This window comes from Psychromonas marina (assembly GCF_030161115.1).
GTDB lineage: Bacteria > Pseudomonadota > Gammaproteobacteria > Enterobacterales > Psychromonadaceae > Psychromonas > Psychromonas marina.
The window spans coordinates 1-57,671 of record NZ_BSPQ01000001.1; the positions used below are offsets into that span (position 1 = coordinate 1).

Consider the following 57,671-nt stretch of genomic DNA (forward strand, 5'->3'; position numbering starts at 1 on the left):
TCGGCGACTTAACGCCGATTAACTATGAAAATTTACAAAGTCAGGTGTCCGGTTGGACTTGACCAGAATAGAGTATAAAAAATCCAATATTTACAACCTATTACACGAACTAAATCTTAGTTGGATCACTACACGCTCAAAGCATCCTAAACAATCAATTGACGCACAGGAAAATTTTAAAAAAATTCCAAATAAAAACGATCCTTAAGATCCCTGGTCATGTTGCATTAGAACGGGTGGATATCTGGTTTCAAGATGAGGCGCGGGTAACAGAATACAACAACTAAAATATGGCCTGAAAAAGGCACGAGACCACGTGTAGTTCAGCAATAACAATACACTTATGCCTACCTGTTTGGTGCTGTTTGCCCGACTAATGGTAAAGCAGAAGCCATTATTGCGCCTTTTAGTAATATGGAAATAATGAAAGAACATCTAGCACTCATTGCAAGCGCAACTGAGGTTGGCCGTCACGCAGTAGTGATAATGGATGGTGCGAGCTGGCATCAAGAATATTTAGACGAAGCATTCCCTAATTTAAGTATTATCCAGATCCCGCCATACTTTCCAGAATTAAATCCAATTGAACAAGTCTGGTCATGGATGCGACAAAATGAAATTGCTAATCGAGTTTTCAAGGATTATGACGACATTGTAGAAAAGTGTGCTAATGCTTGGAATCATTTCAGAAGTGACATCAATAGAGTTATTTCATTATGTTCAAGATCGTGGATTAATCTGAGCAATTAATGAATGGAATTGGTATTACAAGTGATGAAGCGTTAATTAGCGGGCAAGTTTATAGTGCGCAGGACGCTGTATCTGCTTTAAACGTCACGACTAGCCTTCTTTACCGTTGGAAACAAAAAGCAGAAGAACATACCAATTCAACTGTTAATTCTGATGAGCTATTGGCCTTGTGCAAAGAAGTAAAACGCATGACGGTTGATTAAATTGAGCCGGCATTACAAATGGCGATTAACATCAGAGGGCCTGAGCCTGGGTTAATGTTTCACAGTGATAGTGGTTCTCAATATAAAGTGGGCGATTTAGTTAATTACTGAGCAAATATAAAACAATAGCCTCAATGAGCAGTGTAGGGGCTTGTTTATATAACGCAGTTGTTGAACGATTTTTTAGCAGTTTAAAGAATGAGTGGTTATTAAATATTGCTCACTTAACACGTGATGCAATTAAAATGGATACTGAAGAATATATCCATTATGACAAACATGAACCGCTTCATACAACACTCGGCGCCTTAACACCGATTAACAATGAAAAATTACAAAGTCAGGTGCCAGTTCAAGCTTGAACAAATTAGACAAAGATCCCAGCCTAAACTGGAATCTTTCTTAATTAAAGTAATTAAAAGTCGTAGCGAAGACCTACCATAACTTCGTCATCACCTTCATCCATCAGGTCAATTTGGTATGATACGTATGTACGGGCAACACTATTGAAACGATATTGCGCTTCGAACGCTAAGTAATCTATTACAGTTTCTGAATCATTATCTTCATTTGCATAAATACCAATAAAGCGTAGTTTTTCATTTACTTTGTACTGGGCAGCAACTTCTAATCCATTAAAGTCAAAATCTTCAGCATACTCTCCCATTGAATATGTTGCAGCTAGATATAAATTACTGAATGTATAAGCAGCACCGAAAGTAGCTTGGTTTTGCTCATCTTGATCTGAATAAGAAGCACCAATATCAAGACCAAAGTCAAATGCGTAACTCGCTGATAAAGCAAATGCATCTGCGTCATCCAAATCCATTGCTTGGTAATCAACCTGCACAGTTAATGCATCAAAAGTACCTGTATATAGAAAGGTATTATTTTGTCTCTCTGAAGCGGCTTCAATGATTTGTTGTACGCCAGAATGTTCAGACGCGATATCCGTCATGTCAGATATTTGGACGTTAGAAGTATCTTGTTTACCGTAAGAAAAACTACCGAACTGTGTTTCTAAACCAGCATATAGGTAACGAGCTTCTAAATCTTTTTCTGCATCACCTAATTGATACTCCATGAAACCAAAACCAGTTAGGTTTTCAGATATTTTAGTTTCAACACCGAAGTTAATACGAGCACGACTTTTATCTTTCATCGTGCCATCAAACTCATTACCAAACACTCCTCGTGCTTCAACACGACCGCCAATTGATACTTTAGTGCCTTCATTATCGTATACAGTAACCGCACTTGCTGTTGCAGAAGCTAGAGAAGAAATTACAGCAACTGCTAATATAGTTTTTTTCATTATTTTTTCCATGTTTATGTTATGTTTATTAATATTAATATTAATATTATTGCTTTTGATTATGATTAAAATACTTTTTCAATTCACAACGAAACAACAAACTATTTATTAATGAACATAATTTACCTGAATCATGAGCAAGAAATGTATCAACACAGTATCGTCAGATGACTATTTTAATTTTACCTCTATAAAACTCTTCGGGATGGCTATATTTTTCAGTCATAATAGAGCTATATTTCCGTAAAGCAGTTGGTATGGGTAATAAAATGTAAGTGCAATTTGTTTATGGTGCGCTGATAATTGAAATGACAGACAACCGAATTCGATTAAATGTAGTCGAAGCCATTGAGTTAAATAATTTTTCGAATGCTGTTGCAGGACAATATAAGATGATTAATAGTGGTAGTATTATTGATTTTCTAGACAAAATTAAACAGCGTTATGATACTCAAAAATAATCCACTTAGTACCTGATGTCGCAGGCTATCATCTGCCTCATGTAATTATTCATAAGGCAAAAGATCTTGGTGTAACACTTCATTATCCCCACCTCTTGGTGCTGATTTAAATACAAAAATTAACGATAATTACCATAGGTTTACCTACAATAGGTATAGTCCATTTGATGCCACACCACTTAGTTTAAGAATTATTAAACATTTCATCTTCCGACTAACGATATAACTACATTGATTAAAGCGATAAGCGTAAGCCTTCTGAAATTATTTCAACCCGAGGGGGGTACTACAAAATAGTGGTAGGTTTGATGGATTTAAGCAATGTAAATAATCAGCAACTTGAGCTGTTTTCAAGCACTAAACAGAATAATGAATTAATGCAGGTATTAGTAGATACTAATCAATGCTATGTTACTGATAGTGCATTTATTGCAGAAATTGAATATTCGCCAGAGTTATTAACGCCACAATAAATTACTAAATGGGCAGGTATCCTTAAAATAAATTGTTAAATTGCACACTGGATACTCAGCTGAAGCATTCCGTTAACAAAAGATGTAATCCGCTTTAAGCGAATTACATTATCTGCTCATTTTAGAAGTTAATAAAAACTGAAATCTTGCTGATGACTATTCAATCTCATTAACAGTTTGTTTTGTAAATCAGAAAGAGAGCATGTGAATTGGCACTGATTGATTGAAACTAATCGCTCAAGTAACCATTGCTCTACCATTTGCTGATTAGTTAAAAGTTCATAACCACAAAGTATAGCGACGCTGTTCCCCTTTAACTGAATATTTAAATTCCTACAGAGAATAATGGCGTACTCACATTTGCATTTTAAGAGTGATTTTATTAGCGTGAGCCTCCTACACTGTAACTCAAGTAAACCTTGCTTGCGTAATGCTATTTCACTATCAATAGCTTGCACAATGGGATGATCTTGGACACTAAGCATTTGAGCCTCCAATTGCATCAGACAATAATTTATCCATCGCACTGCCATCACGACGAGTTAAATTCGGCACATAGCGAGAATACACCTTAAACAACATCTCGGTCGTTGAATGCCCCATTTGTTTAGCTATCCACTCAGGAGACTCACCAGAAGCAAGCCACAAAGTCGCAGCGGTATGACGAGTTTGATATGGCCGGCGTTTTTCAAGTGATAGTCGTTTTAACAAAGGATACCAAACACGCTTAGTCACGTTGTTGTGATCAATAAGCTCTCCATTTTTTTGACAAAAAACAAACTTTGATTGCTGATATGTTATTTTAAATTGCGCCTGTAATGCATCATAAACAGGCTCACTCATAAAAACATCACGTTGTGATGAATCAGTCTTAGTATAACTTTCCTCCCCTGCTACAACTGTTTCTCTAATTTTGATTAAACGGTGTTCAAAGTCGACATACTTCCACTTTAAGCCATCTATCTCTCCTGTTCGCAGACCAGTAAAGAAGCGGACCGTATAATAGAGTCGATAGTCAGGACGAACCGTATCAATAATGCGTGTTACCTCATTAATAGAAAAAGGTTGCACGTCACTTTTCGGGATTTTTAAGGGTTTAATGCGAATAAAGGGAGTGGTAAACTGATAACGATCGGCAGCCTCTTCAAATATTCTACGTAAGGGATCCATGATCTTATTTATCGTGTTATTCGTTAAAGATTCTCGCCCATTTCGTCCTGGTACTTTGGTCAGTGTAGTACGAAATTTGAGTAAATCTGAACGCGTGATGTTGCCGATCACCTTTTCACCAAATGCAGGCAAGTAGTATTTGTTAACCATGCCCAATATGTTGATTGCATGAGACTTACGCCAATTGATTTGGTTTACTTCTAGCCATTCAATAATATACTCTTCAAATAAAACCGTTTGAATCCCAAGACTTGAAGTGTTGTCATCAGAGTCATTATTTTCAGCTAATTTCTTTCCTGTTTGGCTATTTGGAAAGAAATCCATATAATTAAATGAGTCTAGCGAGAGTGCCGCTTCAAGAAGTTTTAGTTTTGAATTAAGCTTTTTACGATTACTTTTTGTATCATTTAGCGTGGTTGTCTCTCTATAACGTTTGCCTTGGTAGTTAAAAGAGAAGAACAATTTGTTATTATCTTTTCTAGCTGAAATTTTAGCCATGATAAACTCCCTATTAGCAAGCTAATGCAATTGAATCATCTGAAAGTGAAATCATATCTTTTTCGATTTGCTCCCAGATAAATAACATTTTGCGACGGCCAAAAGGACGAATGTAGTGTTGCCCTTCAAATAGGCAGCAATCTACAAGCTCGTTTCTAATTGTTCGAGGGTTGTAATGAATACGCTCAGCGAGTTGGTCTGTGGTTAGATAAGTATTAGACATAAGTTTTCCTTTTTTAAGGTTAAGGGAAACGTAATACGCACATCAAGTTCCCCACAAGAACAACAATACACCTTAATCTAGGTTCTCACAAGGAACCAACAAAAGAAATTTTAGGATGTTTTATGATTTATTTTAAAATCAATGAATTAATTCAGCAAAAAGAACGTATGGAAAATCGGGTTATTTCATTACAAACAATCTCAGATGAATCTGGCGTTAACCGTTCGGCCTTATCAAAAATGAAAAGCCCAAATATAAAATACTCTACAACAACAAATACTATTGAAGATCTATGCAGATATTTTAAGTGCTCTGTAGGAGACGTTATTGAATTCAGAGAGGATGCTTGAATTAACAAAAATGGATCTCAAATGAAAATAGCCGGAGATAACAATAATAAAACCATTTGGGCACAGAAAACAAATTATAAATTTAATTTGTTTTTATTGCCTTGAGTTAATTAAATATTTTAGATCAATGAGTTGAGTGCATAAATATTGCGATGTATTTAATGTCCATTAAGGTAAATTAAAACCATTTGGGCACAAAAAAGTAATCATCTATTTTGACACTAAAAACAGCCTAAAATTGGCGAATTGCCCGAAGGTCAAATCAGGTATATTTATAGTAAGTAAAGATGAAGATCTGAGATTTGGGTTTACTAAAAAAGGCACAATTTGGGCACAAAATCGATTCTGTGCCCAAATGAATTTTTCTGATGAAAAAAATTTGTGTAAAAATCGTTTTAGAATAGATAAGTATTCTTTGAAATTTAGTTTAGATAGCTTTGAAAGTTAATTTAAAATATTGTTCTTCGGGGTAATTTAAATCAGGATATTTCAGGTAGGTATTACTTGAGGTTTTCTTTTAAATCAATTGGTTGCGAGAGCTGGATTTGAACCAACGACCTTCGGGTTATGAGCCCGACGAGCTACCAAACTGCTCCATCTCGCGTCCGTAATTGTGTTTCTTTTTCTAAATCTTGTTCTAATACTGTGCAATTAACAATTCTTTTAAATAATAAAAGAATTGGTTGCGAGAGCTGGATTTGAACCAACGACCTTCGGGTTATGAGCCCGACGAGCTACCAAACTGCTCCATCTCGCGTCCGTAAATTCAATATCATGGTGGGCGATACTGGGCTTGAACCAGTGACCCCCGCCTTGTAAGGGCGGTGCTCTCCCAACTGAGCTAATCGCCCATGATATTAGTGTAGTGATTTTACTTCGAAATACAATAGAAGATCTAACAAGTAATGTGGTGGGCGATACTGGGCTTGAACCAGTGACCCCCGCCTTGTAAGGGCGGTGCTCTCCCAACTGAGCTAATCGCCCACATTACATTATGCTAAACGTTTTTATTATGGTGGGCGATACTGGGCTTGAACCAGTGACCCCCGCCTTGTAAGGGCGGTGCTCTCCCAACTGAGCTAATCGCCCATAATAAAAACAACAATCATTTTAATTCTGACTGATAAGAATTGCAACATTGAATTGGTGGGCGATACTGGGCTTGAACCAGTGACCCCCGCCTTGTAAGGGCGGTGCTCTCCCAACTGAGCTAATCGCCCAATTCAGTGTTACTTCGTTCTTTCGGGCTATGCCTTGGGAACGAGGCGAATAATATAGAACCTGATTGGTTGATGCAAGCACTTTGTTTAAATGAATTGCGCGACTGCCTAACTCTTAAACAAGATGGCTATTATGCATGCACAAAGGGCAACAATTGAGCGTATTAAAGCGTGTAGTGCCCTTCAACCTGTTCAATAAAGTTCACAAGTTGATCAAAAGGTAATGCATTAATACCAGCGGCAGCTGCTCGCCCACCTCCTGTTGCAAATGAACTACAAATATCGCCAGCACCTTGTTTGTTATTTAACGGTGCACGCAATGAAATAAGATAACTCGCGTCGCTGTTCTGCGTTAATACTGCATGCGCTGAGTTTGCAGATTGATTTGCCAATAAATTACCATACACACCACTAATACGTCGTGACCATGATTCATTCGGCAGCTCAAAAACAGAAAGTAACGCGCTTTGATGTTTGGCAGGGATCGCCAGTGCCTTATCCATATCCTCTTGATAAGCTTTTTGTAGCTTATAGAAAGGTGAATCTAGATCCTTAATTAGATCAAATGGCGATGGGTAGGCTAATAGCGAACGATATAACGCAGCAGGTGCAAAGTGTAAATCCGTCACCGCGGCGCCATAGCCATTATAGTTAATCAACGTGCCTAACTCTTTTAACTGTGCAGCTTGCTCATCTGAATAACCCGCTTGTGAAGCAAGTTGATCGGCTTTAGCAATTAAGTTATCACCGTATGCGGCAGTAATCGCCCATGCGTGATATTTTCCTGCGAGTAATTTATCAACAATTAAAGCGGTACAGGTATTAGCATCTAAATCGATATGAGCATCAAGGTTTTCATGTTCAGGAATATCACCCGAACGGTGATGATCAGCATAAAAAACAGAAGCGCCCTGCTCTAGTGCCTTATTCACACCCTCAATATTTTTTTCCATTGATATATCTAAAATAGTTAACTTATCCCCTTGTGCTGGATTAATGCTTTGCACTAGTTGGATATTACGTTTAACACCTGTTACTAATTCACTATCAATAGGGTCTGCAAGACGCAATTGTAATAACGTAATTATGCCATCTGCATCACCATTAAAAATATCGTAATTCATTAAAAACCTTTATAAAAATAGCTGTCAGCTGTTAAAAAATCAAAAACAGCAGTATCGCTTCACAGTGATTGTAGGTCGGGCTTCAGCCCGACAAGTGATATAAAAGCAGCATCGATGGAGTGTCGACATAAACACCGACCTACAGTAAATATTCGCCTACATTAACTTATGAAATTATTCGCTTTCAAATATTCAATCACTTGTAGCGCACAAGCTTCAATCGATTTCTCTGCTGTTTTGACATGTACTTCTGGATTAACAGGTGCTTCATAAGCTGAATCAATACCAGTAAAGTTTTTTATTTCTCCGGCACGTGCCTTTTTATAAAGTCCTTTAGGGTCACGAGATTCACACACGTCTAACGGTGTATCGATAAAGACTTCAATAAATTGGTTATTAGGTAATTGCTCTCTCACCATTTCACGATCCGAGATAAAAGGAGAGATAAATGCCGTTGATACTAATAAACCCGCATCAGCAAATAACTTAGCAACTTCCGATACACGGCGAATATTTTCGACACGATCAGCATCAGAAAAGCCTAAATCGCCATTCAAACCATGACGGACGTTATCACCATCAAGTACATAGGTTTTAACACTCTGTTGATGCAACATTAAATCGACTGCATTAGCAACAGTCGACTTACCAGAGCCACTTAAACCGGTAAACCAAAGTACCGCCGCTTTATGGCCATTTAATTGCACATGGTCATCATGCGAAACACTCGCACTATGCCAAACCACATCCGATGATTTATCACCATCAACTTCTTTTTCTATATAAGGGGTAGACATAACATTCCTTTAAAGTAATGAGTAGCGAATTGCGAGCTTCGAAGTTCGAGGCTAGACACTCGCGATTTTTTCCTATAATCCAAAAACAATAACAATCATACTCACCGCAGTAATACTATAAGCGAGACTGACAGGCACACCTATTTTAATAAAATCATTTAACCGATATTGGCCAGCATTAAAGACCATGAGGTTGGTTTGATAGCCATAAGGGCTAATGAAACTAGCACTTGCTCCAAATGCAACGGCCATAATAAAAGCCGTCGGATTCGCATCAATACTGGTTGCTAATCCATAAGCAATCGGAAAAACTAATGCCGCTGCAGCATTATTAGTAACGAGTTCGGTGAGTAACCAGGTAATAATATAAATAGCAATTAACGCCATGAGAGGCGTAAACGCATGGGTATTATTGCTCACCAGCAGGGTAAATTGTTCTATTACACCGCTATTTTGTAATGCATAAGAGAGCACGATAGCGGAGGAAATAATCACCCATATATCGATCGGCATACGTCGTAATAACTCATTAGTACTGAAACAGCCAGTTAAGAGTAAAACGCCTAGCAATAATAAAACCGATTTGAACAGAGGCAACACCCCCACTGCCGACAATGTAATTGCGATCAGAAATCCAACGACCGCTAACCACTCTTTTGTACCCGATAAACGTGAATCTAGTTCAATATCAGAAAGTAAAATGAAATTTTTACGGATATTACGACGCGACTTAAAATCTTCACCGACCGCAAGCACTAAAAAGTCACCCGGTTTTATTTTTAAACGACCAATTTTACCCGATACTTTTTCACCATCGCGTTTAATGGCAACCACAGCAGCATCAAACAGAGAACGAAAACCCACCTTTTTAAGGGTTTTTCCGTTTAAAATACTTTCAGGGCGCACAACAACTTCACGTAAATTATCAATCGATAAACCATTTTTTTCTGCGAAGATAGATAAGCCATCAAACATATTTAGTTGGCTAACCGTTGAAATGTCACCACTAAAAATAAGTTTATCGTTCGCTTGTAACACTTCACTTGGTGCAATCGCGCTAAGTAGACTTTCGCCACGCATAATTTCTACTAAGAACAGTGATTGCAGATGACGTAATCCATTTTGTTCAACGGTTTTTCCAACCAAGGTAGAATCGGCACTCACTTTAGCTTCAATAAAATAAGACTCAGCTTCTGCAGTGTCGATACTTCGATCAGGCAAACACTGACCACAAAAATAGAGCGTAATACCACAAACAACCACTAAGCAAAGCCCTACTAACGTAAAATCGAAAAAACCAAGTGTAGGCAAACCGGCATCTAACACTAAGCTGTTTACAATTAAATTTGTTGAAGTCCCGACTAAGGTTAATGTCCCTCCTAAAATAGCAGCATAGGATAGTGGTATTAAGAGCTTACTAGGCGAGTGATGAGGATTATTTCGAATCGGCGCTAACATCGTTGATACGACAGCGGTATTATTTAGTAGCGCAGAAGAAAGTACCGTAAAACCAAATAAGCGTACCCATGTAGCTTTATAGCTCGGTTTAATGACCTTCATGGCAATAAGGCGAAGTAACCTTGTTTTTTCTAGCGCAATCGAACATAACATCAGCAAGATCAACGTCAATAAACCTTGATTAGAGAGACTTCTAATGACTTGTTCGCTAGAGACCATTTGAGTCGAAAAGAGCACTAATAAAGCAATACCAAACACTAAGCTAGGACGTTGTTGGTACTTAATTAGACCAATGATGGTAGAGATAAATACAGCGAGTACAAAATAAGATTGAATAGTCATAGCGGCTCAACAGTTATTAGTAGTTAGTCATTAGTTATTAGTTATTAGTAAAAACTAACAACTAATGACTACCATCTAATGACTAGTTTTCTATCCTTTAAGGATATCTTTTGCTTCCCAGTGAGGGAAATGTTTACGTACTAACGCATTAAACTCAAGTTCGAATGGGCTGTAAGCATGCTCTTGGCTTTGTTTAACCGCTTCGATAGAGCCACGAATCATACCAGCACCAACCGTTGCATTACTTAGACGGTCAATAATAATAAATGCCCCCGTCGCACGATTTTGATTGTAAGCATCAAACTGAACAGGTTTTACAACCTCAAAGTTACAACTACCAATCTCGTTTAGCTCAAGCTTGCTCGCTTCTGCCTGCTCCATGGTATTAACATCTGTTTTAGAGTTAATCGTCACCACTGAACCCACGGTAGAATTAGTACCCACTTTGATGATGTATTCACGATCAACATGTAACGCTTCTTCATCCATCCAAACCACATCAGCAACAAAGTTTTTACTTGATTCTGGTTTTTCATGTGGGCGAACAATCATATCACCACGGCTAATATCGATTTCATCTTCTAGCGTTAGCGTAATTGCCATGCCTTCAAATGCAGTTTCAATATTGCCATCAAAAGTAACAATTTCTTTCACTTTACTCTGCTTACCAGAAGGTAATGCTTCAATCGTATCGCCAACACGAATTTCACCCGATGCGATAGTACCTGCAAAGCCACGGAAGTTTAGATTAGGACGATTAACGTATTGCACCGGTAAACGGAACTGATCGTTAGTATCATTATTAATCTGAATTGTATTTAACAGACGCAGTAGTGGTGAACCAGGGTACCAAGACATATTAGTACTTTGATTAACAACATTATCGCCTTTCAACGCTGAAATAGGCACGAAACGAATATCGGCAATGTTTAACTGTTTTGCAAATTCACGATAATCCGCTTTAATTTTCTTATAAACATCTTGATCGTAATCGACTGCATCCATCTTATTCACAGCAACCACAACATGCTTAATACCTAGCAAAGAACAGATGTATGAATGACGACGTGTTTGAACTTGTACACCATGTCGCGCATCAATTAAGATAATCGCTAAATCACAAGTAGATGCCCCAGTTGCCATGTTACGAGTGTATTGTTCATGTCCAGGCGTATCAGCAATGATGAATTTACGTTTTTCTGTCGCAAAGTAACGGTAAGCTACATCAATCGTAATGCCCTGCTCACGTTCAGATTGCAAACCATCAACTAATAACGCTAAATCGAATGAGTTATCCGTTGTATTGAATTTTTTCGAGTCTTTTTCAATAGCAGCCATATGATCTTCAAAAATCATTTTGCTATCGTATAACAAACGGCCAATCAAGGTTGATTTACCGTCATCAACGCTACCACAAGTGATAAAACGCATCATATCTTTGTTTTCGTGTACGCGTAGATACTCTTCGATATCTGTCGCTAATAAATTTTGTTCATTTGACATTTTTAATCCTTTTAAAAATATAGCTGCCAGTTATTAGCTATCAGCTGTCAGAAAAAGCTATTTGATATCCGCTATTGCTTTGATTACCCGTCAACATCATGAAATCTGGTGGGTTTCTTCTCGCCAAGCTTTACCTTCAACTTAAGGTAAATAACCAATATCAATACCGATATATATTTGCATTATTGTTTCCGCTAACGATGAGCGAGCAATATCCTACAATCGGTTTTCTCTTTATTACTATTTCTCGTCATGCCTTCAACTGTATTACTCAGCTCAGATACCTCTGAGCGAGTGAGTTGACAACTGAAAATGGACTTTCTTAAGCACCGCTTAGAAATATCCTTCCATCTTCTTCTTCTCCATCGATCCCGCTGAATCGTTATCGATGACACGGCCTTGACGTTCAGAGGTAGTCGTAAGCAGCATTTCTTGGATAATTTCAGGCAATGTTTGCGCTTCAGACTCAATCGCACCCGTTAGTGGGTAACAGCCAAGTGTTCGGAAACGAACATTCTTCATTTGCGGCACTTCTCCCTCTTCAAGTGGCATACGTTCATCATCAACCATGATTAATGAACCATCACGTTCAACAACAGGGCGCGGTGCTGAGAAGTACAGTGGTACCATTTCAATATCTTCTTGGTAGATGTACTGCCAGATATCAAGTTCCGTCCAGTTAGAAAGTGGGAACACACGAATACTTTCACCACGATCTACTTTTGAGTTGTAGATATTCCATAGCTCAGGGCGTTGATTTTTAGGATCCCAACGGTGTTTCTTATCACGAAAAGAATAAACACGCTCTTTAGCACGAGATTTCTCTTCATCACGACGAGCACCACCAAAAGCAGCATCAAAACCATGTTTATCGAGTGCCTGTTTTAGGCCTTGGGTTTTCATAATATCAGTATGTTTTGCACTACCATGCTCAAAAGGACTGCACCCCATTGCAATACCTTCAGGGTTTTTGTGCACGATTAAATCGAAATCATACTTTTCCGCTAAGTTATTACGGAATTCGATCATCTCTTTGAACTTCCAGTTGGTATCAACATGCATCAAAGGAAATGGAATTTTACCTGGGTAGAAGGCTTTACGTGCTAAATGCAGTAAAACAGAGGAATCTTTACCAATCGAATAAAGCATTACTGGGTTATCAAACTCTGCAGCAACTTCACGCATTATTTGAATTGACTCCGCCTCCAAGGCTTTAAGATGAGTTAATCTATTTTTGTTCATGACTTTCCTTTGCTAAACATGGTGTAGTTGCAAAGAAGTATGCCTTAATACATTAATTTAGTTAATAACCTAGAGAGGTATTATTGAGGCTAGAATGCTATAACATAGACCTTTTTGTCATTAAGAGTACGCACAACATCAAAGAATAAAAGAGTGAATAGAGAGGTAGTCACCTAATCATACAGGGCCTTCTATTAACAAATAACGATAAATGAACCGCAGTATATCCCCCTATCGCGGCATTGATGCCTGCCACTTTCAGTTTTTCAGCTGAGGACAGCTTCGCCACTTCATCGCAATGAACAATAATTAATGTTTGAGGTTGATAACGCAGTCATGCAAGGAGGTTAAGTAAATTAGATTAGCCGGCATACGTAGAACAACTAGAAATAGCATGAATACTTGCAACAATAAGTTTTTATTCACCCTCAATATTAACGCCCCCTCTATTTTAGATCAGCCGGAATCCCGCGATGATATATTTTTTTACCTTAGGTAATCAAAAAAACGAAAGCATTACGCAGGCAGAAAAATCACTAATCATTAAACACTTTTTTCCTAATTTTAGCTAAAACCCTCTTTATAGAGCACGAACTGAGGTAAATTGTTTATTAACTGAATGGTGGATTGATTACAGATTATTTATAGGGAAATTGGTAAAAAAAACTGGTCTACGTGCTGTTCTGATTGATTATAAATCATGACGTTATGAAGGATTACATTCTGTCTAAGGATTATTTTTTTATTAATAACAAGTTATTTCTCATGTAGAGATAAGTTATTAGTAAGTGTTTTGCGTGTATTGCTAACTGATACGAGGAATAAATATAGATGGTGGGCGATACTGGGCTTGAACCAGTGACCCCCGCCTTGTAAGGGCGGTGCTCTCCCAACTGAGCTAATCGCCCATCTAATAGTTGGTAAACGGAATACAAAATATTTTCGTATTCGTTTTATTTTGAATCTTTATTCTGTTTAAAGCAGAGTAACAATTTAGATGGTGGGCGATACTGGGCTTGAACCAGTGACCCCCGCCTTGTAAGGGCGGTGCTCTCCCAACTGAGCTAATCGCCCATCTAAAAGTTTAACTAAACGCGAATCTGCATTGATTTAAGCAGGTACCTTCTCGTTTATGGGCCGCATTATAAAGAAGTCATTGCCTCCGTCAAGTGCTTTTCTAGGATATTTTGATAGTAGGTATTCGTTCGGCTAAAAACACAACAATTGCAGCTTAAATTTCACCAAATTATTGAGATATAATCAGTTTACATAACAATACGTCAAATGAACCAGTATTTAAATAAGTAAAAAGTGCGGCATTACGCCGCATAATCGTAACAATTTATAGATTTACTGCTGAATACTAGAGGTATTGATTTTTTCATCACAGGTTTCAACAGCATGGCGAGGTTGCCCCATTAGAGAGCGTACCTTAGCAACGACTTTCCAGATATAAGAGAGCATAACCGCATAAAGCACAAAACCGCACATGAAAGTATAAAACATAATATATTCAGGCACATTCAACACTTCACCAGCGATACCGATAGCTGCAAAGCAAAAAGCAACACTACAAATAGCAACCAATGTTTGTCTTGAATTCAAACCAATACGTTGGCATATATGATGTAAATGCTCACGATCGGGCTTAAAAGGACTATCACCACGGCGGACACGACGGATCATAATAGCCGCCATATCAAATAACGGGAGTGCAATTAACCATAATGCCGTCACCGGACGTAATATATTTTGACCTTCAGCTCTCTGTGAGATTGAAATGAGCAGCCAAATAACAGTAAAACCAATGAGCATACTACCTGCATCCCCCATAAATACTTTCCGTGTACGCCCGAAGAACCCGAGGTTAAAAAGAATGTACGGTAACATCACAACAATAAACACGGCGCATAAATACGCTAAACGGTAATCACCCTGACAAAGAAATAAAACACCGATCGCGGCAAAAGTCACGGATGCAAGCCCACCAAGTAAACCATCAATGCCATCAACCATATTAAAGGCATTAATCGCACCGATCACGGCCAATACAGTAATGAATTGATCAATAACAACGGGTAACTCAATCACGCCTACCCCAAGTAAATTACCTAATAGAGATAACTTTACTCCCGCTACATTGATCATTAATAACGCCAGACCAGCCTGCACCAACATTCTAAATCGAACACTAATATCAAACTTATCGTCTAACACGCCAACAGCAACCAAAATAGCAATAGAGATTGAATAAAGCTCACTGTATTGAAATATATCGGGTTCAAGGTAGAGAAAATACAAAATAGAGAGACAAATAGAGAGGCCACCAACTAAAGGAACACTGCCCTCATGGAACTTGCGCTCATTTGGTTTATCAACCAACGCGATGCGTTCATGCTTTGCAACTTTTCGCAAAAGAAACAACATAGACAGCGCGAAAACAAATACAAACGCCAATTCAATAATCATATTTAACATAAAACCACTAGATTTAAAAAGTAAGGGGTGAAATTATTGTAAAGAAATATCAATAAAATCACAATGCATTAACAACCAAACAACCACTAACCAACAAAAGATCAAATATATAATTACCAGTATTGCTTAAAAAAGAAAGTAAATACTTCCTAGTAAGAAGTAACTCACCTTCAGAAACTAGTCAGAACCAAATAAGTCCCGTGTATACACTTTATTCGCGACATCCTCTAACTCAATATCCATTCGATTAGAAACAATCACATCAGCGATACCTTTAAAAGCAGCTAAATCCTTATAAACAGTCGAATTGTAAAATTTATCTCCATCGTAAACTGGCTCATAAATCACCACTTCGATGCCCTTAGCTTTAATACGCTTCATAATACCTTGGATAGACGACGCTCTAAAATTGTCTGAACCCGATTTCATAATCAAACGATAAATGCCCACAACCTTAGGTTGCTTAGCGATAATTGAATCAGCAACAAAGTCTTTACGAGTCGTGTTCGCGTCAACAATGGCACCAATGAGGTTATTGGGTACATCTGCGTAGTTTGCTCGCAGTTGTTTAGTATCTTTTGGCAGGCAGTAACCACCGTAACCAAACGAAGGATTACAGTAATGATCGCCAATACGCGGATCTAGCCCTACACCTTCAATAATTTGACGTGAATTCAAGCCATGCGTCTCTGCATAGGTATCAAGTTCATTAAAGTAAGCAACACGCAGCGCCAGATAAGTATTCGAAAATAATTTAACTGCTTCCGCTTCCGTTGAATCAGTAAATAAAATATCGATATTCTCTTTTACAGCACCTTGTGCCAATAAATTTGCAAAGACTGTGGCACGTTCACTTTGCTCCCCAACAATGATACGAGAAGGGTGAAGGTTATCGTATAATGCACGCCCTTCACGCAAAAACTCTGGCGAGAATAATATATTGTCACAGCCAAACTTAGCTTTGACTTCCTTGGTGTAACCAACAGGTACGGTTGATTTAATCACCATAACAGCATGGGGATTAATGGCCATTACCTCTTTAATTACGGCTTCTACAGAAGTAGTATTAAAGTAATTAGTTTGCGCATCATAATCCGTGGGTGTTGCAATCACGACATAGTCCGCACCTTCATAAGCGAGGGTTTTATCTAATGTAGCCGTAAAGTTAAGTGTTTTGTTAACAAGAAAGTCTTCTATTTCTACATCTGCAATAGGCGATTTTTTATCATTTAACAACTTAACTTTATCTTCAATAATATCAACGGCAACCACTTCATTATGTTGCGCTAATAACATCGCATTTGACAGCCCAACATAACCTGTACCAGCAATAGCAATTTTCATCAATTTACACCTGTTTTTTATGACATTTATTTATACCAACTCATTTCGACACTGCTTGCATCTACTCTGCTACATCAATTACACTTTTATGAGCGGCATGATGATTATAATATTGGGCGTTATAATACATGAATTTATGTGATTAAAATTAAACTTATGTGAATAATACAAACCTTTACATTAACCACAGGAGGACATTTATATTTATTAGATATGTTCAAAAACAATGGCTACATACTTGGACAACCTAACCGCCTTTTAATGTAAAGGTGAAACAAAGTGAGATTAAAATGACGTTTTTGGTATGAATAGGTACAGTTAGTCGTTATTCTTACGCTGATAACTTAAACAAGGATGATTTATGCGACTTTTACTCAGCGGTGTGCTGCTTACCTCTCTCTCTTTACCTTTTTCTTCCGCTTTTGCGGTAACGAATTCGATGGCGCAAACTGGCTTTACCGGTCTATTACGTATTCCACACGCGGAAGCATTACCCTTTGGCTCTGTTTCTCTCAATTACCATTGGGAAGATAATATCGATTACGATACATGTTACGGATGTGGCGCTCATAATACTGTTTTACTGGGTATTGGCTTACTACCCGGCTTAGAGTTTACGTTCCAAAATACGCACAAATTACTTAGCGATGGCCCTGGTTGGAGCGGATCACACTCAAGTGATCTGTCATTCTCTGCTAAATATGACTTTAAACCTTTTTTACCTAAAGAATGGTTTAGCTTAGCGGTCGGTGTACAAGATTATGGCGGCGCCGCCAGTAAACATAAAAACAGTTATGCTGTCGCATCTAAAGCCTTGTTTCCCGATACCTACTATCACTTTCGTTTAACCGCAGGTTATGGACAAGGGGATATAAAAAATCAAATGGGACCAGATTCCTTGCAAGGCGCCTTCATGGGGGTGGAATGGCAACCCGTACCTTGGGTACAACTACTTGCGGAGCACGATGGCACTGGCATGAATGGTGGGGTGAAACTGTTTACCGACGACAAATGGCTACCTTACGGCCTTAAAGCCAACGTCACCTATCAAGCTTACTCCGACTCATCAACCAATAATCGTGATAATCAATGGGTCGGCGTTGGACTTACCCTGCCACTTGCAATGGGCGAAGCTGCCGAACGTTACAGCGTTAATGGCGTTAATGAACTGGCCTCGATTGATCACGCAGAAAAAGCAAACATCATTGAAAAAATAACCAATGACAAAGCGAACAGTAGTGAAGCAACGTTAACCGCTGCAATGCCTTCTACTGAAAAACTATCAGAAACAACGCTACAAAAAAATGAAAGCAAACAGGTATTAACAGCATTAGTTGATTATGGTTTTGAGAATGTCCGTGTTGGTTGGTCAAATAAAACACTCATTGTGGCGTTAGAAAACAATCTTTTTAACTGGAATGAACTTGATGGTATGGGCGTCGCACTTGGTTTAATCATGGACAATAGTGCATCGGAATCATTTCAATTACAGCTATTAAACAATCAAGTTCCGGTAATTAAAGTAGCAGGTGATAGTCAGCAATATAAAGCTTTCTTAGCACAATCCCCTGATGGTCCAGTCGTTGAACACGGCTTAGTTGTCTCTAACCAATCCCTTGATAACAAACAAGTTGAATGGGCTTCAGAACGTGAAGCATCAAGTCATTTTGTCCCCCGTTTTATCTTTTCTCCTCACCTACGCTCAACCCTTGGGACTGAGTTTGGCGTCTTTGACTATTCATTAGCGTTAAGCAGTAATGTACAGATGTCATTGTGGAAAGGGGGCGTGGTGGATGTGCGTCATCTATTACCTATCGCAAACTCAGACGACTACGATGATGGCGAGTATTTTGAAAATGCACGCCATGAAAGTGAAGTCGACCGCATTTTATTCCATCAGGCCTTTGCATTACCCGCGGGATTTTCCACTCAATTTAGTGGCGGTAAAATTTACAAGGACTTTCTTGGTGGACTAAATGAAACACGATGGCAATCACAGGAAGGCACACATCGCGTTAAAACAGAAATAGCGAATTTTGAAAACAGCAATAATGAATATAGCTATCAGCCAATATTAGCGTCATACCGCTATTATATACGCCCATTAGATCTTGCGATTGAAGCGATGTATGGACAACATTGGGCTGGCGATTTAGGTGGGAGTATCAGTATTAACCAATGGTTTGGTGATATGTCGGTTAAATTAACCTACCAAAATACGAGTTGTGATCGTAGTAACACGGAATATACCTGTGCACGTGATGGCTTTGCAGAAGATCACGAGTATGCAGGAATAACGTTCTCGTTCCCGTTTGGTACACGTAAAAATGCATCACCAAGTATCGGTCTGCAAGTGAAAACATTAGAGCAATGGTCATACGGGGCACGTACGCGGATTAACAATCATGCAAACTACATTGGCGGTAACCGCGCAGCAACCACGAACCTGCAATATAATATTGACCAACAATATTATAACCGCGACCGTTTATCTTCAGCCTATGTACAAAGCCACGCTCAGCGATTACGAGATAGTTACATCAAATATATAAAATAACACTCCGCATCTTGATTTTTTAATGGCTGTAAAACCATTGACCACGAAGTGCCTTCGTGGTCAATGGTGAAATATCTTTGGTAGGTTCGTCTTTAGGACACCTGTTTGCGATTTTGATATGATTGTCAGGCTAAAGCCGCGACCTACAAAATATTCAGATCCACCTGTAAGTTGCCCTCAGGCCAACTTTTTTTTGGCCTTCGCCCCCCTAAGCCCCTTTAACCGCATCAGCAATATGGTTTGCCCATTGCTCAGCTAATTCTGTTGATTCGGCTTCGACCATCACGCGAATTAGCGGCTCTGTTCCCGATTTGCGTAATAACACACGCCCTTTGGGTGCTTTGCTACCGACTAACATCGCTTCTTCAGCATCGCTCACTGCAGTATTAACTAACGCTGATGCCAATGGATCAGTGTCACCACTGAAACGCACATTGATCAGGATTTGCGGCATCATTGGCATATCTGCTAATAACAAATCAAGCGTCTTGCCCGTTTGTTGAACCACGGCCAATACCTGTAATGCAGCAACAATCGCATCACCGGTGGTCACCTTTTTACGACAAATGACATGGCCTGAATTCTCACCGCCTAACCACCAATTACGTTCAAGGAGTTGTTCCATCACATAACGATCGCCGACATTCGCACGGACAAAAGGAATGCCTAATTTCCCAAGTGCCACTTCCATGCCCATATTCGACATTAACGTACCTACAACACCGCCTTTTAACTCCCCATTGATTAACGCTTGCTTAGCCAATATATAAAGCAGTTGATCGCCATCAGCCACACGCCCTTCACTGTCCACCATCATGATGCGATCACTGTCACCATCGAGTGCAATCCCCAAATCTGCTTTTTCGTCGATAACACGCTGTTGTATTAATGCGGTTGATGTCGCGCCACAGTTATCATTGATATTCGTTCCATTAGGGGTGTTACCAATCGCAATAACCTGTGCACCTAATTCACTAAACACATCAGGTGCAATGTGATAAGCCGCCCCATTAGCACAATCGACCACTAATTTTAAACCAGACAATGACAACGAAGAGGGAAACGTCCCTTTACAAAACTCAATATAACGCCCCGCTGCATCTTCCATTCGATAAGCTTTACCGAGTAACTCAGAGTCCACGCATTCCATTGGCTTATCGAGTTCAGCTTCGATAGCAAGTTCAACATCATCAGGCAATTTCTCACCCGACGCCGAGAAGAACTTAATACCGTTATCGTAATAAGGGTTATGAGACGCACTGATCACAATACCCGCATCAGCACGAAACGTCGTCGTTAAATAAGCAACAGCAGGGGTTGGAAGTGGTCCTGTTAATACAGAATTAAGTCCCGCAGCTGACAACCCCGCTTCTAATGCGGATTCGAGCATGTAACCAGAGATACGCGTATCTTTGCCGATAATGACTTTTTTAGTGCCCATTTTAGATAACACGCGCCCCGCGGCCCAGCCCAGTTTTAAAGCAAATTCAGGGGTGATTGGGTATTCGCCGACTTTTCCACGTACACCATCGGTGCCAAAGTATTTTCTCGTCATTATTGTTTTCCGCATTAATATAAAAAAATTATGAAATGCTAACATAATCAAACCTAGTATGGCTATTGCTATGTATTCAAATGTTTAGCGTTTTCATTCTATGTGGGGGAGCGATGAGGGGAACATGGGGTAAAAAGACGAAGACGAATACTGCTACGCTATTCGTCATTTTATTTTTAATTTTTTCCCCTTTGATTAACAATTAGTTGGCGACGCTAATAAATTGAATGAGACAGAACATCGGCTAAAACCGCCAGAAAGAGACACTTATCCTTGAAAACAACAAGTCTTACGCACTCAAAAAATATTCACCTTCAACAACTTGAAGCCAATAAGAAGATAGACCAGGCTAATAATGCACTCCGAATTCATCGCTAACTGCAGCACCATTCGCATACTTCTTTAAACTGCCGACAAGTTCACCATTCATATATACAATTAGCTCTTGCATTACCAATCCTCATCATTACTCTGTTTTGCTGTTGTTGTGGCTAAGTGAATTTGGCCACTAATTTAGAGTGAGCCAACAACATTTTCTATCTCGCAATGTGCACCGGAGTGAGCTACGAAAACAGATAACCTCGACAACTGCACTCAAAAACGCTATTTCATGTGCACACATCGATAGCTGCACTCGAAAACGCTATTTCATGTGCACGCAACGATAGCTGCACTTGAAAATGCCATTTCATGTTCACAGAAACTAATAATCACTGTATGTAGTGGTCAGGTGATTTTGGCCACTAATTCAGAATAACATTGGTAATTTTTCTAGGCCGCTTTGTGCCCCTTTGCGTATATGGACTCCACGTATTTTACAATATGATTTTTCATAAACATTAAGATGCGGTCGTATATACGGCTTTTAGTGAAAGAGCTACTTTCTAGCCTATGATGTTTGCGCACCTGTTATCCTTTTCGAGCTAACAGTCTTTATGACTTTCGCAAAGGTCAGGTTTTTAACAGGTTGGTCTTACCGTTTATGCTTCATCATTATTGTAAAAATTTGGGTGATTATTATTTTTCTCTTGTTTACTATATTGCTAAAAGTTGTTGCTCATATTTGTTTTCATAACGTAACATTGCCCAGGCAGTTCTAACGGTTTTATTAGCTAAAGCAATACAGGTTCGTTTAATGCCTGCCCGTTCAACTAATTTTATAAGCCATACTTGTTTTGCTGTTTTAGGCTTATCTGGTAACCGGCAGATATATGATAGTGCGCCTTGATATAGAGCGGCTCTTAGCTCCTTAATACCACCAGTTCGATCGATACCAGTCATAAACACCTTACCACCGGAACTATGCTGTTTCGGTGTTAAACCAACAAATGCAGATGCCTCTCGTCCATTTTTAAATTGCTTTCCATCGCCAATAGATGAATACAACATGCAAGCACATACTTCAGCAACCCCTTCTAAATCCATTAATGCTTTGCAGGGTTGTAATTGACGAACCAAACCGTTTTTGGTTTTGGTTAACAGGGCTAACTCTGCTTTTAAGTTTAAATATGTAATCCAAAGTTGATTGACAGTTGACCGTAAGCACTCCGGTAATAAGCTAGTTTCATCAAGTGTCTCAAGTACGGTCTTAGTAAGCCCTTTAACACCTACTGTACTTACAATGCCATATTCATATAACAACGCACGGAGGTGGTTGCTCAAAGAGGTAATGCTACGAGACAAAAATAAACGACTTGTTTCTAATGTTTGCAGGGTTTGCTGTTCTTCACTTCTAGGCTTACTAGTTTTTAATCCGATCTGTAACGATGCATTGGCGATCGCTAAAGCATCGTTAGCATCTGTTTTGTGGCCTTGTAAAAATCCTTTTACTTTTTTAGGATTAATGATGCGTACATCATGACCAAATTGCTCTGCAAATCGGCCTCAATAATGACTACTGCCACAACCTTCAATAGCAACAATTGCAGGTTGTTGTTTTGCTAATATTTGTTTTAGCTTTTGACGACTAACAGCCTTATTACTGATTAGTTCGCCGTGTTTACTGATATGGCAAACTTGAAGGATATTTTTAGCTAAATCAATTCCGATAACATTAGATTTCAACATAGTATGGTCTCCTAAGTAGTTACATTAACTCTAGGTTAGTTATTAGAGTTGTGGAGTCCATACATCGAGCTAGAATAGCAAATCGCATCCACCACCTTTATGAGATAGAATAGAATATAAAATCTATCAAACATATAATAAGTTTAATCGGAGGATTAACAATGACTAACTTATTAAAAAAAGAAAACTTAATACATGTTCAACGAGATATAGAAAAAGATCTTACTGGCGTAAAAAATGATATTTCTTGGATTAAATATGGGCTAACTGCTATTGGACTTTTGTTAACTTTCCCTGCTTTATATTATATTTTCATAGGGTAACTTATCCCTAAAATAAACCATAATAAGCTAAGTAGCTTACACCCCATAGCAATTTAGAAACCTACAGACGTGTGGCCAAAATCACTAAACCACAACATATAGTAATACTTGTATATCGTTATAAACGAGTATAATATTAAAATTGTTGATGATATGTACGTTATAAAACATCTAAACTCGAGCCTCCAACTCGGTTTTTTTTGTGCCTAAAATTAACCACTTCCCCATTCTTTTCCAACTGGTGCATTTGATCCCAGTCTTTATCTTCTTCACTCATAGGGATGCTTTCATCGCACTTGGTAAGTTACTCTTTTAATCATGATTTGATCATTAAGGAAACCTCATAGTTTTTTATTCTATGTAGCGGTAGTATATAGACAACACAAACATAAGATTCATCACTAGGCAGATCATAATCAAAGGTTTTTCTATCTCACTATGTGCCCCTAAGCGTGCTAGAAAGCTAAGTCGCAAACGCCCCCAAAGCAATTTAGAAATCTATAAATTTATAGCCAATATTACTTAGCCACAACATTTGGCCATTTTCTCTTAATTTTAGAAAATTTTGGAGGAATTAGCTATCGCAGGAAGAATTGTTGAAATTAGAAAATTGCTCAAACCAAATGGCAAAGCAACTAGAGGATAATCGGCTTCTTAGCCGACGCAACAAACGTCAGCTAAAAATATCACGCATAGACGAAACTGAAAGAGGTATCAGCCCCATGTGAAGGCCAAATGGCTTGAATACGCGATTTAAAACTTCAACACTTTGCCCCCCTTTGCCATTCTCTATCTCTGATATTGTTTTACGCGACACTTTAACCATTTTCGCATAATCGACCTGTTTCAAACCAAGAATATCACTACGTAAATGAACAAGAGCATCCCCTTGCGTCAACTCCCCTAACAGCATACTCTTGATAATTGATTTGGTTATTACTCTGCGCTGTTCAGGTGGAAGACTAGCACTGGCAATAGACACCCTTCTTCTTTCTTTTTTATACTCTTTCATTAAGAAGTTACTGCCAATAGGGGTATAGTTAAGCTTATGCAAGTCAGCATTATCAGCGTTTCTAACTGCACCTTCTCGCCTAAGCTCTTTTATTGTGTCATCCATAGATTTTTCACTCATAACAAACCCCACATAGTTAATTTGTGCTCGATATAGTCAAAACCAAAGCCGGGCATGCCTGTTATAGAGCCAGGAACACCTCGATCTACCAACCTTTGCTTCAACCCCGATAACTGTTGAGCAGTAAACTTTAACTCACTCAGTAGGTGCCCCCTATCCACAAACTCTGACACCGCATCTGCTATCGCTGAAAAATCAAAAGTGCCTCCCGACTCAAATGGCTCCCCCCAAGTAATCGTTCTAATCACGCCTTCAGAATCTGCCTTCATAGGTGCAAAATCGTATATAGGGGATAATCTAATACCAGTTTCATCTTTAAGAAATGAAGTATTGCGCCCATGGTTATCACTGTTACCAAATATGATATTTAATAAGTCACGACGAACCCACTCAATAACAAAGTTTTCAACATCAAAAGCATTGTCTTCCATCATACTGCTACCATTGATTATAGATATTAACCTTCTAATACAATCAATATGACCCAGCATTTTACCTGCGGGCTCCTGCAGTATAGAGTAAACAGACTCCATACCGTTGCGAGTAACATGCCCTTCCTGCGAAACTGCAACATCAAACCTTGGTAACCAAAGTGAGGGGTATTTATCGCCCTCAAACAGCCACATATCCTCTGTAGAAATAGTATCTAGCCCCATAGCTTCAAGTTCATGGTAATAGTGATACTCTGCTCTCAAAATATCGCAATCTATTTGAGATTTTCTGTTACGAGGAAACTTTACTAGATAGTGACCATCTCCTACGGTTTCATCATCCTGAAATGTATCAATCCAAACTTTTTTATCTTTACTGCATCTTAATAACAGCTTTGGCGCTTCACCACCTGCACCAGTAGCACCACCAGCTGCTGCACCGCGACTCTGCGCGTAGTTTAGAAAATCTACATCTCTGTTTATGACTTCATCGATAGAAAAACGCTTAGGGGCGATACCAGTCAACTCTTTTAGCTCTGCAACCGATTCCTTTACGCGTAAATTCCCAACAGGTGATATTGTTCCGTACTTAAGCAATATATAGTTCTGAACAAGGATAGGCATATCACCAATCCCCTTTAAGGTGACCCAGTAACGCCTACTTGCACCACTTGGCATAATATCATCAATAAACTTCAACCAACCTCTATTACAATCTTCCCCCAGAAGAATGACAGGGTAGTTGATAGAAACAGCGCGATGATCAGATTTACCCATCTGTGTAATGGCATAATCAAAATTATATTCCAATCTAGTTACGGTGTAACTGTCGCCATCTTTTTCCGGAAAACCTATTTCAGCTATATCATGCCAACAAGCATCAAAAAAAGCCTGAATTGTTAATTTATCCATCTTGCGCCCTATTAATTTATTTATGTGTAATATATTACTCATAAATCGCCATTTCTTCAATATACGTAACCAAATAGCGCACATAAATGCGCAAAAACTCCATTTATGTAACCAACTCTACACATTGCCCGCACTATTGGCGAGTCTCAATATTGAATTTTGCGCTACACAAATTAATGCCTTAGACAGCTCAAGCGTTGTGGTTATTCCTTTACCGTTTCCGGCCCAGACAACTTGTATGGCGTAACCTGATAGACACAATAGTTCAACCAATTACTATACAACAAGTTACCATGACTGCGCCAAGTTGCTCTAGGAATCTCACTCTCATCGTCATTTGGGTAGTAATTAACAGGGAAAGCAGAGCATGCATCAGAGGCTTGATCACGCAAGTACTCATTGTTGAGTGTGTCGGCACCGCATGAGCAGGGTCAGGTCTTTAACCTTAAACTTTCATAAATTGTAAGTCACTTTTCTAACTCGCTATGTGCCCCATAACGGGCTAGAAAGCAAAGTCGGACGACATGGAAAAATTCAATATTTGTGCTTGATATTATCTAGAGAGCGGAATATATTTATAGGGCATTCCAAAGTAGCTTTGTTTAATTTGGCCACTAATCAAATTAAACAGAAAATATATGTATTGGCTTTACTCACCATCTAGCCAATACGTACCAATCAAGCCCGTTTACTCGGGCTTTTTTGTGTCTAAAATACTACACAAGTTCATTTTACCAAGGCGCTATGTGCCCCAGAGTGAGCTACGAAAACAGATAAGTGAGATAACCTCGACAACTGCACTCAAAAACGCTATTTCATGTGCACGCATCGATGACTGTACTTGAAAATGCCATTCCATGTTCACAGAAACTAATAATCACTGTATGTAGTGGTCAGGTGATCTTGGCCACTAATTCAGAATAACACTGGTAATTTTGCTAGTGTGGTAAGCAACAAACTAGTATTTTAAGGAAGCAAAAAATGAAACTGACCGATGAGCAAGTGACAACACTACTACATTTAGTAAAAACAGAGATGAACGGCTTTTGTGGTGATCTAGGCTACGAAGAGCTATCAAAAATAAAAAAAATACTAGAGCAACAGTTAGATAAGAGCACTACAGATGATGCCTCTAGTTAATAACGGGACATTTTCGTCTTAGCTTTCTATCTCGGTTTGTGCCCCTAAGCGCCATACAAAGTTAAAAAATAATGGCTTATTTTATTTAGCTTCAATTATTTTTGATTTCCGCTGTTCTAATCTATTTTTAAATGAGTTGGAAGATATGACACGACCATATTTCATATCTTCCCTAGCGGCATTTAAGAGTACTAACAGCAATGTTGCCTCTTCACTAGACTCGCTAAAACTAGTTAGTTTATCTTTTTTCATCATAAATACCTTTTTAAGTATGCAGAGTGCAGTTCAATACTAACCTATTAATTGGTACGATCTAGTAGGCACCCCAATTAATAAATAGAGGTGTTTGGCCCACCTTCAGCTTATTGAATTATATGTTCCAAGTCGCAATGTGTCCCGAAGCGTCCTAGAAAGCGAAGTCGCAATCGCCCCCAAAGAAATTTAGAAATCTATGGCCAATTTTACTTGGCCACAACATACATCGAGTTAGAAAATTATATTATTCAGATGTCAGGCATAAAAAAACCCACTTTTTGTGGGTTTTTTTATGCCTAATATTTCAAATGGTGAGTAAGATATAAAGGCGAGCTATATGCTCTGATTTATAGAAAAGTACCTTGGTCTACACCACACTTACTCTATTTGGTTTAATTATACTTGTCAACGACCCTTAATCTAAATTTTGGACACAACTCACCCTATTTTATTCGACAAAGGAACTAACGTGAAAAAGGCGATAATATTTCGCTTGCATTAAATGTCGATCATGGTGGAAGAAGTTATTTATCACATCATGACAACTCAAAAATCATTGACCTTGACCATGGGATTTGAACTTCCGCATCTGCCTTTCCTGTTGCCGAGTGGGCTGATGTGACACACCGTTATTTTCATACTGAACTGTTGAGTGCTCATTACTTCGTATTAATTCTTTTTTTGCTGCGGAATAACTGACTAATTTCTCTGTCACAATCTTCAACGGCATCAACGTATTGAACAACGCGAGCCAAAGATAATGCAATACACCGTTAATCTTAATAAAAACTTCATCCAGATACCAAGTATCACCAAGCTGACCGCAGTTCTTTTTTATCTGATTAGAGTAAGTCGCCCCCCTGTTTTTTTTACACCACTGACGAATCGTTTAATAACTGACGACAATCCAGCTCGTCTTAAAAAGCAAAATTCACAGGTATTCATAGTACACCTGTGAATTCACATATCCACTGTGAACGCCAATGAAATACAAACTAGAAAACTAGCTCACATAACGCCCCTTTGGGAGATAGAGACTTATAATGTTGTGGCCAATATTGCTAAGCCACCACAGTGATGACAACATGGTATCGAGAGATGAAGCCACATTATTAATCGCACAAAACGCGCTAGATAAGGCTGTAGTCAGTAGCACAGGTAAGCAAGAGTGGTTCTACCTTCCATTGGATAAAATCTATGAGTGCGAAAAGCACATAGCATTCATAACCGATCGTTCAAGGCTTAGCATGAAATCGCAATCTATGTCCCTTCTTGATGCATCCTTGCACCCAATCGATAGCTTCTTCCAAATAGTTAGGTGTAGATTGTCCATGCCAGAGAGACCAATAAGTACCACATCTAATCATGGAAGGGTCTGGACAGATAAAAGCCCCTACAACCCACAGGTTATTGGGAAATTACTACAAATATTAAGAGTCTATTACAACTACTGCAAAAAGAGTCCCACAGATGGCCCCCCCCCTGCAGAGCGATTAGGTCGAGCTAAATGCTCCGTTGAAATCAGAAAAATTTTGTATCCAAGTTAACAGACATTATTGTGTTTAGTTGTTAACCTGATTTTGATTTCTTTAAATACAAGGGGTTAGGTTTTGATGATTAAAATTGGATATAGTCGCAACCGATAATGGCGGCGATGGTGTGCGAGTAGAAGGTGATGTTGACTTAGATATTGGTGGCATCAGAGCAGAGAGAAACGGAGGTCAAGGCGTTAACCTAATTAAACATGCATCAATCATGGATCCATTTCTTAAGTTTACCTTGTTACATGTAACAGTGGGTGAGTGACTGATTTATAAGTAATTTTACAATGTTACACTATTTGATAAATTTTTAGGTTAAAGGTATCGCACCGAACAGTATTATAGTGTTTGGTGCGATACTAAGTGGGTGGTTAAAGGGCGGGAGGATACTCTTTGATGAATTCGTCCAAGGTATCAAGTGATACGCCTTTGTGTTCGATTGAATAGCCTTTAAGCTTTAGTTTGCCAATCGCGAATGCGACTTTAGTCAACAGCGCTTGTTCATCATAGCTTTTCTGTTGTCGCTTTGATTCGATGAACACTGCCCTTTTGTTTGCATCGTTGATTGCAACAATATCAATTTCGTTCGTGCCTTTTCTATTCCAGAAGCAGCCAATTCGATTAAATAGCATTGACTCAATCAGAATCTCGCGTAGCAAATGTTCAAGCTCTATACCTGAATAGGTTGTGTAATCTCTGGCTATAATGTCTTTGATGTATTTGAAATTGCCAATCTCAGTAGCACTACGGTTTTTGTAAATAAATCGGAACCAGAACCTTAGGAATGGATCTTTTATTTCATAACGAATAGTTTTAGTGTTAGCACCAGCATCCATTGAGGTGACCTTGTTTATGATCTCAAAGCTATCCGTTAGTTTGGGGAAAGCTTCATTAATCTGGTAACCAAGGTAGTCAATGATTTTGGGCTTTGAATTATATCCTGATGCGATTGCTCCCAGTATATCGAAGTAGGTGCGGTGTTCATCGCCAAAGTCTTCGACTAAACGGTGGTAGCCTTCTTTAATTAAGGGTGAGCCATCTTTTATTAATGTGTTTATGACGTCTTCTTTGGCATCGATAATCCATTCCATGTATTTTGGTATGCCCCCGCTTAAACACCACCATAATAAATAACCTTCAGGGGTGTAGGCATCATTATTAAGCATGATATTTTTGATGTATGACGGGGTTAGCGGCTTAATGTGGTAGCAATGATCGTGACGGTTAAAAAGCGGTTCGTCTTTGTCTTTAAATATTTTCGTCATTAAATTGTATAGTGAGCCGCAAGCTACAAGGTGCATCTTTGATTTGTTCTTGTAGCTATCCCAAAGGTTTTGAAGATCCGAGTAAAAGCTTGGATTTACTTTTTCGATGTCTTGGAATTCATCGATAACCACAGTGATAGGCTTGCTTGTTGAATAATCCAGCAAGAACTCGATAATGTCTTTTAGTGAGTTGGGGCTAAAGAATTTTGCGTTTAATTCGGGCTTGATGATTGATAAGAATTCATCGACAAGTGCTTTTTCAGACTTCCTGCTGACGAACAGGTATAGGTAAACATGCTCATTGCTGCTGAATGCTTCTTGTATAAGGCGTGTTTTGCCGACCCTGCGTCTGCCTACAACAACGTCAAAAACACCAGTTGTGGCTGAATTGGGCTTTCTTAGATCAGTTAGTTGTGACTCTCTGTTATAAAATTTTTCCATTGTCCACTCGTTATTATCGAACTAATTAGTATCATACTAATCAGTGCGATACTTTCAAGTGCGATAAGTGTTCATACCTAAAATTCTTAAAGTTGCTAACTACCAAAACTTTATCGAATGGAGCTTGTAGCATAAGCGCTATTGCAGTGTTGGGTGAAGCCACTTTGCTAAGCATTTCCCACATATCCTCCAAGGGAATCACCGATTCCAACTTGTTTTGAGTTGCCCCGTAAGGGAATCAGCCAGCACAAAATCAACCTTCTTGACATCAATCAATTTTGGGAGGTTAAGGCAGCAGTCATTTAGAGGCTGTGGTAAAGCGCAGTTCTCTATGGGGAAAGTTCAAAGTGGGAGCGCTCAGTTCAACCACATTGGTGGCAAACTTGATCGCCATATATACCAACCCACAAGTTACAGAAATCATAAAAAACTTCTGTCATAAAGAAAGGAGAGCATATCTCTCCTTTTTAGCCCCACGAAAGCGCAATGGCTTGCCGAGGGTCAGGCCTTTCATTTTGCATTTTAATTCTAAGGAGCTATGTGCCCCATAGCTAGCTACAGAGGCAAGTAGCTTTCGCCCGCAAAAAGCGAGCGAGAAAGATGGAGAGAACAAGTTTGTATTCTAAATTAGAATATTAACCTGACAGACTTCAGTAAGCTCATACTAGCCGGTAACGGGCAATTTATATGGCAGAGCGTTTGGGGTCTAGTCCGAATTTTTCATCTGGTAAATCTTTTTCTACATCAAACATGAATGTTGCTCTGCGCTTGTCTCTCAGTGCATATATCGCTGTTTTAAAACATTCCTCGCACAAATCTAGATGATAAACATTTCCGTCTTCTTGTGAGCCATAGCCAAAAGTTGCACTTAACTCACCAGATTCTTCGTGTTTTTCGCCATTCAACTCAATCATGACGCTCTCTTCACAAACATCACAAATCTTATCTACTACAGTTTCAACAAGTTTTTCTGCATAAACTTTCATTAATATTTCCCATGACAAAATAATTACAATAAGTCATTATTCACTAGGATGATGAGTTGTCAATGAAACTTAGCTCTATGACTGCTGTGGTGGCTTTTGCTACTGTCAGAAAGGATTTCCCTATCTTGCCCCCCAAAGTCGAACCTCAGTGTTGTTGTTGGGGATCAGTTTTACCGAAAACACTTCGGGGATGCAAGTTGCATCATCGCGTACGCACCATCTTTACAGTTCCCGTTACCATTGGTTCTGTGGGTGTGTTTTAATAGAGTGATGCAAGCTGCATCATCGCATACGCATCATCTTTACAGTTCCCGTTACCATTGGTTCTGCGGGTGTGTTTTAATATAGTGATGCAAGCTGCATCATCGCATACGCATCATCTTTACAGTTCCCGTTACCATTGGTTCTGCGGGTGTGTTTTAATATAGTGATGCAAGCTGCATCATGGCATACGCATCATCTTTACATTTCCCGTTACCATTAGTTCTACGGGTGTGTTTTAATAGAGTGATGCAAGCTGCATAGCTATGTATTTACAGAATCATTTCCAATTGAAATTTTGAAATGCGTATGTGTTGTGGCTAAGTGAATTTGGCCACTAATTTAGAGTGAACCAACAACATTTTCTATCTCGCAATGTGCCCCGAAGCGAGTTAGAAACCTATAAAAGGATGCCCAATATTTCATGTGCATGCAATTAGATGTCGGATGCTTTCCTTAGCTATTCTTAAATCAATTAAGAATAGCTAGGAATGAGTGTAGCTTTTTAGGGAGCATGTCCCGATAAAATCCTTAGGAAGCAACTCGCAAACGCCCTATCTCTATTTACAGGACCTATGATTTTTCCTGATTACCCACACTACTCAGCCATCATAGGGTTAATAACTATGCTTATTAATGCATTTATTAGTCGCCTGAAAAGGTTAAAACCATCGGCTTTAGCCGGCCAGCTTTAGCTATAATCTTTATACCAGTATTTTTCAGGATGTGCTCATGGATTATAGATATGGCAGCCGTACGATTTTTAAAATTCAATATCACTTTGTATTTGTTACCAAATATCGATATCAAGTATTACAAGGTGATGTTGGTTTAAAAGTGAGAGAGCTAATTAGGCAGACATGTAATGCTTTTGAAATTGAGATTTTAAAGGGTGTAGTCAGTAAAGATCATGTTCATCTTTTAGTTTCAGCTCCTCAAAATATGGCACCGAGTGAAATAATGAGAAGGGTTAAAGGTGATGATAATTTTAGAACAGAAAACTAAATCAACGGGTCTTTAGTCCATAAATCCTAACCTACCTACTTTAGTCGGTGGTTGTTGAGTTGAGGGTTAACTGCTAGTTGCTGTTGCATTTAAGTAAATAACTGACTGACCGTTTTCATTGGAATGAACATCCTTACACGACCGTTAATTTCACAGAGAACCTCGAAACCAAATTTTGTATAGAATGACTCCGCTTGTTCAGTTAAACAGTCAACAACAATGGCATAAGCCCTCATGTGGGAGTTAATTTCCCAAAGGTATCCTAAGGCTTTAATTAAGCTAACTTTACCTAACCCACTTCCATGGAACTCTTTATGAACAGCAAGTTGAGCCAAAAGGAAAACGGGTACGGGATAGCGTGGTAGCTTTTTAGCCATTGATTGTGGCAACCTATCACGCCTAATTGAACTTGGTGCAATACTATAAAATGAACAGATCGGATATTTTTGATTAGGTAATGGCACCGAAGCAGGTAAAACCATTGTGCGACTAATACCTGCTTGCATATGCTTAGCAGCTTGAGTTTGGATAAAATTATTTAACTCTTTTTCACCACAATCAAATGATGCTCTGTCGTGCTGTGACTTATCCAATTCTTTGAAAATTTTGGAATAACTCACTTAAAGTCACTACTTTTAGTAAATGCAACGGCATCAAGTAATGCTTTGTTCGGAGCCTTGGCCTCGTCACAAGCAATCATGAATTGATCAAATACGTTTGCATCAACTTTGATACTTTCATGTTCAGAAATCACCTGAGTTGAATCTTCGTCCATTAAACGAACTATGTATTCAGTTAAGCTTTTTAAACCAAGTAAAGCAGACGCCTTTTCAGCCTTCGCTTTAATTTCTTCATCCAAACGGATATCAAGTCTCGCAGTAGCCATAACCCCTCCAATTGTACGGAAAAATTCCGTAATTTAATTGAGTATATATCTAAAACCACTAAATCTCAAATTGTACGGATAAAATACGGATTAGTGTTTTCTTTTTTGACCATCATCTACTCAACCGAGTTAATATTCGTATATTAAAATAAGCCAATAATCTAGGATGAGTCAGCCACAGCGATGCTTTGAATACAGATAAGTAAATTAATTAGTTAGATGGCTGAGCAATGTGTAGTGGTCAAGTTGTTGTGGCTAAATAATTTTGGCCACAAATCTAGAGTCAAATTGACCATTATTCTAGGGCGCAATGTGCCCCGAAGCGCCCTAGAAAGCAATTTAGAAATCTATAAATTTATGGCCAATATTACTTAGCCACAACAGTACCTGTTTCTTTGCTCGAAAAATCAAGAGCAAGTTCTTCTAAAGTAGGTAGATTATCCACCAATATTTCTAAGATTACTCAGCCGCAATACTAGATTTTTAAGGTACATTGATATTGTTATCTTCTAAAATATCAATGTAAATATCATGCAAAATTTCAATAGCATCGAGTACATCATTCTTATACTCCCCCATGTTATCTCGCTCACCACCTATTTGATCGCTGCGTTCAATAATATCGTCGAGTTTGCCGCCGTAACCATGTTTATAATAAGGGCGCCAAACTCGTTGATGGATTTCCTCAAAAGCCTTTTCATAATCATCTACCTTTAATGCTTTTGCAAGCCAGTCTTTTTCGTCATCATCCAGTGTTGCAGCTAATTCTAACAATAATTTTGTGCGCTCTGTCGTCATTTGGAACCTCTACGTAAAAAATCAGTTTATCCTTATAAAGGGTTGTCCTATAAATTTCTCTCGTCAAGAATAATTGGAAATATTGGAAACCTACGTCATAGCCAATAGAATAATATTTTGTAAGGCTTCATGTCCCGTTTTCTCTTATTCTTTGAAATAAATAAAACTTTACAGGCATTTGTTAGGTAATGTAGGATTCATGGGCAGGTTTAGCTCGAACTAAACCTGCAGTTTGATTTTTCTATATTAAATTAATGGTTTTATGAAAGATGTTTATTTTTCGATCTCTTGTATTACCATTTTCACATAATTCACTCTATCTAAATGACGAGACCAGCCCTCATCTCTCATATCTAATAGTAAAATTTTCTTGTTTACGAATATCACACTGTATCCCGTTATTTCCGCAATAATTTCAGTTAATTCATCGACCATAATTTTTTCCTCAATGATATTGTTAAAGTTATCAGTATTGCACTCTATACACATTCACATCACAACGAATAATTCGATTTTATTTAATAACACCCTAGTTTCGTCAACTAATTCTTTACCAAAATTTTCATTCCTAATGTACCTCTTTTAATTTTGCAAAGTTTCGTTCAACAAAATAGAATTATATAATTCTACAATCATTAAAAGCTATGTATGCATACACAGCTCAACTGTATTCAATAGTATCTGCAACCATAAATAAGTCAAACAAAAAGATGAGCAAAATCATACACCTATAATACCACAAGATGTTTTTTTGATAGGTGGCAAGTTAATAATATGGAGCATTTTATTATATTAAACATGTGCTTAAATGATTTTATTGAGAAGTGAAAAGTATGAAATGTAGTTATCTAAACAGTTATATTTATAGTAAAAACCCACTAAAAACTAGAGCTATATCACATTTAATTTTAATGAATAAATACTTTGAACAGCCTTCGCACATGCTCTTTTCTGTAACAAGCCGTTAGGGTCTAATTTAGAAAAAACAATGGGATCAATGCTTGCCTTTGCCATTTTTCAGCTGAAAGCGATTTGTAGTGGTCAGGTGATTTTGGCCACTAATTCAGAATAACATTGGTAATTTTTCTAGGGCGCTTTGTGCCCCTTAGCGACCTACATTTTTGTGGACATTATTGCTCAACAGAATAGATCCGTTGATTTAGTTTCCTGGTCTAAAATTATCATCACCTTTAACTTCACAGTGAGGATCTAAATATTCATCAATAATTTTTTCAACAAAAAATCACCACGCACTTGATTTTTAAACATGTTTATTGATAATTAAGTACCTCTATATCATATAAATCATTTTTTTTTGCAACAATTTAGATGATACCCTTTACTTAACAAATCATTTTTAAGAGCATCATATTTTACATGATTGATACGAGCTGACTTAGACAAACTACTTCCCTCTTTAAAAGAGATCTCACCACACTTAAGCTTGTACAACAAATTGGCTGGGGTTACTTTACTCCATCGCTTTGCTCGAACCTTATCTGCCTTAACTCGATCTTTTACAGCCTTTGGCAGGGCCTTAATTGCGGCTTTACGCTTAACTTCTGCAATCATTTCTTTTTTTGTAGTCAGTTTCTTTAACTCACCAATAGCAGTGATCATTTGATCGATACCTTGACCAGTTATCAGGTTGGCAGTCACTTTTTCAGGTTTTTCAAAAAAACTCTTTTTTTTAGTTAAATACCACTTTAAATTTTTTAAATTTAATCGAACATTTACTCCCCCTCTTACATTGACAAGCAACATTGAGTCAGTGTGCATCGTGAACAAAACATTTTTGAGTGATAACAATTTTTTTGCTTCAATTAAATTGCGCTCCGACTTCCTGATACAGCCCGTCATAAGAATCATCCTTTACAATTTATTTAGCAATTAGTATTTGTTTATTCGTTTGCTCGAGCTAAATATTCGCAACGATACCTAAAACAATATTACATCGCGTTAAAATACCTTGATACTTCCTGTTAACCATGATTTTCAGACCCTTCCAAAAAAGTAAATACCCGTCGCACTAATGGCACATTACTCCTTAAAGTTTAAGCAAATGAAATCATTCTCACCAGCATAATCCTTGGCTTTGAATCCATGAGAGAATATTGTCACTTTATCTTATAAAGTGCTTATTTCACTTCCCTCAGCGTCATAAGAGTCACATTTTCATAGTCTATGCATATTATTTTCATAATAATCCTTTGTCATAAATAACTACTATTTTTGAATGTTCTAGTAATTCAAAAATACACCTATCGACCTAACCCAGGTCATTTATAGTGCCCTTTGCTATTTACCAATTTATTTCAAACACTTAACAACTTACATTCATCAAATTCAGGCACTTCATCATATGGTGCATATCCACGCTGATTCGTTATGATAGGAATACCTGCAATTTCAAAATCTAGATTATGGTGGGTATGTCCGTAAATCCAAGCGGAAATTGATTCTCGGTTGTTTGTAATGAACTCACTCAAGTTACTATTAAAAGCTGCGGAGAGATCATCTCCGTGAAATTGAGGATGGCTACATCTCTCATCGACACCATAATGAGTAATGATTATATTTTCTTTTTCTGGCTCAATTGCACTTTGAATAAACTGCATTGCTTCTTGGAATAAAGTTAATGCATCATTGGGAGTAAATAACCTGTTAATCATTTGTTCTGTCGGTAGCTTGATTAATGAATAATCATTAATCATTCCAAGCGCTAGTTGCATCGAAAGCTTCGGTCTACCATAGAGATTAAAATCTGACCATAGAGTTGAGCCTATAAAATTAACACCGTCAATAACAATACTTTCATTATTAAGGACGTGTACGTTAGTCCCTTTCGCCGCCAAGCGCATACTATAAAGAATTTGATCTAAATTAACATTTTGTCGAGTATAGGCCTCATGATTACCTGCCACAGCTACCACAGGTTGCTTAAAGGTATCGGCGGCCCATTTTACTCCTTGATCACCAAGATGAATATCTCCAGCAAGTACAATAACGTCTGCTTCATCGTTTTTTATTTCTAGACCTTGAAATTCAAGGTGTAAATCAGAGTAGTAACCAATTTTCATTTTATTCTCATATTGTTTGTTATATTAAATAATCGCCAGAAAATGACGAGAGATAACCAATCTTTTATAACTAGAGGTTTAAAATCTAAACCAACCGTTCTGTTATCGAGAAGTTCGAATGATAAAATGCAGCTCTATTATCACTAAACATCATATCCAATGACTTCTGCTTAGCTATAAATATGCTTTTTATATTGTTATCTTTTTGTGTAGTTAATATAGACCGTAGCGTGTATGTGATAGAGCAGTTTAAAGGAGCTAAATAATCACAATTATCGAAAATCAATATCGTAGGTGACTGCACAACAGCATTCAAATACGCCCCACCGTGTGGTACCTCTTCAACTACTTTTTTAAAATTTTCATTTTTATTATCAGTGAAAGCAGCAATTGGATCTTCATATTCCTTGAAATCGATATAATGCACTTCTATTCCCTTCAACTTAGCAATCGCAGAAAGCTCAGTAATGAAAGAAGTTTCAATCAAACTACTTTCTGCAGAAGTAATTTCAAAAAGGGGTAATAACCAGGCATTATCAATAAAACGTTTTGCCGTAGTTAACATCGGTGGAACAGGTTGCTCTATGATTTCAGAAGTCAAATGACACTTTCCATTGATTGAATACTTAGGTATCAATAATAAAGTTTAGAGAGACATAAAACGTCCCTTTGAGAATATATAGTAGATAATAATTATTGTAATCGGTTTGAGGTAATATGAAGATACAAGAATTGAGTGATATCCATAATGAGTTCGATGCATATTAACCTCAACCCTGTAAAGCTGATGTTGTAATATTTGCGTGCGATATTCACACAAAAAATAGAGAGTAGAGTGGGCTACGAATTACTTTAAAGTCCCTGCAATATATGTAAGTAGCTTATGGCAAAACACTACCTGGTCCGCGCCTCTATTTGTAGAAACCTTGATAAGGTTATAATGAAAAAAATAACTTAGAGGTGAATTATGCGTGGTAAACTCTGAATCACCAATAAAATCAAAATCTGAATTCAAAATTTATGTTCTCCCTACCGAAATTTCATGACACCCTCTTAAGTATTTGAAAGCAAAAGGCATTACAGTGCCCTGCTTATGACGGACGTAAAAAGCATCAAATTGCGTCCAAAATTTTAAAGGAATTTCAGCATAGTCAGTCTCTACATGCCGAAGTTTGCTGAAATTGTTGATAGTGGATTTTGCTCCTTCGTGGCTACCTACAAAGTAACATTCTGCCGTAGGTGAATAGAAGAAGCCCAGAGAACTCGAAAGTGTGCCATCTTTTGATTTTAGAGATACTTTTAGGTGTAAATCATACTCATCCATCAAGTAATCATAGAACTTTTGTTTTGCTCCTTGATAAGCAATCGTTTTCTTCTTGTCGTTCTTAATAACATATAACTCTTCATAACATATTTCAGCCTTATTAGCATTCCTTGAAAGTACTTCATCCAGCTCTAGTAAAAGGCTTTGCTCAGTTTTATTTTTTGAATCCTGAATTCTGAACATATAATTTTGAAGTGCTGATACTGGGATAGCCAATCCTCTGCCACGTTCCAACTCCACTAACCGCTCAAATATTTCACGATAATCAGGGATCGCCATTACCTCTTTTTCAGTTATCAGAACATAGTTATCTTCATCGTAATCGATCGCTAAGTATTGATCTTTAGTTTCTATATCAAAGTGCGCTTCAGAATGCTCTAACCATTCAATTGGTGTCATTACAACATATTGAAAAGAGCCATCTTTAATTTCTAAATAATGGTAAGTAAACTCTTCTTCCCGCTTTTTCTGAGATACGTACACAAACCCCCAGTGTCCCGGTAATTTTTTCAATGAAAACTTTTGTGATTTAATCTCTTGTTTAATAACCAACTCTTTCAAAGATACTAGCAGTGGGTCTTTCTTAATTGCTCCTTTTACGAATAAGTTATCTACGATAATTGCTTGGCAATATGGGTCTATGTTTTTAGCAGTAAGATACGGATCTTCAAGACCGAACTCTTTGTAATAATCAGGACTCTTAACAAGTACCAAATTTACCATATCTGAAACAGGTTCTTCCACTAACTTGGGCAACACTCCGGCTTGTTTATTCACGCTTTCCAACACTTCATTATTCAAATGATGATCACCTGAAAGATTGCACAAATTCAATCCTTGGCTTTGTAAGTATTCAGCTATTTGTCTGTAGTCTTCTAAGATTATTTTTTTAGAATGATGGATTCGATAATCTGGCTCAGAATACTCGAGATCAAATGTAAAACTTTCCCCGTATACACGCTCAATATCTTGCTGTGCTTGGTTGAGGAACCCACATTTAGAGTTGTTGAAGTTAGCTAGCTCCTCTCCGTTAATATCCAACATATCTACAGATGCTTTAGTTTTGGGAATTCCTCTCTTAACATACTCTCCTGTAGGGCTTCGTTTAATAAGTTTTTTAAACAGAGAAGTATCAAATCGTGGGTAACGTGATACTTTATTCTTATTATGCATCTGATATGGAGTAAATGTTTGTGCATTAAGCACGATAACGTTGCAAGAAAAAGGGCTACTAATCCATCTAAAATCTACATTTAACCCAACAAAGCAATCAAACTCTTTGAACTTTCGTTTTTTCACTAAATAATAAAGGCCATCAGCTTCGATACTATTACCTTCACCTAATAATATTGGTACTGCTCTTAACAATAAGCGTGCGAGAACAATTTCATGACCTTCCGCTAACGCTAAAGCAGGGATAGGCTTAATTGCAAGAGCATCATTCTGATGTATTTTCGTATTTTTTTTCACCATGGCATAATATGTATCTCGGTTGAAATATACCGAGGATATAGGGGCAAGCGCTCTTTTTACTTGCACTAACTTTTGTGGGTAACTTCCCTCTTCCGGTAACTTCACACGATAAAAATCAAACCGTTTATCCAATTCACATTCATTAAACTGAAACCGTGCTATTTTATTAGTTAAGACTCGCTCTTGCATATTCCCCTACCTTTTAATCCATTGCTTAATTTTTATAATAGCTTCATCATTTATCTTCATCGAACCTGTTTGCAACAGACTTGGTATAGCCAATACCACAGCGCTTTCATTCGAGGGATTAATATATTCACCATTTATATCAAAAGCTTGAATTGAAAGCGTATTTTCATCAAACACATTACAAATAATGGCTCGCTGGCTACCTACTTCATTGGCTTTATTAATAATATGAGTAAGGTACTTCTGCTTTTCCTCCCTTTTACGGATATTCCATGCATCTAGGTTCCAATATTTAAAATCAATCAAGGATTGCTTGCCTTGATAGCGGACAATACTGTCAAACCTTTCAAAATGTTCGATTGGCATCGGTAACACTTCTATATCAGCATGTAGTAAGATAGCTTCACCAGCCTCTTCGCCCAGTGCGCCTTTATATAACGCTTGAAAAGCGACAGGGTTCATAATCCATTCGCAACTCCCCCACGAAGTCGCATAACCTTTATCTTCAAATGCTTGTTTAATAACATCACATTTCATTAACTGCGCTAAGCCACTCTCTGACTCACTGACAAAACTGCCACCTTCAAAAAAACGATACTTACTAAGTTGCTGGCAAGAATCTGAGCTTTTATGATCATAAACATAATGCCCTAGCATTGGAGATTGAACATAAAGGAAGTCCAAATTATGGTTAACACTCGTTGAGGTTGGTTGATTTAAGAGCTGGCAGCGTATCGCTAACCAATGTTCAGCACTTTGAGTATTTAGATCAGATAGGGTAAAAAATTCAGTGAGGTACCATTTAATTTGCTCTACAGTTTTCCGAGTATGTAAATTTGCGATATGCAATTGACGATCAAGCTTATTAGGGCGCTTCACAGAGCCTTTATCTGAGGTTTTCGCTTCACGCACTAATGCCAAATACTCATTTGATAACAGGATATTTTTCCTATTGTCAGCCGCCAATATATCTTTTAAAGCTATATCTAAATGGAAGCTTATTTGTTTGCGTTTATTTGCAGTACGCGCAGTTCTCCCCACAGCCTGTTCAATTTTGGAACGCACTGAACAAAGATAATCTTCTGCAGTTTTGTATTTAGATTGCATCTCTCTGCAAGCATAAGAAAGACCTTTTACTGAAGCACTTTTAATAATTTCATTACTCCAACGCTGTGCTAAATTTGGTGAAATTTCATATGCCTCTTGAAGTGAAAGAACCTGATGTAACACCATCATTTTTGACTCGATTAAACTCGCTTGTTCTTCATCCCCAGAAGATACACTAAACATATGAGTCGGACATTCTAAATACAGGCAATCTACATCAGTTTTCTGTTCAGTATTTGAACAATCATCAACGTTAATAGGTTGTGAGAACTCAATCTTTGGATCAAATATATAATCTATATTGGTACCCGCCCCCATAGTGGCATAGGTAGAAAAAACGATAACTTTACAAGGATCCTTCTCAAGTACTTTGATTACATTTTGCTGGTATTGCTCCCTTAAGTATCTAGCATTAACACCACAAAATAATTTAGCTCCTACTGCGTTCGATAGAGACAAGTTTTCAACGTATTTAGATAAAAAACCAATTAATACTGGCCGAGTGACTCCCCTGCTTAATAGCGATACCATGTAACGCTGGTGAGGATTATTGATAAATGCTTGAATCGCTTTTAGTACCTTTGATATCCAATTAACAGCGTGATTTGGACTTTGATTTTGCTCTAGCCCTGCTAACTCTCTGATAATATTCTCGACTAGGCTATCTGGACCAAACTGCCTGATGATTTCATCGCAAAGGTACTGGTAGTCAACATCATGAAAACTAACCTGTTGTTCAATACCATTAGCTACATAATTTCGCTTTTGGTGATAGTAAGAAGCCACTTTATCAAGGTTTTCTCTACTAGGTTCAATATAACGCTCTTCACCAATTACCCGTCTTAAAAATGATAAATCAAAATTATGTAATACAGATTCAGACTCAGCGGTCGCAGAAATACCAATGACATCATTTCCTTGAATGACCAAATCAGCCAAAATTGCAGTTGGGCTTATTTCATACGAATGATGCATTGCCGTTATTGTATATTTGTCACGCTCAGGAACAATCAATTCGGTAAGCTTAAGCCCCCTTGTGTGATAACTAAATGGCGTTCCCTTCGCACTCTTATTTTTACGTACAGGACTAAAATGAAACCGATCTGTAATATGAGGGGTTAAATGCTCTAAATTAATGTTCCTTAAAACCCGGTAACACGCTTCATTTTGAGTACTAGATTCATCCCCCTCATTTTTAATCAGGATATTGGAAGCAGCAAGGCAAGCTTGTGGAAAGGTGCTGTTACAATACTGGTTTGCTTGCTTAATAAAGCCTTGTAAAGATCGTGAACCATCAAATTTGTGTAGTGAAACTTTCGATTTTTCACTCTCACTATCAAAGCCAATATATAGTTTTCCATTAATACTAGCAGTATGTATGGTGATTTTATCCGAAAATAGTGTAACGTTTTTCTCACTTGCACTCCAAAGTTCGCTATCAATACCAATAGGTTGTTGAACATGCCAATGCTTAGAAAGTACCTCACTAAACTCTCTCACAGCTTCAAAACAATCACTAATACCTTCAAATTGATCAGTAGCCTCGAAATAATGTGTCGTCAATTGGCTGTTTATATCTTTAACCGTTTTAATTAAATCAATAGGCTTGGCTTGAATAAGGTAGTCAAGTACTACCTTTGATTGCTTATCAAATTCATCAATAAAAAAAATTGCACCCGACTCGGCAATTAAAGGTTTAAAGCGATACTTCAAAGTATCATAACCAGACAGTAATTTTTTAGTGGTCAAAAAAGCAACTGATGCAAACTCAGCTTTCAGCAAAGCGCCAGGAACTAGACAAGAAACCTTATAAATAAAAGATTCATTTTCCAATAAAAAGGGGGATAATTTAATTTTTTGGCGTAGAGCACTCATCAAGGTACCGTATAACTTACCTGCATCTTCACTGATTGAATTTTCAATCACTTTTATATGAGTAAGTGGCAGTCTTGCTTTATTGCTATCAAAATTTTCAGCACTGGATTTTACAATGCTAAATCGTTGCTGAAGATACTTTTTACTACTTACATCGAGTAATTCGAGAATATCATTTAGCTGTTTTTCATTAAGTCTTAAAATAATATCTTGCTGACTAGGCAGGGTAACGATTTGCTTTTTCATCTTCACTTTTTCTTGGGAGGAAGATTGCTCATCGTTTTCTATCATCTTTTCAAGGTTTGCCAGCGCATCGTTAACATTGTCGAGTAAGTCTGTCACGAAATAGATACGTTTTAGTTCTTGTTCGCCCGACACGCATTTTTTTAGGTGGTTAAAAAGTTGTACTACTGTTGCGAAAGTTTTCCCTATACCTGTGGGGCATTTCAATAAATAGAGCGAACCTTTCATTTGAAGTGTAGTTAACTGTAAATGCTCCCCCAATATTTGAACAATAGGGTTAAGATTTAATGCACTAGGAAGTACATCGTCACTGCCACCCGATTTATTTAATTCTTGTTTTTGATGCTTAGGGGCTATTTGGGCTATCTCAATACATTGTTCAGAATGGCTAGATAAAAAACGGCGATGCCAAGTAGCCTTTCTAATACCGCCTTTTAACAACACAATTTTATTACTAGCAGCCCACTGCCAAACAGTGGCAGGGTCTTCATCATATAACTCACACCACATTTCAATGACTTCTGATGGTGAATGAGTGCTTACATACTTACTAATAAAATGGATCTTAGCTTCGCTCATCTCAAATAGCTTCCTGATTAATTGCCTATTCAGGCCTAATACTTCTAGGTTTAAAAGGTTTTTATATTATTCTTTCCTAAGATATCAACATACATATCATGTAAAATTTCAATAGCATCGAGCACATCATTATTCTGTGCCTCCATCACACCTTGGCCATTCCCTGCTTTATAGTTGCATTCAATAATGTCATCAAGCTTTCCACCATATCCATGTTTATAATAAGGTCGCCAAATGTTTTGATGGATTTCATCAAAAGCCTTCTCATAATCATCAACCTTTAATGCTTTTGCTAGCCATATTTTTTCGTCACTATCTAGTGTCGTTGCTAATTCTAATAACATTTTTGTGCGTTCTGTCGTCATTGAAACCTCTGTGTAATAAGAGTCACATTTTCATAGTTAATAAATCGGATTTTCATAAAGTTACTTGTAATAAATAATTACGTTTTGGTTGAAGCCCCCTTTCTCCAGATCTTTCGATCTGAAAGCTTACAAATTAAAGCCTATCTGTTATCCAATTGTTAGACTGATAAAGTGCTGTTTTATTATTACCAAACACCATATCCAATCCCTTTTGCTTAGCGATGAATATACTTTTAATATTGTCATCTTTTTGAGTCGTTAGAATAGGTTGTAGCGTGAATGTTAAAGAACAGCTCAGCGGAGCTAAAGAATCACAATTATCGAAAATTAGTATTGTAGGCTGTTGCTCAACAGTCCCCATATACGTCCACCATGTGGCACTTCTTTAATTACCTTGTTAAACTTTTCATTTTTAATATCAGAAAACGCATCAATTGCATCTTCATATTATTTAAAGTCAATGTAATGCACCTCTATTCCTTTAGACTTAGCAATTGTAACAAGGTCTGATATGAAAGAACTTTCAAGTAAACTACTTTCAGCAGAGGCTATTTTGTCCCTTTTAAATCGCTGATTCATTTAATTTATCCCTCTATCCAATTTATACCACGACAAAAAACAACCAAAAATTGTTGTTTATAGACCGAAAGCCTCTTCAAACACTCTAACCTCTTCAGAAAAATGTACATCACGAGAAGATAGCTTACGACTCATCGACATACCTTCGATGGTACGGCAACGGGATAAAGCAACATAAAGTTGACCGTGGGAGAAGCAGTATTTATCACCGAATTCAATGTGTACTTTGTCATAAGTTGCCCCTTGAGACTTATGCACTGTTACAGCCCAAGCCAGTTTTAATGGAAGCTGAGAAAAAAACGTTCCTTCTGCTAATACTGTTTTCTTTATTTTGGAAGGTGGAATCAAACCTTCTACCATTGACTTACTCCATGTATAGGAAGTCACGGTAATGATTGCTCCATTATCTAGTAATATGTCAACACTCCGTTTATTTAAACTAACCACAGTGCCAATAGAGCCATTAACATAACCCTCATCATAATTATTAATGGTTGTCATCACCCTTGCTCCAATGCATAGTTTTAAGCAATGTATTGCAGGGTCGCCATGAGAATTGAATATTTCTTTAGGAAAGAGTGGAGAATGCTGAGCATGATAATTCTTATTTATAGCACCATGAATTAATAATCTTTTTAATTTTTTTTCATTAGTTTTTTTCGCAATGCTATTAACTGTCGTAATTATCAGAGCATTATCATCAGCACCTGTTTTCACATTTGAGTCAAAAAAATCCAAATCATTTACTTCGCCTTTTCTTATTCTCTCTAATGCATACCTAAAACAAGCTTGCTCTTGACCAATCTGACGATGCTGTGTTGTCAACTTACAACAACGAAAGTCCATTTCCCGCCAAAGTAAGCTATGAAAAATGAAAGGCGACGAGTGCTCATATTCTCCAGTGTAAAAATGACGACTTTTACCTTTTGCAACAGGTGGAAGCTGAGAAAAATCACCACACATTATTATTTGCTTCCCCCCAAAAGGCTTATCTTCACTAATATTTGGTAAATAACGCTTTGTTGCGATTCGGCATAAATATTCTGTCGCTTCAAACAAATCAGGAGTCATCATTGATATTTCATCAAATATAATAATAGTGAGTTGTGCTAACCCCTTTAATTTATCTTCATCTTCTAAATTCAGTTCATCAATATAATAAGGACCATAAGGCAACCCAAAAAAACTATGAATCGTACTGCCATCGATATTCAGTGCAGCAACACCAGTCGGAGCAACCACACTTAAGGATGGGTATAATTGTCTAATAGCGTCGACCAGAGTAGTTTTCCCTGTTCCAGCTGGACCAGTAAAATAAACATTCCCCCCCAGCTTAACTATGTCCAATACTTTAGATTGATCATCTGAAATATATATATTCGCTTTATTTTTATTTACCGTTCGCTCCAAAATATTCTCCCCCCACTCGCTTATTCACAAAAGTTACAAACAAACACCGCAAAATAATCTCTGCGGCATATAATAGCCCCCACAGGGACAAAAAATGTCCCTGTGAGGACTATAATGGACTGAAATGAGGAGTTGTTGTGAATAAAACATTGCGCAGAATTGAAAACATATTAGCAAGTATTCCCTGCTATCCAGACGCTATTTCAATTAGAGATATTAAAGATGTACTCGCACAAAAGTCACTACTTAATGAAAACACTGACGATAGCAGCCAAATGAAGATGGTTCGTCGTCTCGTAAAAGAGGTTTGCGAAGAATACTGCAGTATTGAAGAGATCAGTGATAAACACCCTAAGCACTACCGAATTGCAGAAAAACACCCTCATCCTAGCCGTACAGATGTTATTAACAAAGGATTACCACTTGAAGTAATCAAACCCCACATTATTGAGATGCTCCCATACACACTAAGGGGCGATGCAGAACACATATTTAACGCTGTGGGTGCGCCTAAGAATAAGAATATTAAACTTTGGAAAAAAAGCTTTCATTACGTTCAGCATGAATTTCAACTGCAAGCGCCAGCTTATAATAAAAAACATTTTCAACTCATCGAACAAGCCTTGTTAGATAAAAAAAATATATGTATGCAGTACAAAACACGAGAACAAATTTTATCGACTTATCACATCACACCACTTGGTATTATTTTACGCTTTCCCAACTTTTACCTGATTGCCAATAAAAATGTTGATGAGCGTAATGAAACAAATGAAATCAGAACATTTAAACTATCGCGCATTGAAACATTAGTACCTGAATTCACGACCATTAATGACACCAGTGCATTTAATATTCATGAATATGCAACGCAAGATAAGTATTTTTCAGGTGGCACAGAAATTAATCTGGTATTGAATATTAAAACAGAAAATTACGCTCATTTATTACATGAAAATAAATTCAATATTAACCAATCAATCTCAGAAATTAATGGTGAGTTTACAGAGATTAGAGCAACAGTTAAGCATAGTGACTCTCTCGAAAAATGGCTATTTAAATACGCCTATTATATTGAGGTGATTAGACCACTTGAGCTAAGAGAAAAAGTTATCAATTACATTAAAAAGGCACAGAACACCTATCGCCTTAATTAAGTTTATTTAGTCAACAGGAGTGCAAATGAATTATTTTGAGCAGGACCCCTTCTAGGTACTTTACTAGGAGGAAAAATGAAAAAACTAAAATCACAGTATCGCCATTACATCAACGAAAGTAACAAATTATACGCTTGGGTATATTACCCTAGCATTCGTAGTGGCATGCATAAACATTTCAGTACAAAACAGGAAAAGAGCTATTACTTTTTGCACTTAATTGAAGTTAAAGGTTACCCAATCAAGCTAAGAGCAAGGCGTGGTAGAGCCTTAGCTAGCGCATGGGATGATTTACCGTCTATCGTGTGCGACTTAGGGAGATCATGGAAACACAACTCAAAAAGGCGCAAACAGTATTACAAATAATCAATGGCCTAAGCACGTTAAGTGCATGGGCCATTTTTTAATAATGAGGGCGACCTCAATATCTAAATATGACTGTGTTGTTAAGGCTCTGTTCCATTTCCATATGGTACATTTCACCGTACATGATTTAAGACGTACTTGTAGAAGCCTATTAGCGGCACAAGGAACGCCCGACCATGAAGTCGATCGCTGCTTGAATAATAAGCTGAAAGGTGCTGAGGGTATTTATGATCGGTATGGTTATTTTGAAAAAAGAAAAGAAGCGCGAACAAAGTTGGTGCACGATGTAAATGCTAATATTTAGAGATCATCCCATAAAATAAATAATTCTGAACTTTAATTTTAAAAAATATCTAAACCAATAAGTTTGATTGAGCTGTCAAAAACATCCTCATTGAAAATTTTAGCTTGTTGGTTAATCTCTATATTTTAAGATAAATTAATTTTTAAATAATCAAAGTCATTAAGGTTGATATTACTTTTTTTGCATAAAGGATAACTTTCTCAGCCCGCTTTCTTTAAGCAAATTACTTCTCAATTTATATTCAGCATCTATGATGTGAAAAACATTATATTACTTTACTAAAAAGTCAGTAAATTGCCGAATACGAGACCATAGTGAGCCAGTATATCAAGTCACGTCCCCCCCACCAAGGGACTGGGAATGTACAAAATAGGCGCTACTATAGTTTATTGAAGAGTGGGTTATGATCAAACAAAATTGTTAGAAAAATATCTTCTAAAAAAAGTAACGAATTATACAGGTCATGCTAATGAGCTTCCTACAATCAGCGAAAGGGAATGGGGGGGTATGCAGAACAAACTGAAAAAGCTGATGATGACTTTCTAACCTTCAGAGGTGATGTTTTTGATACGTCTAATTTGAATATAAAGAAAGAAGATCTAAAGTAGTGCTGCAATTCATGCCACTAACTAAAAGTCAAATAGTTTTTTTTTCTATTATCCTTAGTGCCCATTCACGTATATGGACTCCACGTATTTTACAATATGATTTTTTATAAACATTAAGATGCGGTCGTATATACGGCTTTTAGTGAAAGAGCTACTTTCTAACCTATGATGTTTGCGCACCTGTTATCCTTTTCGAGCTAACAGTCTTTATGACTTTCGCAAATGTCAGGTTTTTAACAGGTTGGTCTTACCGTTTATGCTTCATCATTATTGTAAAAATTTGGGTAATTATTGTTTTTCTCTTGTTTACTATATTGCTAAAAGTTGTTGCTCATATTTGTTTTCATAACGTAACATTGCCCAGGCATTTCTAACGGTTTTATTAGCTAAAGCAATACAGGTTCGTTTAATGCCTGCCCGTTCAACTAATTTTATAAGCCATGCTTGTTTTGCTGTTTTAGGGTATTGTCAACTTATCGAGCTGAGCCGAGTAAATTCGACTAAACATACCTTAATCTAAATTTTGGACGCAACTAACCCTATCCCACTCTGCGAAGGAACGATCGCGGAAAGTGCGATAATGTTTAGCTTTGAGTAAATGGCGACCAGGTCTAAACAAGTTATTTACTACTCCATGGCAACTCAAAAATCGTTGAGCTTGCCCATGAGATTTAAACTTCCGCATCTGTTTTTCTTGTTGCCGAGTCGGCTGATGTGACAATTCACACCGGTTGTTTTCATATTGAACCGTAGAGTGTTCAACACTTGGAATTAATTCTTTTTTTGCTGCTGAATAACTTTTAAGTTTATCAGTAACAACCTTTAACGGGGTGCCCTTCTCCCCTTTTAACAATTGTTTAAAGAATCGCATCGCTGCTTTTTTATTTTTACGTTTCTGAACCAAAATATCGATTTCGTCACCATCTTGATCTACAGCTCGCCACAAGTAATGCAGCACACCATTTATTTTGATGAAAACCTCATCCAGATACCAAGTATCACCAAGCTGACCACGGCTCTTTTTTATTTGATTACAGTAAATTGAGCCATACTTTTTGCACCACTGACGGATTGTTTCATAACTTACAACTACACCTCGTACTGAAAGCAATTCTTCGATATCTCGAAAGCTAAGTGTAAAACGATGATAAAGCCAAACTGTGTGGCTAATGATTTGGGCAGGATAACGATAACCGGCATAGATATTTGGATTTTTCATGCGTTGATTATCGCATGTTTGTTGAAAGTTGCCTTAACTTGACAGTACCATCTTGAGTCATATTCAGCACCTTTAAATTGTACCTTATTAGATCACATAATTAATGGAACGGGCATTAGCCATACTATAGACCATTGATTTAAAAAGCATAAATAAATATGGGAAAAGTGCGTAACGCACTTTACGTATAATTTATAAATGCAACAAAACAGGCTTTAATTCTTCTTAAGCTCCACCGATGACGAATTCAACAACTGTAGGTAATCGCTCTCATATTTGACTCTAGTCATTACTCTCAACTCACCAGTGCAGTCATATTCCTTGTTTTTGTTTTTTGTCGCAGGGAAAAGTAAATCATAAGCTGTACCAATCTTTAACAGTAACGACTCTGGCCCAAGTTTGCTATTAGGCTTAATGCATGCGAGCCGGGAGGGGATAATTTCACATATTCCAGATGGAAACTCGAAATAACCTTCTAAATTTAATTTAGTAGCATTTGGTCTATCCACGCGTTTCTGGTATGTAGCACAACCTGTTTTAATCATGAGTAGCTTCTCATTTGCACAACACTTTACACCGAGTTCTTCCAAACGATCAATAATTACACGTTTCATATTCGTATCATCCACATTGATCACGATATGATAGAGCATTGAACGTATTTTTGATCGTTGGGGCATTTTCTTAAAGCTGGCTATCAAGGGATTTTTAGAGTCCGTGGATTTGATTCGGAAGACTTGCTGACTAACGCGAGGAAAGTCCTCTAGTAAATCCGAACGGTACGGATACAACTCAATCAATTGCTTCAATATTGAACCTTTGTTACGATAACCGGACAAAATTTCACACATCACCGATCGTAGCCCAAGAGAATTAAACGCCTGATAAATCCAGTTGTAGTGCTTATAAATCAACGTGTAAGGCACCGTGTTTTTATCAATCGTTTCTTGCAATAATATTGCACAATTTTCTTCTAAATATTTCACCGCTTGCCCGAAAATAACTTGTTTTTTAAAAATTATATCAATCAGTAACTCACCATACAGATCTGTTGATAAAATATTATAAGCGGATGATGCTTTTTGTTTAAATGCATCCTTACCTTCACTCTGATATTTGACAGCAATTGAGAGCACTTGCATTTGCCGTTCCAGTTCATCATCGATCTTTCCCAATTGCTTTTTTCCCGTCCAATGGTCCGCAATATTTGCATATTCTCCATTCTTCTTTTTCTGAGAACTTAACCATTCGTGACATTTTTTGGCAAAATCATCAGAATTTTGGGAGAACAAATCTTTTTTACAACCAGCCTCTTCGATAGCTTTGATATAAAGTTTAATTATCCGTTGCGGTGCTTTAATTTGAGATACTTTTATTTCAAATTTATAATATATATGTGATCTGTAGTTAGACTCGTAAGTGTTTTGATTATCAATCCTATCAAATAGTCCTGGTTCTTTTCTATACATGTCTGCTCTAATACGAGTTTCAGGTAGGCTAAAATTCGTATTGCACAACTCTCTCATATCGTTTTCTATTTTTGTCTTGTACGCTTCTCGTTTTTCAAGCATTAATAAAGATCCTCATCGCTCAACTATTATTTAACAGTGTATAAAAATTGCAATCACCAGGTTTAAAGGGGAAGAACGATGTCGTTATATGTCACGTTCATTGGTGCCGGATAAGAAATTGTCAACTTATCCAAGCGGGATGATTAAAAGAAATAAAATAACCCTTAATCTAAATTTTTGATACTGACCTGGTCAACTTAATTCGGTCACCCTAGTTAAGTTCTTTAAGCTACTTCTTTTAATGGTTTATCCATACGCTCAAATTCATTGGGGCTCTGATAATTTAGGTATGAATGCATCCGTTGGCTGTTGTACCACATCGTGATGTAATTCAATACATCTTGCTGGGCTGCATAACGTGTTCGGTAATTGCGCCAGTGGACTCTTTCCTGTTTCAAGCTACCGAAAAAGCTTTCTGCTACTGCATTATCCCAACAACATCCTTTTTTGCTCATACTGCATACAAACTTGTGCAGCCTCAGTATCCGCCTATATTGATGGCTCGCATATTGAACGCCTTGATCTGAGTGTATTATCAATCCGGCTTTAGGTTTTCGTTGCCATATAGCCATTGTTAGGGCATCACAAACAAGTTGTGCTTTCATTCTGCTACCCATACTCCAACCAACAACTTTACGAGAATATAGGTCTATTACGACAGCTAAATACAGCCATCCTTCAGCAGTCCATATGTACGTAATATCTTGCACCCATGCTTGATTGGGACGTTGAACATCGAAATTCTGTTTAAGTTCATTATCATATACAGGCTTCTTGTGGTCGCTGTTGGTTGTTGCTTTATTCTTCTTCTTATAACGTACCCAAACGTGTGCTTCTTTCATCAGTTGCGCTGTTTTCCTACGTCCAACAGGGAAATCAAGCGCATTTAATGCCTTCTGAATGCGTCTTTCACCATAGGTATTATCGCTAAACTCGGCAATATTTTTAACCCATTGCAACATCTCTTGGTGCTCTGTATTTGCTGGCCCCTGAGACTTCCGCTTTTGATAGCTGTAGTAATTATTGTTTTTCACACCCAACACGTGACACATCAATATCACAGGCCAGATCTTCTTATTTTGGGCAATAAACGCGTATTTTACTTCGTTTCTTTGGCAAAGAAGACCGTCGCTTTTTTTAATATTTCACGCTCCATTTCCAAGCGTTTTACTTGTGCTTTTAGCTTACGGATCTCTTCTTGCTCAGGTGTTAATTTACCGTTCCCTCTAAATGCATGACCATCGTCATTTTCAGCTTCTTTTATCCAACGACCAAGAATCTGAGGAGTAACCTCTAAATTTCTAGCTGCTTCAGCAATACTGTAATTTTGCTCTCTTACCAGTGCAATGGCATCAAGTTTGAATTCTTTTGAATAGGTTTTACGTGTTTTCATTTCAATCCCCAGTTAAATCAATTATGTCTTAACTGGGTTAGTCGAATCAATTAAACCACGTCATGTTGTTTTACAAAACACTTGCGATACACGCCTAGGCGTGTAATAATGAATTAGTTAGTTAGTTATATAAAAATATTCACATAAACTCAAAATTATCATTGACACGCAACCTGCCAATAGTTATATTCTATCACAAGATCGGAAGAAACACCCCTGAGAAAAGAAAAAAACAGGGTAATTACTCCAATCTACGGTTTACTTAACATTAATAATACTAAATAAGGAATTTTTATGGATCAGTATATAGTTTATGCGTCTCAGGTTCTGTCGTTATCAGAACTAGATGTTTTGAAAATCCATGTTCGCCTCCTAGAACATTCATCACTACTCGAAAACATTAGCTCAATGCCTCAGTACGTCAGCGTCATCAGTGAAAATAAATCGCAAGTGATTTAAGCTTGGTCGTGATTTTAATGTTCTAACTTAATAGATGAGCACACGCCCATCTATTAAGCTTTTAAGCTTTTAAGCTTTTAAGCTTTTAAGCTTTTATAAACAAGTATTTATATAAATTATGACACCACAAAATACTCTAATATATTAGTGGCTTATTATACTAGAAAATCACAAATTTAAAATCATTAAGAAGACTCGGATTACATCATGGCGCAGGTTATTGATAACCTACTGAGACGTCGGATATACACAAATTGTGTATATTGGTAAAACAACGCTTCCGTACTAAAGCACGAACACCCTTAGCGGGCTAGGAAGTTTGTGTCTAAAATACTACACAGGTTCATTTTATCAAGGCGCAATGTGCCCCAAACCGAGATAGAAAGCTAAGTCACAATAGCCCCCATAACGTATATGGACTCCACGTATTTTACAATATGATTTTTCATAAACATTAAGATGCGGTCGTATATACGGCTTTTAGTGAAAGAGCTACTTTCTAGCCTATGATGTTTGCGCACCTGCTATCCTCTTCGACTTAACAGTCTTAATGACTTTCGCAATGGACAGGTTTTTAACAGGTTGGTCTTACCGTTTATGCTTCATCATTATTGTAAAAATTTTGGTGATTGTTGTTTTTCTTGTACTTACTATATTACTAAAATTTGTTGTTCATATTTATTCTCATAACGTAGCATTGCCCAGGCGGTTCTAACCGTTTTATTTGCCAATGCGATACAACTTCGTTTAATGCCAGCACGTTCAACTAACTTTATAAGCCATGCTTGTTTGGCAGTTTTGGGCACTTCTGGCAACCGACAGATATAAGACAGCGCCCCTTGATACAAAGCTGACCTCAGTTCTTTAATTCCACCTGCACGATAAATTCCAGTCATAAACACTTTACCGCCGGAACTATGCTGTTTAGGTGTTAATCCAATAAATGCTGATGCTTCACAGCCATTTTTGAACTGTTTTCCATCACCAATTGAGGAATACAACATACCTGCACAAACTTCAGCAACACCTTCTAAATCCATTAATGCTTTACAGGGCTGTAATTGACGAACCAAAGCGTTTTTGGTTTTGATTAACAGAGCTAACTCTGTTTTTAAGTTCAAATATGTCACCCAAAGTTGGTTGACGACTGACCGTAAACACTCTGGTAATAAGTTCGCTTCATCAAGCGTTTCCAGTACCGCTTTCGTTAAGCCTTTAACGCCAACTGTACTGACAATGCCATATTCGTATAACAACGCACGGAGGTGGTTGCTCAAAGCGGTAATACTACGAGACAAAAACAGTCGGCTTGTATCTAATGTTTGTATCGTTTGCTGCTCTTCGCTTTTAGGTTTACTTGTTTTCAACCCTATCTGTAATGATGCATTGGCAATTGCTAAGGCATCATTAGCATCTGTTTTATGGCCTTGTAAAAAGCCTTTTACTTTTTTAGGGCTAATAACACGTACATCATGACCAAATTGCTCAGCGTATCGCCCCCAATAATGGCTACTGCCACAGCCTTCTATCGCAACAACAGCTGGTTTTGCTTTTGCTAGTAATTCTTTAAGTTTTTGACGGCTAACAGCTTTATTACTTACTAACTAGCCATGTTTGCTAATTTGGCAAACCTGAATGATATTTTTAGCTAAATCAATTCCAAAGATAGTAGATTTCAACATAATATGGTCTCCTAAGTAGTTACAGTAACTCTAGGCTACTTGCTAGAGTTGTGGAGTCCATACATCGACTTACAAACTAAAAATAAGTATCTCAATTAACTTGGTTACTGCAATACTCGCTTCCGGGGAAAAACATCAGAATAAAGAGTCAATTTGCGAAAAGTATCAGATTAGCGTGTTCATAATTAGATAGCACTAAGTCGCCCCCCCTTGTAACTTGTAACTAAAATAAATAAAGTTAAGTTAAATCGATTTAACTTAACTTCAAGTGAATTATAACTACCAGAACACGATAATTCATATCTAGCAATGTGCCCCTTTCGCCTTAGAAAGCTATCTCGCAACCGCCCCAACACCAACTTATAAATTTTAGATTTGTGGCCAATTTCACTGCCACCACAGTTAGGCTTAACCTGAATAGTAATGTATAGTTGTGGAAAACAAACAGAAATAAAAGGGCATATTATGATTGGACCAAGAGTAAACTAATAAAACTAATACTGTTAATAACCTTTACCGGTCCTGCTTCAGATAAAGCACCTGTAGAGCATGATTATAGGGTATTGGCACCAGCCTTAGATATACTCTCCCACCTTGGATAAATACATTTTACAAGGTATTTAAACGGTACTCTTTCCGAAACTATCCTTAACTTTTAAATAAGAGAGATTTCATCAATACGCGCCTTTTAGAACTGAGGTCTTACGACACAAACGACTTTTTGCAGTCTTCATCAGCCATTCAAATCCCCCTCGAACAAACACGAGTCCCAATTAAAACGTATAAGCATAAAAACAGAAGGTAGAAAAACCCAAAAAACCTTTCAAATATGTGTTCACTGCTATTGATAAAAAATGGAGCGAAGAAGCCAAAGTCCCCCTTAGTTTTAAAACGGGTATTTGCATAATTGATATGTAGATTCGTGGTTATGCTTGATCAGTCGACGGTACGATTCCTAAAAACCTTGAACTTATGCGTAATAATGTGAGGCATTTTATTCTGCCTAAAACAAGAAAGCACCGGACGTTTTCACGTTCAGTGCTTTCTATTCCGTTAAGATATAAGCCTAAAATCTATCGATTTGGCGTAGTACTCCGTCCATAGCTAACGAGCATTAGCGAGTTAGTTTGGGGGGAGGTGGATAGCCTTTAGTGCGAAGCACTAATGTTGTTGCTCCCTACAAGAAGTGAACTATAATGTAGAATATGAAAGAAATAGCTATCAAGCAAAGATTTTACCCAACTAAAGACCAAGCCGAACTGTTTGCTAAAACGTTTGGCTGTGTTCGTGTGGTTTGGAATAATATCTTAAAAGCGAGAACAGATAGCTATTATCAAGATGGAAAAAGCATTAGCTATAACAAAGCAAGTGCCATGCTAACTAGCCTAAAGAAAATACCTGAGTATGATTGGCTTGGCGAGGTAGCAAGCGTAGCCCTGCAGCAATCAATCAGAAATCAACAGTCTGCGTTTAAGAATTTCTTTGATAAGCGAGGGAAATACCCAAAATTCAAATCAAAGAAAAACAAACAATCTTTTTCACTTGTCGGCACCGCGCTAAAATATGAAAATGGCAAGCTCTTTATTGCTAAATCAAAAGAGCCACTAAACATTCGCTGGAGTCGAGAACTACCTTCAAACCCAAGCTCAATCACGATCAGCAAAGATACCGCTGGGCGTTATTTTGTCTCAATGCTATGTAAATTTAAACCTAAACCAATGCCTGTTACTGCTAAAACAATTGGTATCGATTTAGGCTTAACAGATTTGTTTATAACCTCTGATGGTGAAAAACAATCCAACCCTCGCCACACAAAACGTTATGAAAGTAAACTTGCATTTTTACAGCGCAAACTATTCAAAAAGAAAAAAGGCTCAGCAAACCGAGCAAAAGCAAAACATAAAGTAGCTAAATTACATGCAAAAATAGCCGACTGTCGCTTAGATAACTTACACAAGTTATCTCGCAAACTAATTAACGATAACCAAGTCGTTTGCGTTGAAACATTGGCTGTAAAAAACATGATTAAAAACCCTAAGCTAGCCAAGCATATTGCTGATGCAAGCTGGGGGGAATTCGTTCGGCAATTGAGTTACAAGGCTGAGTGGGCAGATCGAACTATCTCTAAAATAGATCGGTTTTTCCCAAGCTCTAAGCGTTGTAGCACAGAGAAGTGTGGATT

41 protein-coding genes, 8 tRNA genes and 9 pseudogenes (1 of these 58 running past the window's edge) are annotated in these 57,671 nt (G+C 37.6%); 15 read left to right on the plus strand and 43 right to left on the minus strand.

Annotation, left to right across the window (positions count from 1 at the left end; all coding sequences use genetic code 11):
* Positions 1 to 67: 67 nt before the first annotated feature.
* The 3 genes and pseudogenes from QQK09_RS00005 to QQK09_RS00015 all read left to right on the plus strand — a co-directional run.
* Positions 68 to 750: pseudogene (locus QQK09_RS00005) on the plus strand (IS630 family transposase); the annotation flags it as partial.
* Entirely contained in the window at positions 750 to 953 is a 204-nt protein-coding gene (locus QQK09_RS00010) for a hypothetical protein (protein WP_431312576.1), read from the plus strand. The pseudogene QQK09_RS00005 and the gene QQK09_RS00010, both read left to right, overlap by 1 nt.
* A pseudogene (locus QQK09_RS00015) lies at positions 933 to 1,315 on the plus strand (transposase); the annotation flags it as partial. The gene QQK09_RS00010 and the pseudogene QQK09_RS00015, both read left to right, overlap by 21 nt.
* Positions 1,316 to 1,368: 53 nt before the next feature.
* On the opposite strand, the gene QQK09_RS00020 reads toward QQK09_RS00015, so the two are convergent.
* Positions 1,369 to 2,268 carry a porin gene (locus QQK09_RS00020; RefSeq protein ID WP_284202070.1) on the minus strand — a complete coding sequence of 300 codons (900 nt, stop codon included), beginning with the start codon at positions 2,266 to 2,268 and terminating at the stop codon, positions 1,369 to 1,371.
* Between the two features lie 308 nt (positions 2,269 to 2,576).
* Here QQK09_RS00020 and QQK09_RS00025 point away from each other — a divergent pair, with 308 nt between their 5' ends.
* Positions 2,577 to 2,729, plus strand: a complete 153-nt coding sequence (locus QQK09_RS00025; protein ID WP_284202071.1) for a hypothetical protein — start codon at positions 2,577 to 2,579, stop codon at positions 2,727 to 2,729.
* A gap of 308 nt (positions 2,730 to 3,037) precedes the next feature.
* Positions 3,038 to 3,202, plus strand: coding sequence for a hypothetical protein (locus QQK09_RS00030; protein WP_284202072.1), 165 nt, complete (start codon positions 3,038 to 3,040; stop codon positions 3,200 to 3,202).
* Between the two features lie 477 nt (positions 3,203 to 3,679).
* Here the strand turns inward: QQK09_RS00030 and QQK09_RS00035 are convergent, their stop codons facing one another.
* Both QQK09_RS00035 and QQK09_RS00040 read right to left on the minus strand, forming a co-directional pair.
* Entirely contained in the window at positions 3,680 to 4,870 is a 1,191-nt protein-coding gene (locus QQK09_RS00035; RefSeq protein ID WP_284202073.1) for a tyrosine-type recombinase/integrase, read from the minus strand.
* A 13-nt stretch (positions 4,871 to 4,883) separates the two neighbouring features.
* Positions 4,884 to 5,093: a hypothetical protein gene (locus tag QQK09_RS00040; RefSeq protein ID WP_284202074.1), complete on the minus strand. Its 210-nt coding sequence runs from the start codon at positions 5,091 to 5,093 to the stop codon at positions 4,884 to 4,886.
* A gap of 122 nt (positions 5,094 to 5,215) precedes the next feature.
* Between QQK09_RS00040 and QQK09_RS00045 the strand changes: the two genes are divergently transcribed.
* Positions 5,216 to 5,443, plus strand: a complete 228-nt coding sequence (locus QQK09_RS00045; protein WP_284202075.1) for a helix-turn-helix domain-containing protein — start codon at positions 5,216 to 5,218, stop codon at positions 5,441 to 5,443.
* Positions 5,444 to 5,970: 527 nt separating this feature from the next.
* Here the strand turns inward: QQK09_RS00045 and QQK09_RS00050 are convergent.
* From QQK09_RS00050 to QQK09_RS00120, 15 genes are all read right to left on the minus strand, one after another.
* Positions 5,971 to 6,047 (minus strand) — tRNA-Met (locus QQK09_RS00050).
* A gap of 76 nt (positions 6,048 to 6,123) precedes the next feature.
* Positions 6,124 to 6,200, minus strand: a tRNA-Met gene (locus tag QQK09_RS00055).
* Between the two features lie 18 nt (positions 6,201 to 6,218).
* Positions 6,219 to 6,294 (minus strand) — tRNA-Val (locus tag QQK09_RS00060).
* Positions 6,295 to 6,351: 57 nt separating this feature from the next.
* Positions 6,352 to 6,427 (minus strand) — tRNA-Val (locus QQK09_RS00065).
* 29 nt (positions 6,428 to 6,456) lie between these two features.
* Positions 6,457 to 6,532 (minus strand) — tRNA-Val (locus QQK09_RS00070).
* Positions 6,533 to 6,587: 55 nt separating this feature from the next.
* Positions 6,588 to 6,663 (minus strand) — tRNA-Val (locus tag QQK09_RS00075).
* Positions 6,664 to 6,827: 164 nt separating this feature from the next.
* A complete protein-coding gene (locus QQK09_RS00080) occupies positions 6,828 to 7,787 on the minus strand; it encodes a DHH family phosphoesterase (protein ID WP_284202076.1) in 960 nt (319 codons plus the stop codon).
* Positions 7,788 to 7,948: 161 nt separating this feature from the next.
* On the minus strand, positions 7,949 to 8,584 hold the full coding sequence (cysC, locus tag QQK09_RS00085; protein WP_284202077.1) for an adenylyl-sulfate kinase: 636 nt from the start codon (positions 8,582 to 8,584) through the stop codon (positions 7,949 to 7,951).
* Between the two features lie 72 nt (positions 8,585 to 8,656).
* Entirely contained in the window at positions 8,657 to 10,384 is a 1,728-nt protein-coding gene (locus QQK09_RS00090) for an SLC13 family permease (protein ID WP_284202078.1), read from the minus strand.
* Between the two features lie 90 nt (positions 10,385 to 10,474).
* The gene (gene cysN / locus QQK09_RS00095; RefSeq protein WP_284202079.1) at positions 10,475 to 11,887 is read right to left on the minus strand and encodes a sulfate adenylyltransferase subunit CysN; all 1,413 of its coding nucleotides are present in this window, start codon (positions 11,885 to 11,887) and stop codon (positions 10,475 to 10,477) included.
* 333 nt (positions 11,888 to 12,220) lie between these two features.
* Positions 12,221 to 13,129 carry a sulfate adenylyltransferase subunit CysD gene (cysD, locus tag QQK09_RS00100; protein WP_284202080.1) on the minus strand — a complete coding sequence of 303 codons (909 nt, stop codon included), beginning with the start codon at positions 13,127 to 13,129 and terminating at the stop codon, positions 12,221 to 12,223.
* 832 nt (positions 13,130 to 13,961) lie between these two features.
* A tRNA-Val gene (locus tag QQK09_RS00105) sits at positions 13,962 to 14,037 on the minus strand.
* A 90-nt stretch (positions 14,038 to 14,127) separates the two neighbouring features.
* Positions 14,128 to 14,203 (minus strand) — tRNA-Val (locus QQK09_RS00110).
* Between the two features lie 276 nt (positions 14,204 to 14,479).
* On the minus strand, positions 14,480 to 15,607 hold the full coding sequence (gene wecA, locus QQK09_RS00115) for a UDP-N-acetylglucosamine--undecaprenyl-phosphate N-acetylglucosaminephosphotransferase (RefSeq protein WP_348532694.1): 1,128 nt from the start codon (positions 15,605 to 15,607) through the stop codon (positions 14,480 to 14,482).
* Positions 15,608 to 15,784: 177 nt separating this feature from the next.
* Positions 15,785 to 16,951, minus strand: a complete 1,167-nt coding sequence (locus QQK09_RS00120; RefSeq protein WP_284202081.1) for a nucleotide sugar dehydrogenase — start codon at positions 16,949 to 16,951, stop codon at positions 15,785 to 15,787.
* 361 nt (positions 16,952 to 17,312) lie between these two features.
* Here QQK09_RS00120 and QQK09_RS00125 point away from each other — a divergent pair, with 361 nt between their 5' ends.
* Positions 17,313 to 19,508, plus strand: coding sequence for a YjbH domain-containing protein (locus QQK09_RS00125; protein WP_284202082.1), 2,196 nt, complete (start codon positions 17,313 to 17,315; stop codon positions 19,506 to 19,508).
* A gap of 208 nt (positions 19,509 to 19,716) precedes the next feature.
* Here the strand turns inward: QQK09_RS00125 and glmM are convergent, their stop codons facing one another.
* Both glmM and QQK09_RS00135 read right to left on the minus strand, forming a co-directional pair.
* A complete protein-coding gene (gene glmM / locus QQK09_RS00130) occupies positions 19,717 to 21,066 on the minus strand; it encodes a phosphoglucosamine mutase (RefSeq protein ID WP_284202837.1) in 1,350 nt (449 codons plus the stop codon).
* Positions 21,067 to 22,098: 1,032 nt separating this feature from the next.
* A pseudogene (locus QQK09_RS00135) lies at positions 22,099 to 23,130 on the minus strand (IS110 family RNA-guided transposase).
* A gap of 161 nt (positions 23,131 to 23,291) precedes the next feature.
* On the opposite strand from QQK09_RS00135, the gene QQK09_RS00145 reads away from it, so the two are divergent.
* On the plus strand, positions 23,292 to 23,453 hold the full coding sequence (locus QQK09_RS00145; protein WP_284202084.1) for a hypothetical protein: 162 nt from the start codon (positions 23,292 to 23,294) through the stop codon (positions 23,451 to 23,453).
* Between the two features lie 673 nt (positions 23,454 to 24,126).
* On the opposite strand, the gene QQK09_RS00150 is transcribed toward QQK09_RS00145, so the two are convergent.
* The 3 genes and pseudogenes from QQK09_RS00150 to QQK09_RS00160 form a co-directional block, all read right to left on the minus strand.
* A complete protein-coding gene (locus QQK09_RS00150; RefSeq protein WP_284202085.1) occupies positions 24,127 to 24,585 on the minus strand; it encodes a helix-turn-helix transcriptional regulator in 459 nt (152 codons plus the stop codon).
* A complete protein-coding gene (locus QQK09_RS00155; protein WP_284202086.1) occupies positions 24,582 to 25,970 on the minus strand; it encodes a type II toxin-antitoxin system HipA family toxin in 1,389 nt (462 codons plus the stop codon). The genes QQK09_RS00150 and QQK09_RS00155 overlap by 4 nt, the downstream gene beginning before the upstream one ends.
* Before the next feature lie 161 nt (positions 25,971 to 26,131).
* A pseudogene (locus tag QQK09_RS00160) lies at positions 26,132 to 26,332 on the minus strand (homoserine O-acetyltransferase/O-succinyltransferase family protein); the annotation flags it as partial.
* 577 nt (positions 26,333 to 26,909) lie between these two features.
* On the opposite strand from QQK09_RS00160, the gene QQK09_RS00165 reads away from it, so the two are divergent.
* The gene (locus tag QQK09_RS00165) at positions 26,910 to 27,068 is read left to right on the plus strand and encodes a hypothetical protein (protein WP_284202087.1); all 159 of its coding nucleotides are present in this window, start codon (positions 26,910 to 26,912) and stop codon (positions 27,066 to 27,068) included.
* An 81-nt stretch (positions 27,069 to 27,149) separates the two neighbouring features.
* On the opposite strand, the gene QQK09_RS00170 is transcribed toward QQK09_RS00165, so the two are convergent.
* Both QQK09_RS00170 and QQK09_RS19340 read right to left on the minus strand, forming a co-directional pair.
* Complete coding sequence (locus QQK09_RS00170; RefSeq protein ID WP_284202088.1) at positions 27,150 to 27,320, minus strand: hypothetical protein; 171 nt, start codon at positions 27,318 to 27,320, stop codon at positions 27,150 to 27,152.
* Positions 27,321 to 27,771: 451 nt separating this feature from the next.
* Positions 27,772 to 28,212 (minus strand): annotated as a pseudogene (locus QQK09_RS19340) (DDE-type integrase/transposase/recombinase); the annotation flags it as partial.
* A 734-nt stretch (positions 28,213 to 28,946) separates the two neighbouring features.
* Here QQK09_RS19340 and QQK09_RS00175 point away from each other — a divergent pair.
* Positions 28,947 to 29,129, plus strand: coding sequence for a hypothetical protein (locus QQK09_RS00175; protein WP_284202089.1), 183 nt, complete (start codon positions 28,947 to 28,949; stop codon positions 29,127 to 29,129).
* A gap of 106 nt (positions 29,130 to 29,235) precedes the next feature.
* Here QQK09_RS00175 and QQK09_RS00180 read toward each other — a convergent pair whose 3' ends face one another.
* Both QQK09_RS00180 and QQK09_RS00185 read right to left on the minus strand, forming a co-directional pair.
* Positions 29,236 to 30,570: an ATP-binding protein gene (locus QQK09_RS00180; protein ID WP_284202090.1), complete on the minus strand. Its 1,335-nt coding sequence runs from the start codon at positions 30,568 to 30,570 to the stop codon at positions 29,236 to 29,238.
* Positions 30,571 to 31,253: 683 nt separating this feature from the next.
* Entirely contained in the window at positions 31,254 to 31,556 is a 303-nt protein-coding gene (locus QQK09_RS00185) for a hypothetical protein (protein WP_284202091.1), read from the minus strand.
* 993 nt (positions 31,557 to 32,549) lie between these two features.
* Here QQK09_RS00185 and tnpA point away from each other — a divergent pair.
* Positions 32,550 to 32,795, plus strand: a pseudogene (tnpA, locus tag QQK09_RS00190) (IS200/IS605 family transposase); the annotation flags it as partial.
* A 116-nt stretch (positions 32,796 to 32,911) separates the two neighbouring features.
* Here the strand turns inward: tnpA and QQK09_RS00195 are convergent.
* The 11 genes from QQK09_RS00195 to QQK09_RS00245 all read right to left on the minus strand — a co-directional run bounded on the left by QQK09_RS00195 (position 32,912) and on the right by QQK09_RS00245 (position 46,730).
* Complete coding sequence (locus QQK09_RS00195; protein WP_284202092.1) at positions 32,912 to 33,442, minus strand: GNAT family N-acetyltransferase; 531 nt, start codon at positions 33,440 to 33,442, stop codon at positions 32,912 to 32,914.
* Entirely contained in the window at positions 33,439 to 33,708 is a 270-nt protein-coding gene (locus QQK09_RS00200) for a type II toxin-antitoxin system TacA family antitoxin (protein WP_284202093.1), read from the minus strand. Before QQK09_RS00200 ends, QQK09_RS00195 begins: the two co-directional genes overlap by 4 nt.
* 483 nt (positions 33,709 to 34,191) lie before the next feature.
* On the minus strand, positions 34,192 to 34,506 hold the full coding sequence (locus QQK09_RS00205; protein WP_284202094.1) for a hypothetical protein: 315 nt from the start codon (positions 34,504 to 34,506) through the stop codon (positions 34,192 to 34,194).
* Between the two features lie 1,305 nt (positions 34,507 to 35,811).
* Entirely contained in the window at positions 35,812 to 36,366 is a 555-nt protein-coding gene (locus QQK09_RS00210; RefSeq protein WP_284202095.1) for a P-loop NTPase family protein, read from the minus strand.
* A gap of 455 nt (positions 36,367 to 36,821) precedes the next feature.
* A complete protein-coding gene (locus QQK09_RS00215; RefSeq protein WP_284202096.1) occupies positions 36,822 to 37,586 on the minus strand; it encodes a metallophosphoesterase in 765 nt (254 codons plus the stop codon).
* Between the two features lie 85 nt (positions 37,587 to 37,671).
* Positions 37,672 to 38,187, minus strand: a complete 516-nt coding sequence (locus QQK09_RS00220) for a hypothetical protein (protein WP_284202098.1) — start codon at positions 38,185 to 38,187, stop codon at positions 37,672 to 37,674.
* A gap of 417 nt (positions 38,188 to 38,604) precedes the next feature.
* On the minus strand, positions 38,605 to 40,572 hold the full coding sequence (locus tag QQK09_RS00225; RefSeq protein ID WP_284202099.1) for a hypothetical protein: 1,968 nt from the start codon (positions 40,570 to 40,572) through the stop codon (positions 38,605 to 38,607).
* A 6-nt stretch (positions 40,573 to 40,578) separates the two neighbouring features.
* The gene (locus QQK09_RS00230) at positions 40,579 to 44,241 is read right to left on the minus strand and encodes a hypothetical protein (protein ID WP_284202100.1); all 3,663 of its coding nucleotides are present in this window, start codon (positions 44,239 to 44,241) and stop codon (positions 40,579 to 40,581) included.
* A gap of 185 nt (positions 44,242 to 44,426) precedes the next feature.
* Positions 44,427 to 44,741, minus strand: a complete 315-nt coding sequence (locus tag QQK09_RS00235; protein WP_284202101.1) for a hypothetical protein — start codon at positions 44,739 to 44,741, stop codon at positions 44,427 to 44,429.
* Between the two features lie 133 nt (positions 44,742 to 44,874).
* Positions 44,875 to 45,102 (minus strand): hypothetical protein, encoded by a 228-nt coding sequence (locus QQK09_RS00240; protein ID WP_284202102.1) that lies wholly within the window; start codon positions 45,100 to 45,102, stop codon positions 44,875 to 44,877.
* A 275-nt stretch (positions 45,103 to 45,377) separates the two neighbouring features.
* Positions 45,378 to 46,730 carry an ATP-dependent DNA helicase gene (locus QQK09_RS00245; protein ID WP_284202103.1) on the minus strand — a complete coding sequence of 451 codons (1,353 nt, stop codon included), beginning with the start codon at positions 46,728 to 46,730 and terminating at the stop codon, positions 45,378 to 45,380.
* A 137-nt stretch (positions 46,731 to 46,867) separates the two neighbouring features.
* Between QQK09_RS00245 and QQK09_RS00250 the strand changes: the two genes are divergently transcribed.
* The 3 genes and pseudogenes from QQK09_RS00250 to QQK09_RS19440 form a co-directional block, all read left to right on the plus strand.
* Positions 46,868 to 47,887, plus strand: coding sequence for a WYL domain-containing protein (locus tag QQK09_RS00250; RefSeq protein WP_284202104.1), 1,020 nt, complete (start codon positions 46,868 to 46,870; stop codon positions 47,885 to 47,887).
* A 75-nt stretch (positions 47,888 to 47,962) separates the two neighbouring features.
* A complete protein-coding gene (locus tag QQK09_RS00255) occupies positions 47,963 to 48,253 on the plus strand; it encodes a hypothetical protein (RefSeq protein WP_284202105.1) in 291 nt (96 codons plus the stop codon).
* A 109-nt stretch (positions 48,254 to 48,362) separates the two neighbouring features.
* Positions 48,363 to 48,557: pseudogene (locus tag QQK09_RS19440) on the plus strand (integrase); the annotation flags it as partial.
* A 917-nt stretch (positions 48,558 to 49,474) separates the two neighbouring features.
* Here QQK09_RS19440 and QQK09_RS19345 read toward each other — a convergent pair.
* The 5 genes and pseudogenes from QQK09_RS19345 to QQK09_RS00280 all read right to left on the minus strand — a co-directional run.
* A pseudogene (locus tag QQK09_RS19345) lies at positions 49,475 to 49,627 on the minus strand (IS110 family RNA-guided transposase); the annotation flags it as partial.
* A gap of 49 nt (positions 49,628 to 49,676) precedes the next feature.
* Positions 49,677 to 50,384, minus strand: coding sequence for an IS6 family transposase (locus QQK09_RS00265; protein ID WP_284202106.1), 708 nt, complete (start codon positions 50,382 to 50,384; stop codon positions 49,677 to 49,679).
* 215 nt (positions 50,385 to 50,599) lie between these two features.
* Positions 50,600 to 51,955, minus strand: coding sequence for a hypothetical protein (locus QQK09_RS00270; RefSeq protein WP_284202107.1), 1,356 nt, complete (start codon positions 51,953 to 51,955; stop codon positions 50,600 to 50,602).
* A 224-nt stretch (positions 51,956 to 52,179) separates the two neighbouring features.
* Positions 52,180 to 53,348 (minus strand): IS3 family transposase gene (locus QQK09_RS00275; RefSeq protein WP_284202108.1). Its coding sequence is split into 2 segments (ribosomal slippage): positions 52,180 to 53,102 and positions 53,102 to 53,348, totalling 1,170 coding nucleotides; the frame shifts between segments, so codons are not numbered across the junction.
* 1,109 nt (positions 53,349 to 54,457) lie between these two features.
* A pseudogene (locus QQK09_RS00280) lies at positions 54,458 to 55,489 on the minus strand (IS110 family RNA-guided transposase).
* Positions 55,490 to 56,694: 1,205 nt separating this feature from the next.
* Between QQK09_RS00280 and QQK09_RS00285 the strand changes: the two are divergent.
* On the plus strand, positions 56,695 to 57,671 hold the 5' portion of the coding sequence (locus QQK09_RS00285; RefSeq protein ID WP_284202109.1) for an RNA-guided endonuclease TnpB family protein. It continues 124 nt past the right edge of the window; the window shows 977 of its 1,101 coding nt (coding positions 1-977); the start codon lies at positions 56,695 to 56,697; the stop codon falls past the right edge of the window.

Bases quoted from the DNA above. Each gene is read 5' to 3' on its own strand.
- QQK09_RS00205 (WP_284202094.1), bottom strand. From the start codon at position 34,506: ATGACGACAGAGCGCACAAAATTATTGTTAGAATTAGCTGCAACACTG.
- QQK09_RS00255 (WP_284202105.1), top strand. From the start codon at position 47,963: ATGAAAAAACTAAAATCACAGTATCGCCATTACATCAACGAAAGTAAC.
- QQK09_RS00200 (WP_284202093.1), bottom strand. From the start codon at position 33,708: ATGGCTACTGCGAGACTTGATATCCGTTTGGATGAAGAAATTAAAGCG.
- QQK09_RS00240 (WP_284202102.1), bottom strand. From the start codon at position 45,102: ATGGGGACTGTTGAGCAACAGCCTACAATACTAATTTTCGATAATTGT.
- QQK09_RS00025 (WP_284202071.1), top strand. From the start codon at position 2,577: ATGACAGACAACCGAATTCGATTAAATGTAGTCGAAGCCATTGAGTTA.
- cysC (WP_284202077.1), bottom strand. From the start codon at position 8,584: ATGTCTACCCCTTATATAGAAAAAGAAGTTGATGGTGATAAATCATCG.
- QQK09_RS00235 (WP_284202101.1), bottom strand. From the start codon at position 44,741: ATGACGACAGAACGCACAAAAATGTTATTAGAATTAGCAACGACACTA.
- QQK09_RS00145 (WP_284202084.1), top strand. From the start codon at position 23,292: ATGACTAACTTATTAAAAAAAGAAAACTTAATACATGTTCAACGAGAT.
- QQK09_RS00010 (WP_431312576.1), top strand. From the start codon at position 750: ATGAATGGAATTGGTATTACAAGTGATGAAGCGTTAATTAGCGGGCAA.
- QQK09_RS00170 (WP_284202088.1), bottom strand. From the start codon at position 27,320: ATGAAAAAAGATAAACTAACTAGTTTTAGCGAGTCTAGTGAAGAGGCA.
- QQK09_RS00040 (WP_284202074.1), bottom strand. From the start codon at position 5,093: ATGTCTAATACTTATCTAACCACAGACCAACTCGCTGAGCGTATTCAT.
- QQK09_RS00185 (WP_284202091.1), bottom strand. From the start codon at position 31,556: ATGAAAGTTTATGCAGAAAAACTTGTTGAAACTGTAGTAGATAAGATT.
- wecA (WP_348532694.1), bottom strand. From the start codon at position 15,607: ATGTTAAATATGATTATTGAATTGGCGTTTGTATTTGTTTTCGCGCTG.
- QQK09_RS00155 (WP_284202086.1), bottom strand. From the start codon at position 25,970: ATGAGTAATATATTACACATAAATAAATTAATAGGGCGCAAGATGGAT.
- cysN (WP_284202079.1), bottom strand. From the start codon at position 11,887: ATGTCAAATGAACAAAATTTATTAGCGACAGATATCGAAGAGTATCTA.
- QQK09_RS00150 (WP_284202085.1), bottom strand. From the start codon at position 24,585: ATGAGTGAAAAATCTATGGATGACACAATAAAAGAGCTTAGGCGAGAA.
- QQK09_RS00210 (WP_284202095.1), bottom strand. From the start codon at position 36,366: ATGACGGGCTGTATCAGGAAGTCGGAGCGCAATTTAATTGAAGCAAAA.
- QQK09_RS00215 (WP_284202096.1), bottom strand. From the start codon at position 37,586: ATGAAAATTGGTTACTACTCTGATTTACACCTTGAATTTCAAGGTCTA.
- QQK09_RS00180 (WP_284202090.1), bottom strand. From the start codon at position 30,570: ATGGAAAAATTTTATAACAGAGAGTCACAACTAACTGATCTAAGAAAG.
- QQK09_RS00080 (WP_284202076.1), bottom strand. From the start codon at position 7,787: ATGAATTACGATATTTTTAATGGTGATGCAGATGGCATAATTACGTTA.
- QQK09_RS00270 (WP_284202107.1), bottom strand. From the start codon at position 51,955: ATGCTTGAAAAACGAGAAGCGTACAAGACAAAAATAGAAAACGATATG.
- QQK09_RS00020 (WP_284202070.1), bottom strand. From the start codon at position 2,268: ATGAAAAAAACTATATTAGCAGTTGCTGTAATTTCTTCTCTAGCTTCT.
- QQK09_RS00120 (WP_284202081.1), bottom strand. From the start codon at position 16,951: ATGAAAATTGCTATTGCTGGTACAGGTTATGTTGGGCTGTCAAATGCG.
- QQK09_RS00035 (WP_284202073.1), bottom strand. From the start codon at position 4,870: ATGGCTAAAATTTCAGCTAGAAAAGATAATAACAAATTGTTCTTCTCT.
- QQK09_RS00265 (WP_284202106.1), bottom strand. From the start codon at position 50,384: ATGAAAAATCCAAATATCTATGCCGGTTATCGTTATCCTGCCCAAATC.
- cysD (WP_284202080.1), bottom strand. From the start codon at position 13,129: ATGAACAAAAATAGATTAACTCATCTTAAAGCCTTGGAGGCGGAGTCA.
- QQK09_RS00165 (WP_284202087.1), top strand. From the start codon at position 26,910: ATGAAACTGACCGATGAGCAAGTGACAACACTACTACATTTAGTAAAA.
- QQK09_RS00225 (WP_284202099.1), bottom strand. From the start codon at position 40,572: ATGCAAGAGCGAGTCTTAACTAATAAAATAGCACGGTTTCAGTTTAAT.
- QQK09_RS00030 (WP_284202072.1), top strand. From the start codon at position 3,038: ATGGATTTAAGCAATGTAAATAATCAGCAACTTGAGCTGTTTTCAAGC.
- QQK09_RS00045 (WP_284202075.1), top strand. From the start codon at position 5,216: ATGATTTATTTTAAAATCAATGAATTAATTCAGCAAAAAGAACGTATG.
- QQK09_RS00090 (WP_284202078.1), bottom strand. From the start codon at position 10,384: ATGACTATTCAATCTTATTTTGTACTCGCTGTATTTATCTCTACCATC.
- QQK09_RS00125 (WP_284202082.1), top strand. From the start codon at position 17,313: ATGCGACTTTTACTCAGCGGTGTGCTGCTTACCTCTCTCTCTTTACCT.